This window comes from Nostoc sp., assembly GCF_036917195.1.
In the GTDB taxonomy this organism is placed as follows: domain Bacteria; phylum Cyanobacteriota; class Cyanobacteriia; order Cyanobacteriales; family Nostocaceae; genus Nostoc.
Map to the genome: position 1 here is coordinate 1 of NZ_JBALDG010000093.1, position 57,671 is coordinate 57,671.

Here is a 57,671-nt window from a genome sequence, read left to right on the forward strand (position 1 = left end):
ATTTGTTATTTCGGCGAACTCATTTGTTATTTCGGCGAACTCATTTGTTATTTTGGCGAACTCATTTGTTATTTCGGCGAACTCATTTGTTATTTCGGCGAACTCATTTGTTATTTTGGCGAACTCATTTGTTATTTTGGCGAACTCATTTGTTATTTCGGCGAACTCATTTGTTATTTCGGCGAGCGCATTTCTTATTTTGGCATCTCCATAACGCACCCTACGAAACAACCAAAAGAGTTGAAACCTATGCTGGTCATACTTGTGTGTACACCGTAGTCTCTGACCCGTCGAACTCACGTTTTACTCAAATGGATACCAGATAATTTAAATTTTTCTCATCCCTTGGGTCAAGCCTAATTGCAGATTGCTACTAAACTGGCTCTCTAGCTACTCCCAGTAACCCCAAAAATCTTGATGCGCGACGCTACAACTAAGCTTTTTTTGAGCAATCATCTGTTGTTTTTCAAGCAACCAGGTATTTAACTCATCCTGCAAAGTTGCTTCTTCAATAATTTCTGGAATCGATTCTTCCATAAACCCTAAGATGAACTCAATAAAGACAGGATCGCTGTTACTGATTTCCCACGGACTTTCTCCTTGTAATACCTTCATCCCAATACCCTTCATTGCTTCCCACATAAAGGAACCGCACTCAGGGCCCATCCCCCTGCCGAAGTATTGATGGCGCTGCATATGCTGATGGTAGTATTTAATAAAGTCCGAATCGTTATCGGTTTGAGGAATAAAATTCATGCCAGTATAGTTAATACTAGCTAGCATCGGCAATTGATACTTTTTTAAACATTCGAGTAGTGTCTGAAACTGCTTTTCGCTAAACAAATCGAACACTGCATTGGCGACAGCTAAGTCGAAAGTATTTAAGTCTATGAGATTTTCCAGATCCAAAATAGAGCCGACAATTCTATGGATGGTAATTTTATGAACTTGATTTGTCAAGACCAATCTGGAGTTTTGCAATTGTGACTCATATCCATTTTCCTGCGCCCAGACGATTAGCTTATCAAGGGCGATTTCCAAAAGTTCCTGATTTTGTTCGACTAGAAACCACTCCTGCTCCTGGGAAATTTTGCTAAAGTAGTAGCGGCAGTTAGCTCCTGTACCTGCTCCAAAATCAATAATTTTGAGCTTTTTTTGCCTTTTGAGATATTCTTGGCAGCTTGTTTCCACATTTAAGTTACGCGCTTTAGCATCATAGGAAATACGATGTTCTAGCCATTGAGCTAATTTTTGGTTTTTATTCATTGTCACTTGTTAAATGCTTGTAAAAAATCCCGATAAGTTTTATCCCAAGAATTAAAGGATAGGTTAGCGATGTGAGCCAAAGCATTTGTCTGTAACTGAGTGAGTTCATTAGGCACTGTAAGCAGCCTTGTGAGTGCTTTGAAAAACTGCTCCTGCTTACCTGGCTCAATTAGTATGCCATTGCTACCATCCTCAATCCAGTCAACAATTGCTCCCGTTGCATAAGCTAATACGGGTAGTCCGTGAACAACTGCTTCAGCGGTAGCCATAGAGTAACTCTCATAGGTAGATGGGGAGAGATAAAGAGCGCATTGGGGGAACAAGTCAAACATAGCCTGTTGCGGAAGGTAGCCATGTAAAATGATCCAATCTTGAAGACGCGATCGCTCTATTATCTCAAGAATCTCCTCTGTGTAACTGGCGTTCTGTTCGCAGTCACCAATCAAATGCAGGCGAAAATTTTTCACCTGCATCTGAGCTAACATTTGTACTAAATCGAGTTGTCCTTTGCCTTGAGAAAATGTTCCTACTGTAATCAGATTTATCGGCTCTTGTTCAGAAAGTTTCTTGGGATGAGACAAACGGGACACTTGAACCTTTTCTATCCCTGGAAAAGCTACTGTAATCTTATCTTTTTCTATGCCCTGATTTGAGAGATAATCTCGCATTTGTAAGCTGGGAACAATAATCCCATTCACAGCTTTTAACCATAGTTTCTCGCTAGTCCAGAGGGCATCCTTTTCCTGATTTGAGTAGTAGATATTCCTCGACTCAAGATAGTGAAGCATCAGGTAAATCTGCTGGAAATAAAGAGTAAATTTTTCAACAGAAGCTTTGAATTCAGGAATTGTTAAGTAGAGTCCATCAAGCACAAAGGTGCAGCTAGAAGGCAAAGCATTGAAACGCTCAATCAGCTCGCTAACGGGGCTATTTAAGGCGTAAAAAAATCCCTTGCCTTTGGCTGACTGCTCTAGGCGTTTGACAATTTCTAAATTGTAAATCGAGCCTCCTGATACATGACTCAATTGAGGTTGAATAAAATGGATTATGCTTGCTTCATACCTCAGCTTCATAGCTTCCCCAAGCAATATGACTTTCCTCCAGAGTAACTTTGAGAGAGCCTTGGAAAAAAGAATTGACCTGTTTGCTAATTTGCTGGTGAATATAAAAAGCCATGTGTTCTGTTGTTGTATTTATCCCCTTAAATTGTTCAAGAGTATCCAGATTTTGGTAATTTAATGGTTCTAGAACTTCTTTGAGAATTGCGATCGCCTGACCGATATCAATTACTAAACCATCTTTATCCAACTGAGGTACTTTGAATTCAGCCGTGACTATATAGCTTGCTCCGTGTAGCTTTTGAGCGGGGCCAAAAATTTCCCCTTGGAAGCTATGGGCAATCATAATGTGGTCTTTTACTGCAACAGAAAACATGATTTTTAATACTCAATTAATGGCGAAACTGGATGCACTTGACGCTGATATAACTGTGACATAAATTGTGGCAAGTCTCTAAAAGAAATCACAGGTTCCAAGAGAATATCTACGGCTGCATCTGCGAGCAAGCTCAAAACCCGTTCTTTGCGCTGGCGATAGTCAATCAGCTTTCGCATCGGTCTGGCGATCGCGGAAACTTGAGAAGCGATAATTTGTTTGCGTTGGTAATGAAAGGAACCCCCTAATTGCAAGGAAACCGATTGTGTTCCGTACCAACTCAGTTCGATACAGCGACCTTCAAAAGCTAGAGCATTAATCGCACTTTGAAGTCCAGAAGAAGAAGCACTGGTATGGAAAACGATATTGTAATCGCCTTCTTTGTAGTCGGTCGTTAAACGGGAATTTTGCAGCCAAGGTAGTTGTTCTAAGTATTCAATTCGCTGCTTATCTTGTTCTAAAAAGTCTGCTGCAATACCATACTCTTTGCTGAGGACAAAGCTAATCAGAATACCGATAATGCCTGCACCAACAATTAGAATGCGATCGCCCTGACTAACTTCGGCATCCCAGACCGCATTTAAGGCTGTTTCCGTGTTAGGAATTAAAGTCGCCCGTTTGCTAGGTAACCAATCTGGTAACTCTAAAGCATCAGAACTCTCGACGACGACTCTCGATTGGTGGGGATGCATGACAAAAAATCGTTTCCCCTGATTGTCACCTTCATCAGCTTGACCAACAAGACTGTAACCGTACTTTAAAGGCAAGGCAAAACTGCCTTCCATATACCAACAACGCATCGTTTCCCAGCACTCTTGGGGGACTTTTGCTAGACCTACCAGCCGCTCTGTACCCGGACTAATCCCAGTGTAGAGCGTGTCCAAAAATAGAGGATCTTTAAGGGACGGCGTGACTGAGGTTTCTCTAATTTCACCCTTGCTTGGAGAGACTAACCAGTAGGCATAAGCTGAAGAATTTGTAGACATCTTTAAAGCTGTTGTACATTTTAATTGCGTAGTCTTAAGCAAAAGCACAAACAATTCATCTCTCTGACTTCCTGATCAGCCTCAACGAGCAAATTAAATGCGTGACTGCTTATCTTGGAGCAATTCCACCAGAATTTCTCCATCGAGATCGAAGTGTTTCATTTTAAAGCGGAGTCCTTCGTCGATCGAGCCTATAACTGGAAGGGTGAAACTCGACCGTCCAGAACCCAAAATTAAAGGAGAAAAATGGAGATGCAGTAGCTCTATGCAATCAGCTTGTAAGAAATAGGATACGGTTTGCCCCCCACCTTCCAAAAAAATAGTTGAAATGCCATTTTCATATAAAACCTTTAAAATTTCCGAGGGAGCTAAAACGTGTCTTTCTTGAGAATCTTTTGTTGCAGATATAGGAAGCTCCAAAATTTTTTCTTTGGCTGTTTGTGTTAGTACTCGATGCTGCTTTTCTTGAGGACATAACACAATCACTCTTTCATGAAGCGCCATCATGTGCAAATCATCAACCCTCAAATCGTTTTGACCTTCTATAATCACAGGAGTTGGATGCTTGCCAGTTACTAAACGAACCGTTAACTTAGGGTTGTCGAGTGTTGCCGTTACTGCTCCTACCATGACGGCATCATGAAGAGCACGCAGACGATGAGCATGTTTCAAGTTAGCCTCGTTACTGAGCCACTGAGAGTTTCCATTGACTGCTGCAATTTTGCCGTCAAGAGATTGTGCCAAGTGAGCCATTAGAAAGGGACGCTTTTCTAAGTAAGCTTCTCTTTGAGCAACTAAGAGCCTTATATATAAGGAAAAAGTTTGCCATCCATTGTTGCTCCACATTCCTTTAAAACATTGGGCATCTTGCACGATATCGCTTTTAAAAGGGGAGCCGCTTTTGAATACGATGGCAGATTGTACTTGAGAAAATAGTTGATTTGCGAAATTCAAGTTTTGACAGAAATCATTTGGAAAATCGATAATAATTAAGAAATCACTTTCTGGAATATTAGGGATCTTTTTGTTATAAAGTTTTTGGAAACTCCACGGACTTTTTGCATTACCAAAAAAAGCCCAATATTCATTAAGTTGGGGAGGTTCATTTTTCATGACCTCCTTGCATTCTAGCAATGCTGACCAAATATCTTCTAAATATTCATCAATTTTCAATGCATTTATTGCTAGAGATTGTCGGTGTTTTACTTTTAGAAGATGCCCCAACTTCTTTGCCTTAGTCGTCAAATAATTTAAATTGTAGTCATTGGGTTCAATCGCTAAAGGAATACGTTCGACTACCTCAATACCGTAGTTTTGTAAACGAGCAATTTTGCGAGGATTATTAGTAATCAAGCGAATTTGATTCACCCCTAAATTCTTAAGTATTTGCGCCGCCATGCTGTAGTCACGGAGGTCAGCAGAGAATCCCAGACGTTCATTTGCTTCGACTGTATCCAATCCCAAATCTTGCAAAGAATAAGCTTTCACCTTATTCAACAGACCAATACCTCTTCCCTCTTGCGCCAAATAAATTATCACCCCTTGACCTGCTTTATCAATCATCCTCAGTGCTATTTGCAACTGCATTCCACAATCACAGCGCAGAGAACCCAAGGCATCCCCCGTTAAGCATTCTGAGTGTATTCTTACCATTACCGAGTTGTCGAACTTTGTCGGTTCACCCTTGACGATCGCAACGTTTTCTGAGTTGTCCAGAGTATTACGGTAGCCATAAATTTTGAACTGACCAAATTCGCTGGGTAATTTGGCGATCGCTACAGTTTCTGCAAATGCACTTTCGGTAATTGGTTTTAGGTCGCTCATAATTTCTGACAATATTTTGGTGTTTAGATTAACTAGCTGGAGTGCTACATTGCATTGAGCAGCACATCAACTTCTTAATTTACCATTCCACTCATTTCTGACAACACAACCCCCTATTTTGCATCCTCACTACTGGCAATCTTGTTGGCAATTACTAGACAAAATACGCAATTCAAGTCACTGCTGATAATAGCAGAATAGAACCCCAATACCAAATTAGAAGCATTACGGCTAAGAGGATGTTTTAAAAGTATCTTTTGCTCTCATTGTTAACACTGCATAGTATCTCAGCACATGGCTAAAATATTGATTTTTTGTCGGAGTTAACCCAGTCAGAACGTAAAATTTATACCTTCTTGGACTTTTAAAACATCCTCTAAAGACAGAACACCTGCTAGGCATAATTCCTGACAAGCGATCCGCCTAGCTTGATCTATATTCTTCGCCCCAAAAGCTTCGGCTACCAGAGCTCCTCCTGCTGTGAGAATACCATATTCCATAGATAAGCAAAAAGATTAACGAGATTTTTTTTAATGACCAAAACTTGCATATTATCTCATTATTTGTGTATAAATTCTCAAATTTTATCTGTCATATTTATTCATATGACAGGTTGTCATATCTGTACAAGATGTCGATATGATGTCACTTGTTAGATAAATGAGAGAGACACAGCAGGGTCTCTGACTGTAATTTAATAATATTTGAATAGTGAACTCACGCAATGTGCAACTTATTCTTAGAACCCTGCTTCCATCCCGCTCTCTCACTTTTGAGAGGCTTGGATTCTTACTCCCCAACCCTTGTAGCGTTGGGGTTGGGGGTTAGGTTTGAGAAAGAGTTGCACACGGCGTGAACTCTCATTTTGATAACAATCCCATTTGAAGAACGCACAACTTAAAATATCCCCACGGATGAATCTAGGGGCTTGTAATCTCACTTTTGTAAAGATTTAACTCACTCATGGTTATGAAACGTTTATCTCAGTTTCTGTATAAGCTGCTGCTCACGATTTTAGTAGGCATTTTCATCTCTATAAGCACGTTTCCAGCGAAAGTAATAGCTTTTGATTTGAGGAATACTCCTCCGCAATATCGAGAGCAAGCGCGACAGCAAGAAGCGCAATTTGGTAAACCAAGGCTAGGTGCCCCAAGACCAGGTGGACCACAAGGCGAGGCCCCCCCACAGCCGCGAAATTGTCCCAATACTAATCAGCCGGTAGACTTCCAAAAAAATCTGGGTCTGGACTACATAGACAGCAACAGCAATCATGTATTAAATGCAACCTTAAATGTTATTAATCCAGAGTCTTTCACCCTCGGAAACGTAACTTTCAAAAGCAGCTATCAAGCAACATACAGCGACGAAGCGGGGTTCCAGACGGACTCAAACAACCAGAGGATTGCTCTCTACCAAACCGAGGACAAACCAGCCTACATGCCACCAGTCTTACGGGTATCACCTGGTGATACTATCAAGCTAAAGCTGAACAATAATTTGACTGGTCAATGGACTGGAAGCGCTCCGCAAGATACTAATTTTCATTATCATGGTTTCAACGTACCGGCAACCGAATATGCTGACGATGTACTCACCCACATTCGTCCTGCACAAAGCGACCCAATGGACTTCGTGATCCCGGAGAATCATCAACCTGGGCTGTTCTGGTATCACCCGCATGTCCACGATGATAGCGACTCACAGGTTAGTAGTGGCATGTCAGGTGGGATTATTATTAAAGGCATTGAGAACTATTACCCCATTATTAATGGAATTCCCCTGAAGCCAGATAAGCCTAACTTTGTCAAGGAGATTGCTAAGGACATTGAGCAACCCTATGACACGACTATTAAGGGAATTCTCCCGCAGCTTAAGCCTAGTCTCACTGAGAGAGTGCTTTTGTTTAAGGATTTACAGCTTAAGGAGCAGCTTAAAACTGACCCGCCAAACACCTACGCCTGCTACACCCTCAACGGTTTAGTCAACCCCAACATTACTATTAGACCGGGAGAGGTTCAGTTCTGGCGCATTGGCAATATTGGCGCAGACAATTACATAAATCTGTCGCTACAAAAGTCAACAGGTGATACAAGTCCTTTGTACATATTGGCACGCGACGGCAACATTGTGAATCCGCCGTTTTTACAAAAAGAGCCGATTCTGCTAGCACCTGGTAATCGAGTTGAGGTACTAGTAATTGGACCTCCATCGGGACAAAAGTACAATCTAGTCTCAACCGAGGTTTTGAACACAGACACAATACCACCAAAAAAAGGTGATCCTCCAAAAGCTCCTAGTTCGGCAACCTTTGCAGCGAATCCCACAGTAGCAACAGTTTCATCTGAGGGTGAGCAAGTAAACTACGATGTTGGTGCTTTAGAAGAATACATACTGAGCCAAAAACCACAAGATAAGTTCGATGATTTACCAAGTATTGATCAGCTAGCCAAGATGTCGATACCCGCGATCCACCAACGTACATTCACGTTCACGCAAGATTTTACTAATAAGAATAAAGCGGCGAGAGGGGGAGAGTTTTATATCAACGATAATATATACGATGAGAATCAGTTTGATACAGTCGTCCGGCTGGGTGATATTGAAGAATGGACTCTTGTAAATGCAACACCAATTCATCATGCCTTCCATATCCACCAACTCGATTTTTTGGTTACTGAGGTCAATGGTAAAAGCCAACTTACATCGAACTATGCACAGGGGTATCAGGATGTAGTCGATCTCCCACCTTGTGCCACAGCAAAGGATAATAATGATAGTTGTGACTCTAACACAGTAACCAAAACTGTGGTGCGTATTCCCTTTACAAACAAGATCATTGCTGCCGAATTCGATGGCGATCAAGATTACAATCTAGACACAGACAACTCCATATACAAAAATGGCCAATTCGTCGGTGGCCAATTCGTCTATCACTGCCATCTCCTGTATCATGAAGATCATGGAATGATGCAGAATATTCTGGTCTTACCACCTCTTCCTCTTCCTGGTATACTACCTCAGTAAAGTGGAAAGTGCAGCTTCAGTTGCTAGATACAAGATTAGTCAAAATCTTGTGGGGTGGGCAGAGATGCCCACCTAAATTTACTACAAAAGTGAATTTTTTTGCTTAAGTCTTGGAAATTTGTAAAAACCTTCTTATCTATATCCAAAAGTTTTATTATAAAATCGGAGAAAAAGTTTCTGAAAGTTGGCAAACAATTAAATATGAAATACTTTTTCGTAAGCAAGAAGCTGTGAATGCGCTAAACATTTTGGTAATTGCATTATCATACATCTATTTTATTGACTACCTAGTTTAACACCCTTTTAGCATTAATATTTGAGCTTTATTTTTGCACAATTATAATCACATAAACGTTACAGGTATGACATCACCATCACCTCAAGACAAATATAATTCTAAATCGCAGATTGCCGATACAGATTACGAAGAAAAAATCCGTCAAAGTTTTGCTTATTACTCAGATAAATGGGATAATGAAAATTTAACTTATCACTATCAAATTAAAAGACAGTGGTTATTAAATACTATCCATGAATTTTATTCAAAAACACAACAAAAAAATTTTAATCTAAAAATATTAGATGCTGGATGTGGCAACGGTCTGTATCTAATAGATATTGTAGAAGCTTTGGAAAATATTTATAGTGTAGAAGGTGTAGGTGTTGATATAACTGAAGAAATGATTGATATATCTCGAAAAAGATCACTAAATTTAAAAGGTAAATATGAATGGATTAAAATGGATTTGGAAAATGATGATTATAAATCTAAACTCGGAAAAGACCAATTTGATATCATTATAATGAACGGAGTCGTATGTTATTTTAAAAATATACCTAAAGCGCTGAAATCTCTAAAAAACCTTTTAAAAAAAGATGGAAAACTTATTATTATCCATCACAATCCCAATAATTTGACTAATCTTGTTCTGAGAATTCAAAGTCTATTAGAATCTGAATTTATCTGGTTTAGAAATCCTTCAGAAAAAGAAATCACAACTTACGCTGAAACAGAAGGCTATTTATTAAATAAATCTCAAGTTTTACCTTGTGGAGGTATACCGTATTTATTTTATAGTCTAGGTAAGATATTTTGGGATGGTTACGGTTTAGTCTTTACCCTAAAATAGGATTGTTTAATTAATCTTGATATTTTTAAAACATCACTCAATCACTCACTTATATGAATATTGAAGTAGAAATATACTATATTTAAGCATCGCTCTAGAATTAGTAAAGATTAATCCTGTTTCCGAAGATATAGCTAGTAAGTTCTTTGAGCATTTTCTTTAAATTGCGGATGCCATGAATCAAATTGGCGAAATGGAAGTTAGTTTGTGGCATTCCTTCAACGGTGGGAATCTCCCCAATGGACTGGTTCCCATGAGCGACTGGCGTGGGTTGGGGAGCCACTCTAGGGACAAATATCACTAACACCAAAGATATTGAATTAAAACAGACAAATAAATTAAAGACTGCGATTATTCTCTAAAATATACTATCTCTATTAAAGAGCAAGATTAACTTTCAGCCCTGCATTCAAACAAGAGTATAAAGTTAAGGCAGATAGGATTATAAAATTTCAGGTAATTCTCAGCATAAATTAATTTAATTACTAGTAAATGCATTTATATTATTATTAGATAAAAATTTAGATAATTGAGAAAGCGATGAAATAAAAATATTTAGCAATCTTCTTGAAATCGCTGCCTTTTTCACTGTAGGTATACAACAGAGGTAAGTTCAAATCAGCTATAACTAAAGATGTAGCGGTTGAAAGTAACTTTACATTTAGCAGTCTGATTTTATTGATCAAGCCTTCTTAAACACCTAAAACGCAACCAGAACAGTGAAGCAAATCATAAAAGGTTGGATAAATATAGACCCATTTTCCTTACAGTCACGCCTCACGCTTGGTATTGCAGCATTTTCAGCTTTGGTATTAGGTAGCCTCGCTACATGGACTAGTTGGAAAATGCAGCAAATTTTAGTTGATAGTCATAAGTATAATATAGAGCAAATCGCCAAGCGCTTGCCACAAGATGTGCAAATTTATAGTGAAATGATGCAACCTGAAACTGGATTGCAAAAGGCTATTAATAATTTGGCAAATACCAACACATTATTATGGCTAAAAAGTCCTGATAATAAAATTTTAGTAAAATCTGCCACTTTAAATTTGTTATCTGATACTACGGTAGCTGAGTTAATGTCCCTGACTAAGATGCCGATTAAACCACAAGTTTACAAAGTAAACCAAAGCTACTTTGTTTTATGCGGTAGTTCTGTGCAAGTGCAGGGTAAGTTGCTCGGTGAGTTATTTGTAGTCAAAGATATTACCCGCGAACAGAGAATGTTTGTAGTAATGGTGCAGAGTTTAGGTATTACTAGTGTTTTAGCAATTATTGTTTTAACTGCTGCGATCGCATTTTATATTAAGCGTTCTCTGCAACCTCTGCGCCAGCTAAATCAAATGGCTTCTGTGATTTCCGCTGAAGATTTAGGACAAGCACAACTATATCTTGATAATGCACCCAGTGAAGTTAAAGAATTAGCTAAAACTTTAACTATGCTGTTATCGCGTCTTTCCCAATCATGGGAACAAGAGCGAGAATTTGTGAGTAACGTTTCTCACGAATTACGTACACCCTTGACAATTGTACATGGTTACTTGCAAAGCGTCTTGCGAAGGCAGAATAACTTAACCCAAACCCAACAAGAAGCTTTAGAAACTGCTGCATCGGAAGCTGATCGCACTATCCGTCTACTACAAGATTTACTTGATTTAGCACGAGCAGATAGCGGTTACTTATATTTTCAAATGAAATCTTATGTGCTGAATGACTTAGTTGAAGAAGTTGTCATGATGGCAGAAATTTATAGCGATCGCATAATTACAATTGAGTCAAAAGTTTATCCAATTGAAATAAAAACAGACTACAGTCGCCTAAAACAAGTATTATTAAATTTGATTGATAATGCTGTTAAGTATTCTGAGGCTGATACACCCATAATTTTAAAATTGAATCAACTTCAAGACAAGGCGATTATTCAAGTTTGTGACAGAGGTTATGGGATTCCTTTGCAACAGCAAGCACGGATATTTGAGAGATTTTACCGCGTAGATGAATCCCGCTCTCATACTACTGGGGGTTGTGGTTTGGGTTTATCTATTGTCAAGACACTTGTAGAAGGTATGGGGGGTAGTGTAAGTGTGCAATCAAAGTTAGGGGAAGGGAGTATATTTACAATCAGTTTACCTACATATAAGAGTTCCATCTGACTTGGTAGAGAAATTCTTAGGTTTTGCAGTATTAAATGATTTGGTTGCAGACATAGTGCAAATGACAGATAAATTTAAGCATCGGGCAATCAATTTGGAAGTTGTTCCGTTTCCTGTGAGAATAAAGGCAGAGTGGAATCGACTCATACAGCTATTAAGCCATTTAATTAGTAATGCAGTTAAATACTCGCATGTGGGTGATCTAGTTACCTTGCAACTCACTCAGACTAGTGGTTGGGCAATCATTCAAGTTAGCGACAAGGGTGATGGCATTCTCTTGTCGCAGCAGTCCCGCATTTTTGAACCCTTGTACCAAGTTGACCCTTCCTGCGCTCGTGCGACTGGGAAACCAGGCTTAGGTTTATCTATTGTGAAACACCTAGCCGAAGGTATGGGAGGCAAAGTTGCCATCCTTTCAGAGCCAAGCCAGGTTATGGTAGCACTTTTATTCTCACATTACCTGCTTTAGGAGCAAAAATATGACAGCACATATCCTTTTGGTGGAAGATGAAGTCAAACTGGCGCGATTTGTAGAATTAGAACTTTGTAGCGAAGGATATCAGGTAAGTGTAGCCCATGATGGTATTGCTGGTTTAACCCTGGCGCGAGACTCATCGCCAGATTTAGCGATTCTGGATTGGATGCTACCAGGGCTGACAGGTTTGGAAATTTGCCGCCGTTTGCGAACAACAGGCAGTACAATACCAGTGATTTTGTTGACAGCAAAAGATGAAGTGAGCGATCGCGTCGCAGGTTTAGATGCGGGAGCCGATGATTATGTAGTTAAGCCCTTCAGCATTGAAGAACTACTAGCTAGAATTCGCGCTCATCTCCGCCGCACACAAGAAACAGACGAGGATTTGTTGCAATTTGAAGATTTAAGCTTAAATCGCCGCACCCGTGAAGTTTTTCGGGTGAAACGAAGCATTGAGTTAACAGCAAAAGAGTTTGACTTATTAGAATATCTCCTCTCACATCCCCGTCAGGTGTTTACTAGAGACCAAATTCTAGAAAAGGTTTGGGGTTATGACTTCATGGGTGATTCTAATATTATTGAGGTTTATATTCGTTATTTGCGACTAAAGTTGGAAGAAAATAATGAAAAGCGTTTGATTCATACAGTCCGTGGCGTAGGTTATGCACTACGGGAACAATCGCAATGACTTAGTGATTTCGACAATGCTATTAATACTCAGTTTCGCGTGAAATACCGCGCATAGAATAACTTATACGGTTTTTCTGGTTACAAAACTGAATATGAAAGGAATATTCCCAACGAACTTGTGACTCGTGACTACAACCGTTTTACTTTAGCTTTATGCAAGCTCAAAATTCATGACGAAACTTTACGCTTTCGTGTCAACGTTGATATTGAAGTTGTAGCAACTCGTTCTTTGGGAATACGTTCTGCAAAGCAAACAAACTATTAGCTGGCAGGGTACAATGCACAAGCCTAATAAAATTTAGGAAGATTTTTTCCCATCTGAAACCATTTGCGAGAGAATATAAGCTGCAAAATCTAGTAACTGATCCAGTAAAAAGCCAATGATACCGATGTAGAGGATCACCTGGATTATGTAATCGGCATTGCCAGCTTTATAAGCATTCCAGAGGGTAAAACCAAGTCCTTTTGGCCCTGTTAACATTTCTGTAGCAATAACTATAAACCAGGCTACCCAAATGCTAACTTTCAAGGCATGAAATATATGAAATATAGCTACTCGAAAGTTATTGTTCTGTCTATGAAAATGTTGCATACCTATTGCCGTATTAATAATCATCGTCCAGAGAGTTCCCAGAAAAACTACTATAATAGCAGCTGATTCTTTCTCTGGAAGTGCTATTAAGGCAAGAGGTAATAAGGCTATAGGAGGGATACTATGTGGTATCTGAAATATCAGCCTAAATAGCTGATAAATCATGCTATTGATGCCGATTAAATAACCGATGAAACTACCCAATACAACGGCTGGAATATAACCCACAAATAGCCGTTGTAGGCTAGCTAAAATGTCTAAAAACATATTATTTTTCTGCCTCAGTTCTTATGGCAAACATTTGGGAAATACTGCGGCAACAACACAAAATAGCGAATAGAAAAGTGATTTTAATTGCACTTCCTCTTTTCTCATACCAATTATGTATGAAGATGCACCTATAAAACTTACACAAAACAACACCCTGTAGAGTCAATTAATGAATTGCCCCTACGTGAATAAAGCACAACCTTACATAGAATTGGTATGACGACAAGATTTCCTAGATCCTCTCCTCCTTGGCTGTTACTCAAAAAAATTAGGTGTTTTTACGATGTGATAGTAGTAGTACACAGAAAAGGTAAAACTTGGCTTTACTAAACCTTATCAGAAAAAAAAATCATGATTAGTAAATTAAATACAATTTCCAGATTTAACTTGTTTGATGATTGAGCTAAGTGTGAACATGTAAAATTTGTAATAGCAAATAACTTGCAAAACTTGTTATTAATAATACAGCTAATAAATATAATCAGAAGTATAAAGGATGAAATTTATTATTTATTTTTCATCCTTTCCAGTTTAGCCTTTGCGATTATTTCCCTAGATTCCGCTTGATTTGGTCTAACTCATCTTGAGTTTCCCAGCGACGAAACTTATCTTCTAAGTCATCAAACCCACCAGAATAACTGCTAGTTTGATTTGACCAGCCATTAGTTTCCAAACGTTGGTGAGTTTGCGCTTTAGCATGGGCTGTCTGTGCAACGGCAGCTTTAGCTTGCACCTCCTGTCGCCGCTGCTGAATTTTTCGCAGTAGTTCCTGAGATTGGTTAATGCGTTCTTTCAGCCCTTGCATATGTCCCCAGCGCTGATTTCCTTCGCGCAATAGGGCTGCTTCTCGCTCACCCGCCGCAGCTGCCAAATCCTCTCTGGCAGCGTTTTTGGCTTTTTGAACACGGATATGCCAACGCTGAATTTCTTGAGCGGTGGACAAAATTTCTTCTTGCGATCGCTTCTCTTGTAATTGTAAATCTGCAATCAGCTTTAATGTGTCTTCCTCTTGCTCACGCAGCTGTTCTAGCAGCGCCTCTAACTCCAAATGTGGATTGTTACGCAAGAATTCTTCTAAACGGTTTTCTAAAAACCGACTCAAATCATCAAATAAGCCCACTGCTAGAACTCCAGAGATTAGGTGCGTGACTATTTTATTGTAGTAATTATTCTCGTGGGCGGAATCTAAATTTTAATAGTTACCGTCATCAAGGATGTGGGATCAGACAGCAGCGTGAGCAGCTTTGCTCAGTGCTAGAGAACTCAATATCGTTACTGCGGCTGAATTTGAGAGCAATTACCCTGCGGGTTCTCCGTTCGTGGAGCGTCTCGTAGAGAAAAAGTACGCTTCATTCACAATGACTTGTAACGATTTTGGTAAATTTTTGCATTGGGATGTTCCCAAATATCTTCAGAGTTAATCTCCTCTTGAACAAGTTATGATTTTATACTTGAAGCTCTATTCCATCAGGTTTTATTCTATGCATCTTCATAGAGAATTGGTATAAGTTAAACCATGTCCAAACACCTCCTCTACTTTCAGGGTAAACATCCAGTACATCTGTTCATGTACCATACCCTAATACCAATTTGTAATATCTTACGGGAAGCCGCACTTTGTGCGTCTGCGTAATTGAAAAAGTTAGATTACATCAGGCTGGGTTTCCACCATTTGTATCTGTAGTCTTATTTTGAAGAATTGATGTAACATATGTGCAAAAAAAGTCAGTTTTAAGGACGATAAAATTGCGACTAAAAACAAATTTTGAGCAATGTGGGATTATACGCTGTTTTGCGGCAGTACTGCTTTTCGGTCAAGTGTGGCTACATTTACTCCAAGGAAAAACGTACTACCGCAAGATTCTGCAACATATGGTAACTGCTGGGCCAAGTTGTATCTCTCCAGTTCTCCTTGTCAGCTATTTTGCAGGAATGATTTTTACTATTCAAATAACGAGGGAATTAGCCCGATTTGGGGCTGTCGATGCTGTGGGAGGTGCTTTTGCCTTAGCTTTTTGTAGAGAATTGGCTCCAATTTTGACCGCTAGTATTATGGCGGGACAAGTCGGTTCTGCTTTTGCAGCAGAAATAGGTGCAATGCAAGTCACAGAGCAAATTGATGCACTTTATATGCTCAAAACTGATCCAATTGATTATCTAGTACTTCCTAGAATAATTGCTTGTAGTTTAATGGTGCCTTTGATGACGATTTTGGCTTTAGTTACAGGCATCATCGGCGGAGTTTTTGCTGCATCACAGTTTTACAAAATTATTCCAGAAACATTTTTAGAATCAGTCAGAAATTTTTTAGAACCGTCAGATTTGTTTATTATTTTACTAAAAGGGTTTATTTTTGGTGTACTGGTTGCTGTCATTGGCTGTAGTTGGGGTTTAACTACTAAAGGAGGAGCCAAAGAAGTAGGAGAATCTGCAACAAAAGCAGTTGTTACTAGTTGGGTGTCAATTTTTATCATGGATTTTTTCCTCTCTCTAGTGCTGTTTGAACAGCCTGCATTTTGAACCCAAGTAAGTATTGAACAAGATTCCCGACTTTTTTAAGAAGTCGGGAATCTCAGCTAAAAAGAACTCTTTAGGTAAGCAATATCGATTCTAAAGCGATACCAAACAGCCTGCCACATGCATCGCTAGCTTTTTTGGGTATACTTCATAACGTTAGTGGAATTTGAGAATATATTAACTTGTAAGTTAACGCACCCAAAGCTAAACCTCCCAATGAAAAGATAGACGCAGCAGAAAAGGCTAGCCCTTCCCTAAGACCAGCTTTTTGAAAGTCTATCCTGACTAATATAGTCGCTGAAATGATGAGTAAGGTATGAAGAAATACCCAAAACCAGGCAATCATAATAAAAAACAAGAAAGCTGCTAAGACGGCAATGCCGAAAGACCTAGTATTTGATTTAAGCAAAATACTATAGTAATATGTCATTTTCGGCCAAGGAGCGGTCAACGTTACTATTAAAAGCAAGATAGCAACTACAGTTACCGGCCACACAAACAGAGGAGCATGTGTTTCAGATATTACCCAGCCCAAAGTACTGTAACTAAGCAGTACTAACGCCAGGGATACCCAAGGAACTCTTTTCAAAATTGACATGGGTTGGTATTCCTAGTACAGGGTGAAGGTGTTATTCCATTACTGAATGTTATAACTCACCGTTCGCACCCATGAACCTACCCCACTATTCTAAAAAACCCTACTTCTGTTCGTAAAATAGACCTCTTGCATAAATGCTTAAATTGTCATGTTGAGCAAAGCGAAACATCTGGTGAGATTCTTCTCTCCACTGTGTTTTGCTCAGAATGACATTCCTGATTTTTTGACTTTTGCAAGAGGTCTAATGTGCTTGAAAACCTTAATTTTTCATTTTCAGTTCTCAATAAGCTTAAGCTTTTTACCACAAATATTATTAGTGGGATAGGTTCATCGGATTTAACTAAGAATAATTATCTACCAAGCCGCTATAAATATCAGGTGACAGACTGAGCAAACTAATAATTTCTTATTGTAAGTGAATTCCTTACCAAGCGAGGGAACTGAAGAAAGTGATCCTCTTACTAATTAAGGCAGATTCTTATAACTATTGACTAATAGCTAAACAATCATTTTCTGCCCACCAAACGTAGATGGGCGTGTCGCGGTCTGGTAAAGTGCCAAAAGTATTAGGTTGCAACACATTTATGTTAATGCCATTTGTTAATTCCACAACATAATTAACGTGTGTGCCCAAATACATAACATTGACAAGTCGTCCTTCAAAGGAGTTGGCTGGCAAATTGGGTGGATAAAGCGAAAGCTGTATTTTTTCTGGGCGCACACTCACTACCACCGCTTGTGATAATTCAGATGGTGTATCTTCAGCGCGGCTAATGACAATTGAAAGTCCCGTTTTCGTCGAAATTTGCACATTAGAGGAGTCTATCGCTACGATTTCACCGCTGAATAAATTAGTATCGCCAATAAAATCAGCAACAAAGGATGTCTGGGGACGTTCATAAATTTGGCTGGGAGTGCCAACTTGTTCAATTTTGCCTTGGTTCATCACGGCAATGCGATCGCTCAAAGACAATGCTTCTTCCTGGTCGTGTGTCACCATCACAAAGGTCAATCCCAAGTCTTTGTGTAAATTTGATAACTCAATCTGCATTTCCTTACGTAGTTTAAAATCTAACGCCCCTAAAGGTTCATCCAGTAATACGACCGTGGGACGGTTGACTAGGGCCCTTGCTAAAGCAACTCGCTGCTGTTGACCACCAGAAAGTTGATTGGGAAAGCGCGATCGCAAACTTTCCATTTTCACCAGTTTTAAAGCTTCTTCGACTCTAGCTTCAATTTGCGATTTGCGTATTTTTTTTAACCTCAATCCAAAGGCGATGTTATCCCAGACATTCAAGTGGTTAAATAGAGCGTAACTTTGAAATACAGTATTGACGGGTCGGCGGTAAGGCGGCACATTAGTCATAGACTGACCCTGAATCAATACCTTGCCAGCGTCAGCGATTTCAAACCCAGCAATTAAGCGTAGTGTTGTTGTTTTACCACAACCGGAGGGGCCTAAAATACTAAAAAATTCTCCTTGTCTAACATCCAAGTCGATTCCATTTACGGCTGGTTCTTGGTTAAAAAACTTGAAGACATTACGCAGTTCAACATCAAGTGGCTGAAAAGTTGTTATCCCCCTCTGATTCTGCATGACAATTTGAGCCATAATCCTTAGTAGAATGCCGTGATCTTACGTGATGTCAATAGTCTATTGGGCAGACTAGATTTGACACTTTGGTTTATTGTATCCGCCAAAAACAATTGTTCAGGAATGAATATACTCGCCCGATTCTTTCGTACCCATTACTGGGGATAAGTTTAGGGTAATTGTATACAGATAATACCGCTCTTGGAATCATTCTTTGTCTTATGTCTTTATTCCCATTAATTGGCAGCAAAAAAGATACCCGTACAGTTGGACGTGGTTTCCAATCAATATTTTTAATTGTATTTACCCTATTAATGACCGCTGGGATTGAGGCTCGTTTGGCATATTTGCAAATTGTTGAAGGCCCAAAACTCCGGGAACGAGCCGAAGCGAACCGAATTCGGATGATTCTTAAACAACCAGAACGGGGCAATATTTTTGACCGAAATGGCAAACTTTTAGCCAGTACTCGCTATCCTAGCTCTGTATATTTGTGGCCGATGGCACATACTAAGCCTTCTTGGTCAGTAGTAGGTCCCCGTTTAGCGCAAATTCTCAACATCCCGCAAGACGAGATGGAAAAGAAATTAGAACTAGCAGGTGCTAATTCTTCTTCGCTGATCCGCATTGCTCGTGATCTAAATGAAGCACAAATCACGGCATTAAAGGAGTATAAAAATGAACTACCAGAAGTGGAAATTAATCGAGATTCTGTGCGTTATTACCCTCACGGCAAAGAATTAGCACATGTACTCGGTTATACACGGGAGTTGACCGCCGACCAGTTAAAGGACAAGAAGCAGGAAGGCTATCGACTGGGAGATGTAATCGGTCAAATGGGGGTGGAAAAGGCCTATGAGAAAACTCTGCGGGGCGAATGGGGCGGTCAGCAGGTGGAAGTAGATGGTGCGGGTAGACCAATCCGGGTTTTGGGGGAGAAACAGGCAAAAGCTGGTAACGATTTGCACCTGACCATAGATTTGGATGTGCAAAAGGCAGCAGAAAAAGCTTTGGGAAATCACCGAGGCGCGATCGCAGCACTTGACCCGAATAACGGTGCTGTTTTAGCACTGGTATCTTACCCCACCTTTGACCCAAACATCTTCTCCAAACAAAAACTTTCCCAGAAAGATTGGGAAAGCGTGCAAGGTAAAGACCATCCCTTGATTAATCGGGCCCTGAGTGCCTTTCCACCTGCTAGTACCTTCAAAATTGTCACTACGACAGCCGGACTCGAATCAGGTCAATTCTCTCCTGACTCAGTATTACAGACCTTTGGTTCCCTGACTGTTGGTGGGGTAACTTTTGGTGAGTGGAACCACGCCGGATTTGGCCCATTGGGATTTCCCAGAGCGATCGCTATGAGTAGTGATACTTTTTTCTATCAAGTTGGCAGAAAAGTTGGTGGCCCAACTTTAATCCAATGGAGTCGCAAATACGGGTTTGGTCAAAAAACTGGCATTGAATTTCCCAACGAAGAATCAAAAGGCTTGGTTCCAGATGAAACATGGAAGCAGAAAGTTTTGAAAACGCCTTGGAGTGTAGGTGACACCATTAATATGTCAATTGGTCAGGGCGCTTTGCAAGTGACACCCCTGCAATCAGCGATTATGTTTTCTGTTCCTGCTAATGGTGGGTATCGAGTTCAGCCGCATTTGCTCAAAGACAACGAAGAAGCAAAAAGTTGGCGAGAATCTTTAAATATGAAGCCGGAAACCATCAAAGTTCTCCGTGAGGGACTGCGGAAGGTGGTGAGTGAGGGTACAGGTAAGCGCTTGGACGTGCCGACAATTGCCCCAGCGTCTGGGAAGAGTGGCACTGCTGAAGCTGGTATTAATCGCCCAAATCATACTTGGTTTGGTGCTTATGCCCCCAGTAATAAGCCGGAAATTGTGGTTGTGGCCTTTGGGGAAAATACTGGCGAACATGGCGGTACTGTTTGTGGGCCGATGGTTTTACAAGTGCTGGAAGCTTATTTTCAGCATAAGTATCCAGGTAAGTATCAAAAACCTCAGCTTGAGCCATCAGAAGTTAAAACTCAGAGTTCAGGACATGTGACTGGAGACTAAAAGAAGCAGGACTTACGCGCGGGTCATGAGAGAACGAATCACAGAGACACAGAGAAGCCAGTGCGCCCTTGCGGTTCCCCGACTTGTTCGCGCAGCGTCTCCGACAGGAGAAGCAACTGGCGCGACACGGAGGAATGAGAGTTTGAGAGGTTTTTTGCGTAAGTCCTAAGAAGGAAGAATTAAAAATACATTTTGAATTTGAAATTATTTTGTCTCGCCATCGCCAAACAAAAATGAGGTGAATCGTGATTGACGACTATATTCGAGCCACAATGACTAAAAACCAGATTCCTGGACTTTCTGTTGCAGTGCTACAAGAAGGTGAACCTGTTTTCGTCAAGGGCTATGGACTGGCGAATCTTGAACACTCTGTTGCAGCGACTGAACACACAGTTTATGAAATTGCGTCTGTCGGTAAAACTTTCACCGCTACAGTCATAATGATGCTGGTGGAGCAAGGGATAATTTCGCTAAAAGAAGCGATCGCAGACTATCTCGATCATCTACCCCTAACGTGGCAAAATGTCACAATCGGGCATATTCTGTCTCATCAGTCTGGAATTCCTAGCTATACCGATGCCCCAAACTACTGGGAAATTACCCATCTTGATTTATCTAAATCTAAAATTTTGGCTCTAGTTACTCACTTACCCCTCAAGTTCCAACCAGGTGAGTTTAGCGCCTATGACAACACAGGCTACTATCTACTGGGTTTGATCCTAGAAAAGGTAACTGGGCAATGTTATGGAGATTTGGTGCGCGATCGCATTTTTGCTCCTTTGGGAATGAATGCAACTGTGATGAATGATCCCAAAGACATAGTGCCACACCGGGCTGCTGGCTATCGGTTGCCAAATAGCAAGCTTGTTAACAAACCTTATTACAGTCCCTCAGTCACCTATTCTGCTGGAGGTCAACTTTCTAATGTAGAAGATATGGTGAAGTGGGAACAGGCGCTTTGTGGTGCAACTCTACTAAAGCAATCAACCCTTGATAAAATGTGGACTCCTCATTTTCCCAATCAGGGCGATGATTGGGAAAAGTTGAGATGTGTTGCAGGTTTAGGTTGGTGGGTATTGAATTATGAAAATCGCCGAGTAGTTGGTCATAATGGTTCAATTTTAGGATTCGCAAGTAATATTACCCGCTTTATTGATGACAAAATTACCGTGATTTTACTTTGTAATCTAGATAAAATTTCCCGACCAGATGCGATCGCTAAGGATATCGCTGGATATTATTGTCCACCTCTTAAGGAGGTGGTGCTTCAGCCTCCATTAGGAGAGAGGGCGTAAAACTAATAACTCCTGTCTCTTTACTCTTGTCTCCTATATCTTATGGCGATATCTTAGCAGGTTTCAAATTTCTGGCTTTGTAAAACATTTCTAAGCTATCGCGATCGCCTACAAAACGCCAGTGCCAAGGCTCATAACTCACACCTTGAATATTATCTTTAGGAAATGACATTTCAAAGCTGAAACGTGCTGCATTTGCTTGCAGCCATTGATAAGCCTTGGTCTTGTCAAAGTTAGTTTGGAGATTAGTTGCTGGTACTGCTCCATCTCCAACATCCACAGCATAACCTGTGTGATGTTCGCTATGACCAGGAGGAGCGCTGAGAGCAGCTCGTACTGCTGGCGTCTGATTTCGCTGGGCACCGACAGCAAAAAACAACTGCTCCTGATCTTTGACTGAGCGAAAGCCAGAAATTGGTACTAAAATTACACCTGCACTCCGCGCTGCTACTACCATCTCCTCAAACTTTTGGGCAGCAGCTTTTCGCATTCTAATGCCCCTATTTGTGGAGATGGTTACTAGTTCTGACTCAGGGGCTTCTGGGTATAGAAAATGCCCTAACACAGTATTGACATTACCAGATTCTGTAGTCGGTGTGGGTGCAGAACTAGTGGGCGAGGGTTGAGAATCGGCAGTTTTTTTAGGTGCAGTAACGAAAAACAAAAAACCGCTAATTAAAGCCAGCAGGACAAATCCTGTTATTCCCCCAATCAGCATAATTCGGGGTTGCAACCAAATTTTAGGTGTTGCATCAGGGGTATCGCGTACAGCCACTGGAATATCATCACCAAGGTCATTCGATGAGTTTTGCGGTTTTCCAGAAAACCCAGCCTTATTCAAGGGTAAACTCCTGTTTTTGTGGGATAACCATAACAGATTTTGCACTGGACAAAAGTAGACGGAACAGGTAGCATTTTACATCTGTGGTTTTTAGGCGCAATCTTGACAAACCTTTTAGAACTATACGTCAAGCTGGGAGGATTAGTCCTGGTAGGTTTTATTCTGGGACGCAAACTACCTGTGACAGTTCCTACTCGTTTAGGACAGTTTCTTTTTTGGGTGGGAGTACCCATAAGCATAGTATCCTTTTTGCGTCAATCTAGCTTGTCGGAGCAAATTTGGATTGCACCTGCGATCGCTTACCTAGCCATTTTACTAGGAGCATTTTTAGCTTGGTTAGGGATTAAAGGACAAGCCTATTTTAGAAGTACCGTCCCTCAACAATCGACTCAAGCTAGCTTGATATTAGCAGCAATGTTGGGTAATACAGGTTATCTTGGCTTTCCCATTACCTTAGCAATGGTAGGTAAGGAATACTTTGCTTGGGCACTATTTTACGATTTGCTAGGTTCATTCCCAGGAGCTTATGGCTTGGGTGTGTTATTAGCAGCGCGTTTTGGCGGTGGTATTCATAATCATTGGCAGATTGCTAGGCCCATCTTAATTAATCCTGCCCTGTGGGGTTTCGGATTTGGCTTGCTATTTCGAGAAGTAACAATTCCCACAATAGTCGAATTCTGCCTAGAGAAATTTGCTTGGACTAGTGTAACTTTATCTCTGGTGTTAATTGGAATGCGACTGGCGCTGCTCAAATCTTGGCGTAGCCTACCACAAGCAGGGATGAGCTTGGGAATCAAAATGCTGCTAGTTCCCTTAATATTGGGCAGCATCTTACCACTGTTTGGATTAACTGGGCCCATAGCAAAGATAATCGTACTACAAATGGCTATGCCTCCAGCCTTTGCCACACTGGTAATTGCTGAGATATTCAATCTTGATCGCGATCTGGCTGTTACTGCCTTAGCTGCTGGGGCTATAGTATTGCTGGTTACTCTCCCAGTTTGGCTGTGGCTGTTTTGATTTTGGATTTATGCGCTGTGAGGCGATCGCTTAAAACCCCAGTAAAAACGTATCTTATCGTTCTAATTTAAGCTCTTCCTTCTCTTACTTTGCGTTCTTTGAGTCCTTGGCGGTAGCCTGCGGCAAGCCGCTTTGCGTCTACATAAAAAAAATTGACTTTGACAAATAGTTTTAGCCTTAACCCAAGCGTATTGCTCTATAGGTAAGTTATTTCCGCACGATTCCTTAGCATTAGGGACTGACAAAAAATAAATTATCCAAAATTATTTGTACATTTGTAGGGGATCTTGGCCTTGCGCCCTGGAGATGGGATGTTTTTTTAACTGCAAGTCCCTTATTAGAGCGTGGCGAAGGAATTGACCTATATCAGTTAAACTTCTACTGGATGTTGCCCATAATATGGCAAAGCCTCTGACCAATTAGGACGCTTGCCCTCTTGCCAATCGAGATTAGCTAGTTCCAAAATACTTGTCACCGTCGCTGCTAACCCAGATTGGGCTTGAATTAACTGATAATTAGTGTTCCAATTCGCTAAAGTTTCCTGCCATGTTTCTGGTGTAAACACTCTATCAGACAAACACACTCTTAGTTTAGAAGCATCTGACTCAAACTGATAAATAGCAGCAAAAATTTGACCTCGTTGGGCTGGCATTTCCACAGCAAGAGTTTTTGGATTTTGACTTTTGCCTACTTTTGACCAAGCTACCGCAGCCAAAGTTGAAATCGCAAAAACAGGAATATCTAACTGTTGCCCTAAAGTCCGAGCAGTGACAACGCCAATCCTAGTTCCTGTAAAGCCGCCAGGGCCTTTTGCAACTGCGATAAAGGATAAATCTGCCCAAGTTTGCGGTTTGATAAAATCAATTAAATATTGATGTATTAAGCTAGATAAATCACGCCCCAAATTCCAAACTTGAGAGCGAGTTTCACCAGCAAAATTACTAATTACCAAACCCAATTCGGGAGTGGTGGTGTGTAGTGCCAAGGCATACTTATTTATTGCAAGATGTTTTTGTTCCGTTATCAAAGTTACTTAAAATATCTATTTTTATAGAGTTAACGTGATTTATTCAAGCATATAACATAGTGGTTCTTAATTGAATAGACTATACTTCTTTTCTTGTGCTATGGACAGAAGTCTCAGAGCAAACCTTTGGCTGTTTCAGCAAAATCAGAACGCGATGGCGCAAGCGCCCGCCGTAGGCGATCGCAAATATTTGCTTGCTGTTCACTGTCTCTGTACAATTGTTGCTAGGATCGGGGATTTGGATTACCACCTTGCTGTCTCAGTAGATAATCTAAAACTCGGTCAATTCGCTCCAAGGCAGCACCCGTAGTGAGTTGAAACTCCTGAAACTGAGATTTTTGTTCCTCAAAGTTTCGGTCAAGCTTTAGCATGAGTGCTTCTAATCGCTCAGTTCGTGCCTTTGTTTCCTCTATCTCAGCGCCTCTCTTTGTAAATAGACGTTGCGTGTGAGTGATAAAACTATCAACCTGATCAGAAAGTTGGTCAACCTTTCCCCCTACCTGGTCAACACGTGCCCCTAGTTGATCGAGGTGAGATTGAGTACGGTCTTGTTTTATGGTCAACTCATCAAGCCGCCTGTTTGCTGATTCTGCATAGCTAGCAGTAGACACTAGCAATCGTTTAACAGTTTCGAGTTCATCTTCTACATAGTCTAGTCGCTGTGCATTGGTCATGCTGTTTTCTCTCAGCTGGCTTCTTTATCTTCTGCGATCGCTTGACTGACACCTCCTTCCTATATCATGAATTCGGAATCGTTGATGGACAAAATCTCATTACAGCACATCTGTCGTAAGGGCACAGCAATGCTGTGCCCCTACCCCGTGGTCTATTTACCTGAAAATAGCTGTAAAATATACCAATCATTTTCTATCAAGTCGGCACTAATTCACCAGGACGCAACTTCGACCATTTACCGGTTTCCCGTTTAAAGCTCAGACAACCAACAACATCCCATTCCATTTCAATTACATCCTCTTTAGTCCGAATGTTGACATTGATAGAAGGTTCATTCGGATCAAAATTTGGTGTTTCGGTCAAGTGAGGCTGTTGGTGCTGCCCTTCTACGGCATGATAGGTCAAACAGCGGTCTACATAGTGGCAGTTAACGCAAATACACATAATAGAACCAACTCCAGGGGCCTTTATTGTTAATCTAACTTAAGTGCAACTGTTATTCATGAGTTGCTGGGTTGATTTTTATTACAATGCACGAATCAGTTCTTTCTACCCTAGCTCCCAAAAATTGGCCTTTTAGCTTGGAATTCCTACCACAACCCGCTTACATGGTAGGTGGTGCTGTCCGAGATGCGATCCTTGGCAGAACTCGCGAATATCTGGATCTAGATTTTGTTATCCCATCTAAGGCGGTAAAGGTAGCGAGAGCGATCGCTCGTCATTACAAAGCTGGTTTTGTGTTACTCGATGCAGAACGACAAATTGCCCGTGTGGTTTTTCCCCACGCCACAGCTGACTTTGCCCAACAGGAAGGAAATAGTTTAGAAGTTGATTTACACAGACGGGATTTTACAGTAAATGCGATCGCCTATAATCCCCATACACAAGAAATTATCGATCCTCTACAAGGTTATGTAGACTTACAACAGGGCATTTTGCGAATGGTATCACCCGCGAACTTAGAAGATGACCCTTTGCGGTTAATGCGAGGTTATCGCCAAGCCGCCCAATTAGGTTTTACTATTGAGCCAGCTACCCAAGCCGCAATTCGTTCTTTGGCATCACATATCAGCAAAGTTGCAGCTGAACGAGTTAGGGTAGAAATTAGCTATCTGCTGGCAAATTCTCAGGGTACTCTTTGGATTACAAGTGCTTGGGAAGATGGGTTACTTGCCCCTTTCTTCAAAAATGCCACCCGTGAAAGCTTGATCAAACTAGCAGCAGTTGACAACGCAGCTGCCTTACTCACCCAAAATTGGCAACAACTAGGGGCACAACTGCAAGAGTATGTCCGCGATAGTAGCAAAACCACTTGGTTAGGTATTGCCAAACTTGCTTGTCTTGTCAACCCAAATCCAGAATTAGCAGAAATAGAGCTACAGAAACTAACTTATAGTCGTGCTGAAATCCGGGGTATAACCACTGCACTGAAATTGTTACCGCAGTTTCAAGTAGTCGATATGTCCTTGCGAGAACAATACTTTTTGTTCCATGACGCAGATATTGTGTTTCCCGCTACGGCAGTGCTAGCTGTAGCATTTGATAATTTGGTAGAGGCGATGTCTGGTGACAACCCACTACAGGCAGAAGTTGCTACAACTTTGGAAACCAAAGCAATAGGCTGCCTTGTTTGGGCACCTTTAATCAACCGCTACCTGAACCCTGATGATCTGGTCGCTCATCCCATTCCACTAGTGAGCGGGAAGGAGTTGATTATAGCATTAGATATTCCAGCTTCGCCAATCATCGGTCAACTGTTGACAGAAATTGGCGTAGCACAAGCTGAGGGGAAAGTTTCAACGCCAACAGAGGCGATCGCATTTGCACGTCAGTTAGTTGAGGGGCTGTAATATTGAGTTTCCGAGTCAATAGTAGATATTCATGGAATAGCCTGAGAAAATTATTAATATTGGATCTAAAATTAGTGGATTAATGTGATGTATTTGCGATGAATTTGTCTGCAACAATTCCCAAATTTTACGAATGTAAAAGTTGTTAATCAACGATTCGTACAGTGTCAGGTTAATTACTCCATTGTTGCTCATTTGCTCATGGGTAATTAGCTTATTTTATGTCAAATAAGCGATTGCCTGCATCTCCCAACCCAGGAATAATATAGCCATGTTCATCCAAATAGTTATCAATGGTGGCGGTATACAGCGGCACATCAGGATGTAGAGCACAAAAACGCTCGATACTTTCTGGTGCAGCGAGTTAGCAGACAGGTGCAGATACCTGAGTCAAACACGTCCGAAGCGTTGCATTAATCATGAAGCCGCACAGCTACAGCTTTGTTGAGATTGGCGATCGCAGCGATCTCACCGAGTATATACACTGTTACGCCCCCAATTGGCGGCAAAAATCCCTCCAAATCCAAACGTGTCACCAATTCTGGAAGCATCCCCCCAGTTTGTTCAAATAAAGCGCGACCCAACTGTGCTTCTGCAATGCCAAAGTGCTTGACAATTCCTGGTAAATCCCAAATCGGTATAGTCATTATTTTTTTAGGGATGTTTTGATCAGCTATTACTCACTAGGGATCTGTCAACTACCTCTAATCAGTTTTGATTTTTATGACTCTAAATGTCGAGTGTGGTATTAGTCGTATTGCTGAATATAATAAATCATACATAAATTTCATAATTAACAATTAACCCATGCAAATTTAAAGATGACTTTAAAAATGATTTAATGGAGATATTTTGTGAGAAAGTTAATACAAAGGTATATTCACTGATCTCAAATTTATGGATTCTTTATCTATCAATTCCTTACTTGAAGAGTTGAAAAACCCGGATGCTACAGTTCGCGACAAGGCAACCAGAAAAATCTGGCGGATCTGGTTTCAGCAAAAGGGAATTTATGGGCTGGAAATAATTGACCGCAGTCAAAAGTTACTAGATGCAGGTGAATTTACTGCAGCCGAAACAACGCTGACCGCACTAATCAAAGAGGAGCCAGATTTTGCCGAAGCCTGGAATCGTCGTGGTTTTCTCTATTACAGTATTGGTGATTATCAAAAATCTCTAGCAGATTGTCAGATGGTTGTGCAGATAAATCCGATACATTTTGGAGCGCTTCACGGCATGGGCTTGTGTTATGCGGCACTAGGTGAGTATGGTGAAGCGATCAAAGCTTTTCAACAGGCTCTAGAAATTCAGCCCTATTCGCTAGTGAATCAAAAGTTGATTCTAGAATGTACATTTAGATTCAGCTACAACCGTAAATAGGAGAGAACATTACCCTGTTTTATGAATCAGTCATCACCCTCATCAACAGCAATTCATCGCCTTAGTTGCCGCAATTTTATTCAATACGGTTCTATCTAGATTAGTAGTAGCGTCATTGCTGCTTATAGTAATAGCAACCAACCGTCAACTAGCAATTCTCGGTTGGATAAAGTTATATTTGGCACTAAATGGATGGTACAAGCACAACACGGCGGATTTTACCAGGCGATGTCTACGATGGTCACTGACTTGTACTGAGCGCAGTCGTTGGCGCAGCCTCTCGCAGAGAAGTAGCTTTGTCGTACCACTTCGTGGAAGCAAGCTAGCAAGAGCGTCTCCAAGAGTTGTGCGGGCTGCGCCAACGCCACTGATATTTACAAAGACTATGGTTCAGATGTAACTATCAAAATGGGTAATCCCCAGGTTCTCAGTAGTACTTAATTGTTGATGGGGGGTGCGGTAGATTTCTTTATGGGTTATGGCATGGCTGCCGTGAACACCATAGCACAAGGTATTCCCAAAATCACAGTTGCAGCAATTTTCTAGAAAGACCCTTGGTGTCTTATTGCACATCCCAACTCAGCAATTGAAACCCTTGCAGACCTCAAAGGCAAACCAATTTATGTCTTTGCTTCTGCTAAGATTACCTATTGGCCTTTACTCGAAGCAAAGTATGGTTTTACCAAAGCTCACAAGTGTCCTTACAACTTTAATCTTGCTGCTTTTCTGATTGACAAAAACTCAGCCCAACAAGGTTATATTACATCTGACTCCTGTCTTTTCATAAAGATTAGCAGCATAGTCTTCTACATTTTTATTTATAGTTTCAGTAGTTATAAATATGTAATTATCAATTTTATATCCAGTTTGTTCTACTCCTCGTGTAATTTTTTGAATGGCATTATTGATGTCATTTATAGTAATACGTTTCATTTTCATCTCGTAGCTAGTTGCTGAATTGTTACTATTTATGATCCTGATTTCAATATCACCTAAAGAAGCAGTTTGTTTATCAGCTGCATTGTGGCTTTCAAGCGGTAAACATGGTTCTCCTAAATGTTCTGAGGCTGAATGATAAGTCGCAGGTACTGGTAGAGCAAAATCAGGCATTGCTTACCGGATTTTAATCTCCAGCTACAACTTATAAATTCCTCGGATGTTTGCAGCATTATTTCTCATAACCGGGTTGGGTGTACTAATTTTTGTCGGCTTGAATGCCTTATCTGACTTTATATTAAGTAAGTGGCATGAAAGCGCTGTTAAAATTTAAAGAAATAGTTGACCCCTATGGGTTGATGAATCCCGGTAAAAGCAAAGTTCTTCAATTCCAAATTCAAAATTAGGAAACTACAAAAACACTATCAGAACTTTATGTGTATATTTGTGTAACCTCCCTCTGAAAACCTAGCTACTAGGCGTCTATAATTTGTGGTTTGATTTCAAAAGCCGTGGGGAAAACCCAAAATCCACCATTCCAAAATCACCCATGATTGAAATTGACGGTTCCTACGGAGAGGGAGGCGGACAAGTTCTTCGCACTTCCTTAAGTCTAGCGGCCATCACTGGCCAACCGATAAGGATTGCAGGCATTCGCGGTGGACGCAAAAAGCCAGGATTAGCACCACAACACTTAACGGCAGTTCGGGCTGCGGCGAGAATTTGTAATGCCCAACTACGGGGTGATGCTTTGGGTTCAATGCTGCTGGAATTCATCCCAGGTAGTGCTGTGCAAGCTGGAACTTATACCTTTGATGTTAGTAAAGCACAACAAGGTGGTTCAGCGGGTGCGATCGCTCTAGTTTTACAGACAATTCTTTTACCTTTGGCACTAGCAACTGGCAATTCTCAGGTAACACTAAAGGGTGGAACTCATGTAAACTTTAGCCCGACAGTGACGTACATCGAGCAAGTTTATCTGCCGATATTGCAACGCATGGGTGTAGAAGCCCAAGTCAAGTTAGGCGCTTGGGGGTGGTTTCCCCAAGGTGGAGGAGAGGTACAGTTGCAGGTGAATGGCGGTAGTCAACTCGGCGGGATCGACTTGTTGGAACGGGGCGATTTACAACAGGTGCGGGGACTAGCAGTGGTGACGGAATTGCCTTCCCATATTCCGCAACGGATGGCGAATCGTGCCGAGAATTTGTTACGCGAGGCCCATTTGAAAGTTACTGTACACGCCTTGCGAGAAAGAGGTGTGGCACCTGGGGCGGGTATTTTTTTAACTGCTGAATATCAAAACAGTTTGAGTGGCTTTGGTGGGTTTGGGCGTTTGCGGTTGTCGGCGGAGACAGTTGCAGAGATTGCTTGTCAGCAACTGCTTGAGTTTCATCAAACTGGCGCAGCAGTGGATGAACATTTAGCAGATCAATTATTATTGGCAGCTGCTTTAGCGTCACAGGGAAGCCAGTATCGAGTAGCTGAGGTGAGTAGACATTTGACGACGAATGCGGCGGTAATTGAACAGTTTGGGCTGGCGCAGATAACAGTAGATGAAGCTCTTAAAATAGTGTCAGTAAAGAGTTTGACTAGATGAAAAAAGTGTTTATTACTTTAGTAGTGCTATATGGTAGAGTATTATAAATTATTATTCAATTCAAAATAAATTTTGTAATCTTTTCTGTTAAAGATAAAGTCAATATAAGGAAGGAAAAATCTTTATCAGGACAACCAAATGTTAAACTAAAAAAAGGAGAAAAGCTATTCATCCTGAAAGTAGAGTGTTTAGGAAAAATTAATAAGAATTCGTCTTATATTCAATTGAGAGCGCAAGTTCGTAAATGTAACTTAACTTGCAATAAATAGTACTAAAATAGGTGAAATACGTTGCAGTACTAACACTTTGCCTCTATCCCCGATGACAAAATCACGCGTGGATATAAAGCTACATAGAAATTTGCCTCATTTCCAAGAGTGGGAATGAGGCAAAAGTATTTTTATAAGCAAAGACAGAAAACTTTTGATAGTTTATCTAGCAGCATTTGCAATCAAACTTGTAAAGTCGGATTTGTCGCAATAATAAGCAACTGACCAATTTACCAAGCGACTGCAAGTATAGTTGAGACTAAGTTCAGTTATTCCTGATACTTGCTATTTACTTAACACAACTCAACAGTATTGAAGTAAGTGTTAAAAAACATGCTAAGAAATTTATTGGTGACACTTATGGAATTGGAACAAAACCATGATTAATGAGCAAGAAATAGAAAAGCTGTGGCAAGCCTTCAAGGTATTAGACGTAGACGGCAACGGAGCGATCTCAACCGAGGAACTAGGGGAGGTAATGCGATCGCTTGGGCAAAATCCCACGGAAACGGGGCTGCGTGACTTAATCAAAGAGATTGACGTTGACTTGTCAGGCACTATCGACTTTGAAGAATTTAAAACGCTGATGATCGCTAAGGTAGGCGATCGCCAAAGTCGCCTCAAGTTAGCCTTCAGTGCCTTTGATGAGAATGGTAGCGGTCAGATTACTGCCGTAGAATTGCGGACAGTGATGAGTCAATTTGGGCTGACAGACGCTGAGTTGAAGGATATGTTACAGGAAGTAGATCATGATGGCGATGCCTCAATAGACTTTAATGAATTCTGTCAGCTAGTACCCGACGAATCAGAGAGCAAAACTGGCTATCAAGACTCACCGATTTCCCTTGACAGTTCACTGAAGACATCAGCTGCCACCACCACCCAGCCGACTCTACAAGAAGCAACCAGCAACACGACTCCTGAGTTGGCACAGCTAAGAGAACAGTTAGCGCAACACCCACACTCACCGAATCAGAAAAAAAGCGGTACGTCCCGCTTGCAAATGCAGATTGGTCTATTTCGTCTGCTTCAAGGAGCAGCCTACCGCAGTTTCCGTGAGAGTTTCTCCGCCAACCACGAAACTCACTTGCGGGTAAAAAACTTGCCATACAGAATTACTGACTTTGTGGAGTTTGTCAAGCAGGCGATCGCGCTCTACAAAGGATTAGGTGTGGTGGAAGAGGCTTGCTACCCCGTGCTGGATGCAGTGGTTGAATCAGTTGCGGATGAATATGCCCGATTGCAGGAGCGGATCAAAGACTGGAAAACAGTGGCAAAGACACCAGAAATGTTGGCAGAACAGAAAGCGATTTTAGAGGCGCGGAGTAAATTTACCAATGTCAAAGAAAAGTTTGCTGCCGGAGTCGAGTTTGCAATTACCATCAAAAAGAAGAGTCTTAGCTTGGGTGACATCGTAGAAGGTGTGCTGGCTATTAACGAACTCAATCGCCTCAGGGGAATAGAACTGAATGAAGAAATGGCTCCACCACCAGCTAAATCTGCGGGAAATCCAAAAGACTATTTGAACAAGTGGAACCGCGTCATCCTGAGGCAGGCAACCGAGGCAGTGGATGGTGCAATGATGCCAGTAGCATACTGGTATGAAGATTTCATGCCGAAGTTGTTAGCGGCGTTTAGTGTCTCTACAGCAGCAGATATCCAAAGCAACACCGTACCCGACGAGGCGGCTTTGGATGAGTGGTACCAGTCTACAAAAAACTCAGGAGAATTTAACCGCTATGGGGAGGATGTTGCAGAGAACTTTCCCCATTGCACCCCAAAACAGAAACTGATACTCAAACAAGCATGGCGGTTAACGCATCACTACCTGAATGGAGTGCAGAAACGGCGCGAACGCCTAGAATTTGGGCGGGAGTCAGGCGCACTCTCGCAGTATGTATCATTCATTGATGTCTATCTAAATCGGACTGAAATCAAGGATTCCCAGATGCGCGTCAGCTTCCCGTACTACATCGGCCCAGCAGTGTGGCGCTTCTTTCACACCACGGCTGAGATTGTGTGTACCAAGACCGATGTACAGCAAAAAGCTCTGGTAGCAATCTTCAAAGACTTCTTCCAACTGTTTGCCACCATGTACCCCTGTCCCTACTGCCGCCACCACCTGAATATGTACGTTGTGCAAAATAAGGAGGTGGATATGTATCCTGTGGAGTACCTTGTACTTGGGCGCGATTTAAACCTTACCGACTTTGAGGTGTCACTGGAGGCAAAGTTATCCACCGTAGTAGATGGTTCATCCCTGCGTTTATTCTTCTGGAAGTTACATAACACCGTTTCTTCCTCTATTGCTCGCTCAGAGGAGTGGTATCACAAGGATGAGAAGGCGTTCTACACCACCCGTTTTTGGCCCAGCCTTGACTCTGAGTTAGCAAGAGCCAATGCACTCAGATACAGCAGTATAGAAACTGCTCGCATCTACAACATCTACGGAATGCTCAAGCCATTGGCACGCCTGACAGGTGTAAAAACGGAATTGCCAAAGCTGCTGGAGAAGGGCGATGAGAATAACCTCAAGGAAGCATGTATAGTTGCACAGAAGCACATTAAGGATTTAGATGAGGCTGTGATCAGCGGACAGTTTCTGCAAGAGACATACTACTTTGAGCCTAGCCTTGTGGATAAAGCTCCACTCTTCACCCCTGAAGAAGAAGAGTTTGCGCGAACCGGTATGTTTACAGAAACCACTTAAATATTAGACATCTGTTGAAAAAGAATGTAGAGACGCGTTAGCGCAGGGGAACATTAGCGTAGCAGGGCAAAGCCCAGTACAATTTCGCGTCTCTATAAGGATTTTAGAATTTTGAATTTTGAATTTTGAATTGTTAACTCTCCTTCTTCTCTTGCCGTTCTTTGAGTTTCAGCATGATCTCTGCGTGCATCTCACGGGTAATTGGGTAAAAATACGTTAAAACTAAGCCAAGAATCAAACAAACTGTAGGTATAGGCCCAACAGCAATGCGAATAGCAAACAGTGCCGATTCTGGTTGCGTGGGTGGTAGACTTCCGGCTACAGATTCTTTGAAACCAGCTATTTGCAAAGCATTTCCCACCAAAAATAGCCCAAAAGCTAAACCAAATTTTTGTAGCAAAACCATGAAGCCATAAAAAATACCTTCTCTGCGTTGTCCGGTTTGGAGTTCATCTAATTCAATCACATCTGGAATCATCGACCAGGGAATTAAATAAGCTGTGGAGACACCAACACCCGCCATCACAGCCATCACATACATCAAACTTATTTGACCAGGTTGTAAGAAAAATAGTCCGGCGGCGGCTATTATCCATAAACTCATTCCCAGAAAATAAACAAGTTTTTTGCCGAGTTTTTTACTCAGCGCCCCCCAGACAAATAGCATCAGCAGGGCTGTTCCTTGGACTGCAATCAGCACTGTGGGCACATCTGATTCTTTGAGTTTCATCCAATCGACTACAAAATAGGGAATAATGCTGGCTGTAATCTGCACACCTAGCCAAGAAAAAAGATATATACCAATAACAAATAAAAAAGGTCGGTTGCTGAAGACAATTTTTAGCTGTTCGCCGAAGGAGACAGATGCAGGTTCTTCGGCTAGGATGCGTTTAGCCTCAAAAGCAAGGATGCGATCGCGGACTCCAAAAACGCACCAATATAATCCTAAAATCGAAATTACCGTACAAATTGCCGCTAAAACAAGATATCGTTGTTGGCGATCGGCAATCTGCGAAAAAACAATTTGCGTTAAAATCAACGACAGAATACTGCCACCAATAGAAAATGTAAAACGATAGCTGTTAAGGCTGGTGCGTTCGTCGTAATCTTGAGTTAGTTCTGGAGTCATTGCCGTATAAGGCAAATTCACAACCGTGAAAAAGGACTGAGATATCACTGCAATCGCTACGTAATACCAGAACAGCGGCCAAATGTTATTACTCTGATTTGCCCTAAATTGCGGTACAATCCACTGCAAGAAAAAGAAAATACCAAAGGGAATAGCCCCATAAAACATCCAAGGAAGACGACGGCCCCAACGACGAGATTTTGTTTTATCACTCAAGAACCCAACAAGCGGATCATTTATGCCATCCCAGATTTTGCCAATCATCAAAATAGTACCAGCTAAACCCGCAGGGATACCAGCGACACTGGTAAAAAAAAGCAGCAGATAAAAGACGGAGATACTTGCAGTAACTGCTGGGCCAAAATCCCCTGCACCGTAAGCTAGTTTTGTTTTTAAGTCGAGTTTTTCAATGAGAATATCTCGTTGGGCATCGCCATCAGCAGCAGAATCATTCATAAAACTTTGCACTCATACTAAAATAAAAAGTCTGCGACGCCGAATAGACTATCGTAGACATCGCCTTCAATACTAGCTATCTACCACTCCCCTGATACTTATGCCAGACCTTTATGTTTGTTGGTCAGATTATCACCAAAAAATTGAACAACTGGCTATTCAGATTTATCAATCCGGTTGGGAATTTAACCAAATAATCTGTCTTGCTAGAGGAGGACTACGAGTTGGAGATATTCTCTCCCGTATATACCAGCAGCCGCTGGCAATTTTAGCAACTTCATCTTACAGTGGCACTGGTAAGCAAGGAAGAAGTGATTTAATTTTCTCCCGCTACTTAACGATGACTGCCGAAAAGTTAGGTTCGCGCATTCTCCTAGTAGATGATTTGGTAGACTCTGGCATCACACTTCAACAGACTATACCTTGGCTGAAGCAAAATACTGATTTCCCGATTGAGGAAATTCGCACTGCCGTTCTTTGGTATAAAGCCTGTTCAGTTATAGCACCCGATTATTATGTTGATTATCTGCCTGACAACCCTTGGATTCATCAACCTTTTGAACACTACGAGCAGATGAACCCCGCAGAACTTGCGGCTAAGATAAGTCAACTGTGTTGATTAATACCTACACAAAATTAATTTCACACTCACATTCCTTAAGGGACTGACAAAAAATAAATTATCTAAAATTATTTGTACATTTGTAGGGGATCTTGGCCAAGATCCCCTACAAAGAGATGTTTTTTAACTGGAATAGGACTTATGCACTGTACAAATTAACCATAATATGTAGTAGGTAAAATGTCCGTTTCAGACGCTGATCGCAAAATAGAAAAAGCTGACATATTTACTGCGTTCGGTATTAGACATGCCTGAAAAGTTCAAATTTAATATAGTACATATGTATGTATGATGTGTAAGTTTTATGGAAGTCCCTAACGTCCAATTTTTCCCAAATGGCACGGTGAATCTAACTAGCACACTGTAGCGGAATACCTACTTTTAACAAGGGATTTTGCCTCCTGTCTTGAGATGGTGGCTGGATTTACGTCGTGCTGTACTAGCACATTGGTAGCAATTTAGATTATAGCGATCGCTTGCGCTAGCACTATCAACATCAACATTGGTTTTAAAATGAAAAATCCGTGCTGGTATTATGAAAAACTTCCAAACTTTTCCCTCAGGAAGTAGCAGGGGCGGATAATTTGTCGTAATATCTGTGATATAGGAATAAAAAGTGAGAATCCAGGGGTGAAAATGAATAAAAGGGTTTTATCCCCCATTTCTCACAAGTACTGCGATGTTTACGACCTACGCCTACGCCTTGCTCAGAAGTCCTGCCCAGACTATGTTTCAGCCCTTTTTGATAGGGAAATATTTTCATGCAGTGTGAAACGCCTGAATTTAGATTTTATAACACTTTGGCAATAGGAGTGATAAATCCGGGTTTATACCCCCTATTAGAGCAGAGTATAAATCCTTTAATTAAAAAATGAGGAATCAGAATTTATTCTGAATTCTGATTCCTCATTTTTTAATTTTTCGTGATAATAAAAATTGAAGATATGTTAAGAAACTTGAGTGAACTGGGACAGGGAATGATCAGGCAATATTTCTTAGAGGCAAAGTAGTGTAATGACCAATGAGGAAGTGGAGCAAATATGTTTAGATGATATTTTGATCACTGAAGAGTTGTCTCTTCGAGTACCCAGAACTACTGACCTCAAAGAAGAGAACGATGCACTTCATACCCTAGCACGGCAACTAGTTGAGCAGCCTCAAATTCTGCTCAAAAAGCTTGTAAAAATTACCACTAAACTGTGTCGGGCAGAATCAGCAGGTGTTAGCTTACTTGAGGTGACTCCGGGCGGGGAAGATATCTGCCGCTGGTTTGCACTAGCCGGGATGTTAGAAGCGTATGAACAAACTGCCATTCTTTACACCTGTAGTTACTGCGGCATCTGCCTAGAACGTCAAACTCCCCTGCTTTATTCCTATCCAGAACGGTATTTCACCTACTTGCAAGAGTTTAAGCCAACAATCGTCGAGTGCTTGGTGGTTCCTTTATTGATTGCTAATCAACCACTGGGCACGATTTGGATTATATCCCACGATCAGCATCGGCAGTTTGATGGAGAAGACTTGCGGTTGATGAAAAGCCTCGCAAATTTTACTGCCGCCGCTCTTTACAGTAGCAACGCCCGTCAAGCAGCGGAAGAATCTGCACGGCGTGAGCAAGCTGCTCGGGCCGTTAGTGAAGCGGCACAAAAAGCAGCTGAACAAGCCAATCGTCTCAAAGATGAGTTCCTCGCAGTTCTATCTCACGAACTGCGTTCCCCCCTCAACCCGATTTTGGGTTGGTCAAAACTCCTGCAAACCCGCAAATTTGATGAAGAAAAGACGGCTTATGCCCTAGCAACTATTGAGCGCAATGCCAAGTTGCAGTCTCAGCTAATGGAAGATTTACTGGATGTTTCCCGCATTCTTCAAAGCAAACTCAGCTTAAAAATCTCCTCTGTTAACCTGTCCGCCGTTATTGAAGTAGCCCTTGATACTGTGCGTCTAGCGGCTCAAGCCAAGTCAGTTCAACTGAAGACGAAATTTGAACCGAATATAGGGCAAGTTTTGGGCGATCCCAATCGCTTGCAGCAAGTCTTCTGGAATTTGCTGTCTAACGCCGTTAAGTTCACACCGTCCGAGGGCCAAGTGGAAATACGACTTGAGCGCGTGGGTACACAAGCACAAATCCAAGTAAGTGACACGGGTAAGGGCATTGACCCAGAATTTCTGCCTCACGTGTTTGATTACTTCCGTCAAGCTGACAATACCACAACAAGAACCTTTGGCGGCTTAGGGCTTGGTCTAGCGATCGTTCGTCAAATCGTTGAACTACACGGTGGAACAGTCCAAGCAGAAAGTGAGGGAGACGAGAAAGGTGCCACCTTTACTGTGTTGTTACCTATCAAGAGTGTCGAGCCTCAAACAAGTGAAGACAAAGGTTTGCCTGAGGCTTCCCCTGATCTTCTGGGGGTAAATGTGCTAGTTGTGGACGATGAAGTTGACACCCGCAACCTAATAGTTTTCATCCTTCAACAGTATGGTGCCTCTGTGCGTGCCTTCGCCTCAGCTTCGCAAGCACTAAACGCCTTGGCAGTTGAGAAGCCAGATATTCTCTTAAGTGATATTGGGATGCCAGAAATGGATGGCTATATGCTGATTCGGCAAATTCGATCGCTACCGCCTGAGCAAGGGGGAGAGATTCTAGCGATCGCACTGACAGCCTATGCTGGAGAGGTTAACCAGCAACAAATTCTCCAAGCAGGATACCAAAAACATTTAACAAAGCCAATAGAACCAGGCAAATTAGCGATGGTAATTGCTAGCCTAGTTAAATAATAAATAATTATTCTGATAAGTAGAGAGTATCAGTTGGCTACAAATTCCAATTTTAGAAACCAAAAAGATCAGTTATTGACTGAAGGCAAAGAAGCAATGCTTGCTCGCATGGCGAACCGCATCCGGCAATCGTTGAACCTCCAAGAGATTTTGGATGCAACTGTGATCGAACTGCGAGCATTTTTGCAAACCGACCGGACTAAGGTCTACCGCTTTGATTACGACGGACATGGGCAAGTCGTTGCGGAAGCGAGTGCCCCCAATCGTCTGCCTTCTTTGCTGGGATTACACTATCCAACTGATGACATTCCGCCCCAAGCGCGGGCCTTGTTTATCAGAGCACGTACCCGTTCCATCGTCAATGTCAGCGAGCAGCGGATTATCCTGAACTCGCTGCCGATTCCCAAAACGACGGCAATCGGGGACTTGACCGTTAAAGAAGTGCAAGAGCAACCCCTTGAAGATATTTTAAGCCGACCGATAGACCCCTGCCATGTGGACTATCTCACCCAGATGGGTGTGCAATCTTCTCTGGTGGTGCCTATAATTTATCAACAGGAACTTTGGGGGCTGTTGATCTCTCATCATGCCGAACCCAAAGAAATTACATCTGAGGATTTGCAGGTCGTTCAAATGCTTGCTGACCAGGTTTCACTGGCAATTACCCAGGCGATTTTGCTGAGTCAGATACAGGAGCAGCAGCAGCGCGAAGCGATCATCAATCAGATTGCCGCTCTGCTGCATGCCCCTTTGGCCCCTGACGAGATTTTACATAACGTTTTGGAACAAGCAGTGAAAGCTTCTGGCAGTTCTGGAGGGAGGTTGTACCTCACTTCCTCGGATGAGGCTTTACCAGCCCATGTTTATACTTACGGAAATCAGCCGACCCCATCCGAGTTTGAGCAACCAGACTCACTAGAAAATCATCCTTTCTGGCAAGAAGTAGGGGTAGCTCCTGCTCCCATCGACACTGACTTAACCCAAGACAATAAACCTGCCCAGCGAGCGGTAATTAATCTTCAGCAAGAACCGCATTTGAACCAACTGATTGAATCCTTCCAGACCACACCGATTCGGGGTTTGATTGTTCAACCGTTGTATTATGGTAAAGAATTCCTGGGGTATCTGACGTTCTTTCGTGACCAAATCGGCACAAAAAATCTTTGGGCTGGCTTTGAGGAAGCCGATGAGCGCCAAGAGCGACCCCGCCAGTCAATGGCTCAATGGCAGGCGCTCAAACAAGATAAAGCTTACCTCTGGAGCATCGAAGAGATGGAATTCATCCAGTCTTTGAACATTCACCTATCGCTGGCTGTGCTCCAAAACCGCCTCTATGAGCGCGAACAGCAGCAGCGTCTGGTAGTTGAGATGCATAACGAAGCTCTCTCTCATGCCCGAACTGCCGCTGAAGAGGTGAGTCGCCTCAAGAGCAACTTCTTGGCTTCTACCAGCCACGAACTGCGAACCCCTCTGGCCTCGACCTTAAACTATTTAAAGTTGCTCAAAGAGCGCCTTTATGAAGACGAAGAGGAGTTGCGCCAATATATAAACGGTGCTTACCAATCGACGCGAAATCTCGTTACCATCATTAACGATCTGCTTGACATTGCCAAGATTGAAGACGGAGGCATAGCCTTAGATTTGGAGACAGTTTATCTGCAACAACTTTTACAAGAGCAATGTTTCCTCTCTGGTGCCGAAAGCCGTTACAAGGCAATTCCTCTGACACTCCACTGTGAAATTGAGACTGTTTTCGCCGACAAGATCAAAGTCCGCCAGGTGATGACGAACTTGCTGGATAACGCCTTCAAATTCACAGATCAGGGTCAAATCCATGTTCGGGCTGTCGTCGATAGTACTGGGACAATGGCTCAAATCTCGGTGCGCGACACGGGTATCGGCATTGAGATGGAAAACTCAGAGCAACTGTTTTCCCCATTTGTGCAAGCTGATGGTTCTGCCCAGCGCTCCTACGGGGGCACCGGCTTAGGGCTGACTATCTGCAAGCGATTGGTGGAACTGATGGGTGGTAATATCTGGCTTGAAAGCCCTGGACTAGGGCAGGGAAACACGGTAACGTTTACCCTGCCCCTAAACGTACCGAGTCAGCTTACAGGTGACAGCATTGAATATCCTACTGGTTGAAGATAATCAACTTCTAGCTCAGGGAACTGCTAAACTAATCGAACGCTTGGGTGGTCATCAGGTGTTTATTACTGCCGAACCAAAAGAGATATTCCGACAATGCGAAGCAGGCGCAGTCGAACTGGTGATTATGGATATCAATTTGCCGGGAGCTTGGTGGCAAGGACAAAAAGTCGATGGCTCCATCCTGTCGCGCTATTTGAAGGCACAGTGGAAACAGATACCAATTATCTTAGTAACAGCTTATACCATGCCCGTTGATCAACATCTCCTGTTGTCCCAATCTGGGGCCGACAGTTGCTATAGCAAACCCATCACTGACTACGATGCCTTTTTGGATATGATTACTCTACTGGGTGAAAGGAGGAATTGAATTCCAATGTACAAGGTGGCGATTTTGGACGATGACGAACACTGGTGTCGGATCGTCCAACGTTTTCTTAAGGAAGAATATGCTGTAGCAGCTTACAAGTCTGTGTCTAGTTTCTTGTGGGAGTTAGAGGAACTAAACCAGTACGATATCTTTCTGGTCGATTTTGTGCTGCATACGGCTCGGCATGAGCTAAATACAGATGGCATGGAAATCGTTACCGCTCTCAAGCGCCGCTTGCCTCGTTCTCCTGTGGTCATCCTCGTCACGGCTTACATGAGCATGAATGAGTTAGAGCTGTATGGCAAACAAATGTGTCCAGAAGCAGACGGATTTTTTGCCAAGGATGCGGGACTAGAAATATTGGCTCACCAAATGAAGCAACTGCTCATACCAGGTAAAACTGAGGACAGTTAGGAAAAAGTATTTAGGATTTTCGGACTTTCGCTTGCCCTAAATTGAGCTAAAGAGGAGTTTTAAGCGATCGCATCACAGTGCATCAATCCAAAATCAAATAGATGACTTAGTAAGACTCTGCGATCGCACTCCAACAGACTATACCTTGGCTCAAGCAAAATAGTGATTTCCCCATTGAGGAAATTTGCACTACCGTTCTTTGCTGTAAAGCCTGTTCAGTTATAGCACCTGATTATTACCTAAATCTCATAGAGGTTTTTGAAGAAATTCAGCAAATCGTAAATGGTATCACTCAAAATAATCCCACTCCAACTCAAACAGAGAAACAAATCATTGTTGCAGAAGCAGTGAAGCAGGTAAAGCAGAACCCAACTTTGATGCAACGCTTAAAAGCCGGAGGAAAAGCATTTATATTTGAGGGACTTCAAAAAGTTTCAGATATGTGGTGGGTCAGCCCATTGGTAAAAGCAATCGAGGCTGGGGTGAAGGGAGAATAGACCTCTTGCATAAGTCGAATAGACCCCCCTTAATTCCCCCTTATAAAGGGGGGAAACTTGAAATCTTGCGCCCTCCCCTTTACAAGGGGAGGGGTGATTCAAGGATTTTTGCAAAAGGTCTAATAAACTAAGTTGAGAAAATAAAGCGATCGCCTTTCAATCTCCATCATCCAACCTCAAACCCTCAAGTTTCAAGCTCAGAACTCGAAAGTTGCACCTCAGAACCCGAAGTTTCGACCTCAGAACTTCAACATCCGAGCAAAAAGCCTGAAACTTCCCCTTCTGAACTCCAAGCTTCGACCTCAGAACTCGAACATCCGAGCAAAAAGCCTGAAACTTCCCCTTCTGAACTCCAAGCTTCACCCTCATCACAGCAAGTTTGACCCTCTGAACACGAAACTTGGATTTCAGAAGGTCAAACATCCCCTTCAGAACTTGAACATTTGGCTTCAGAGGTTAAAGAGTTGAGCTAGAAGTTTTGAATTTGAGTTACAAGACCCAAGATATCCCAGCAGGTAGAGGAATTGTCAACCTTGATCGTTATCTTGCACCGGATTTGGTGATTGAGATTGCTAAAACATCCCTACTGGATGACTTGGGTACAAAGCGATCGCTCTATGAAGAATTGGGTATTGCTGAATACTGGGTAGTTGATGTACAAAATTCCCAAATCATCGCCTATGCGATCGCAGAGCAGGGTAGTAAACGTATTCAGGAATCACAGGTATTTCCTGGGATCGCTATTTTAGAGGAGGCTTTACGCCGTAGCCGTGAAATCAATCAAGGCTTCTCTGCTAGAGGCTACGCCAACACCAATGCGTCTACGCTCTATGAAGAGTTGGGTGTTGTTGAATAGACCTCTAAAAGTCCCTAACACCCCAAAGTATCGGGGAAGGGAGACAAAGCGTAGCTTTGGCAGAGTGGGGTTCTTATTTTTGATTTATGCAAGAGGTTTAATATTGGGTAGTGGATGTCCAAAATGCCCAAATCATCGCTTATGCGATCGCAGATCAAGGCAGTAAAGGCATACGTGAATCTTTAAATGAGAGAAGAAATCAAGGCACAAAAACTATGACTAAAGTCATACAGAGATGATGACTTTTTCCACTAATGATTTTTTATTTAACGTTTTAAACTTGAGGCAATACAGCAATTCTATCTATTTGTAAAACAAGCAATGCCTCTTATATTCTTATGAAAACTTTCCTTAATCACGAAGGAAAACCACTGATGCATAAGACCTTACTATGAACGGTAAGGTTGTGAAGCAAAGAGGATATAGGGGTAAACGATCACAAATTATTTAGGAAAGTTGTCACAAATAAACCAAACATAAACAAGTAAGAGAATTGATCATGAAACGTATCTTCGTTGGCACACTACTTGCTCTACCACTCGCAATTGCCTCATTATCATCACAGGCATCGGCAGCAGAGGTTATTGTCAGACCTGCGGCTCATAGACCCATTGTCGTTGCTAGATCCTATTGGAAAACAGTTTATGTTAGGGGGCATTGGGAAAGAATACACGGTCGTCGGCACTGGGTTCCGGCTCATACTGTGCGTGTACGAAGAGGTTAATATATTATCCTACCTATAGGATTCATATTTGATTTTTGAAATACATGTAGGGGAGCCAGTGCGTTGCGGAGGTTCCCTCCGTTGTAGCAACTGGCGTTGCGTTAGCAAAGTGTAACGCACCTCCCAAAGTGTTTGGTGCGTTACGCTTGTCAGAATTCCAAATTGCTGATCCCCGACTTTTCAAAAAAGTCGGGGATCATGTTTATGCACATTTGATTCAGGATTGCTATTTGATGCAGAGACGCAATTTGACTTGTATCTCTACAATGTCTTTCCATGAGTTTTATTCTGCGTTCACAAATTCTAAATACCCATTGCTAAGTTCTTTCACCGCCAAGTCATAAAGTTGTTTACCGTGTTCTGGCGTTGCTAAAGCCGGATTTGATCCCATGCGTCCATCTGGATAACGCACTCGAAAGTCAGCTGCGCTATAAATCCTGTATCCGCTTGCAACTTCGGGTGAAAGGGGCGCTTGCTTTATCGCCTCTGGATAAACGTACTGAGTAAGGGCTACTTCACTTGGCGTTGCATGAGAACCTTCTTGATCCCCATATAATTCTTTAGCTAGCTTATATACAGAACCGCACATAAACCAGTTTGCCACTTGACATTGCACCTGTTGAGCATTGTTAATCTGTAAATCTTCTAAATGGGCGTAAGTTTCGGAGAAAGCCGCTTTCAGGGTGGCGATGTTACCACCATGTCCGTTGATAAAGTAGAACTTGGTAAAACCAGCTTTGGCTAAACAAGTCACATAATCTCGCACTACTTGAATTAAAGTGCTGGGGCGCAGGCTGATTGTGCCAGGAAAGGAAGTATGATGCAGTGCCATGCCCACATTGATTGTAGGGCCAACGATCGCCCCAGTTGCATCACCTACACCAGCTGCGATCGCTTCTGCACAAATAGCATCAGTACCAATTAACCCGGTTGGCCCATGTTGTTCTGTGGAACCAATAGGGAAAATTATTCCCTTTGACTGCTGTAAATAAGCTTCAATTTCTTGCCAAGTACTTAAATGCAGTAACATTTTTGATTATTTACCTCAATAAAATTGCGGTGGAGCGAAACCTTTTTTTGCTACACAGCATTTTTTGTAACTAAACTCCCACTAACACGATTATGAACTGCCAAGATTAAGAGTGGTGGCGATCGCTATCATCAGATCCCCGACTTCGTAAAAGTTGTCGGGGATCAATGGCTTTCACATTTTTAGTTATCAACCACTAACCTGGCAAGAATTTTCTGCCAAATTTGGAGGAAATGAAACTATTTATTTTTAGGAATATTGTTTAGGGGATGGAGTCGCAACGAGTTTCGAGCGATATGGATATAAGCAATTTATGGATTCTACCACTTTATCCTACGACACTCGCTGCGAACCTCCATATAGTAAAAATCTAAATTAAGTTATGAGATGTTGTGAAGCGTTGGTCTTTGGGATCACCAAGTAGATAAAGGGGATCACTCTTGTCTATTGATTAATCAAAGTAATAATGTTTTTTCACATTGCTTGTAATTTCCCATATGCAGGACATGCCAGGAGGAAAAATCACCAAATCACCTTTCCCCATTTCCACTGGTTGTCCACCATTAGGAGTAACAACTACCTCATCTTGCAAAAAGTAGCAAGTTTATTGAGAATCATAAGTCCAAGGGAATTTGGAAACTTCCTTTTTCCAAATTTCCCATTTAGAAACACCCAATTCATTGAGGCGTTCTTGTGTAGGTTGATGCTCAATTTTAATTTCCATATTGTGTTTTCTCTAGTTATCAGCAGTAGGATTGAATATCCTCTCCACACTGATCTACTAGATAACACAAGGCCCGAAAACGCAAGTAGACAAGTTCGTTATAAAGCGGATTGAGTTTGCACATTGGCGGAATATGGCCTATTGTGCGACCAAAAAGCATGATATCACGCTCGAATGGACACTGGGCAGGAATCAGTTTAGCAATAAATCTGGCTAATTTCCGATTCTGAATCTCAAATTTGTCCAGCGATTGACGTAATGGTTGCAGTAAATCTAATTTAGGTAAAGCAAATTGCTTTTTACGGACTGTTTGATCCTTTTCTTCTAAAGGGTTAATAAAACCAGGCAGAAAAATACGTCGATTTTTTGTTTTAAGCATAGTCGTAGGCAAGGTTTTCCTAGTGTAGATAAGCTATTTGCAGATTGGGAATATTACTATGTAATCTGTCTGGTCAATTTGCATTTTGCTTGTAAATTGGAAAGTAAAGTAAGCACAATGCAAAGAATTTACATGCATCTTTGGGGGGAAATCGTTTAACTAATTGTTATTTAAACCCACCAAATCAGGAAGAACTGTCCCGTTAAATACAAAATAACAAAGAAAATATAAACATGGCATTTTTTTAACTTATGGATTGCTTATCTTGGATATAGCAATTTTATATCTTAAATAGAAATGCCTGGTTCTGAAACTGCCTAGTATCTAAAGATGGACTTTGGGGGAAAAGAACAGAGTTTATCTCTTACTCTATATAGACTTCACTAGGATTAGCCTTTGATATTTGGCGATTTTAGACTATTAAATATTTAATAATCTGTCCAATATATTACATTAGCTAACCTATATATTATCTAATAAGTAGCAAAGAAATCCTTTGATAAGTCCAAGCAAATATACTTAGAAAGTATAGCATTTCTCAAAAATATTTGCAAAAAATGCATTGGTTATCAGGGCGTACAGCAGTATGCCCCTACTGATATATATCAGGTATTTCCTGAAATGGTATAATTATGAAAATCTTATTTCTTAAAATATCTCAAGCCGTAACGAGCTTGATATTTGCTGATATAATCTACATTCTGTTGCTCTAATTTTGACAACAATTTAGGTGGAAATGCTTTTGGTAAATATATAGGACGATACCAAGGTTGGTTATTAAAGTAATCTTGTAATTCAGAAATATTAAAACGGCGACCGTGACTGGCAAAAATCGAATTTCGCATAATATCTAGTTCAAAACCGTCTTTACCATCCAAATCTGCATCAGTTACAAGTCTTTGGGAAAGCCAGAAATAAGTGTTGACAGTGCTAGTATCAACTGGCGGTATTGATGTAGTTGGGGTAGGTGTAGATTGAGTAGGAAATGGGGTCGTTGGGATCAATTTGGGAGTTTCTATGACGGGGCTTGTGACAGTTGAGGGTGTTTGTGAAGGTAACACCGTTTTGTCTGCTGTAGATTGAGAAGATTTTGTTAATACCTGGCTAATAATCACAGATGCACCAATTAACCCACCTGCGATTAAACTGCCGATAAGGATATTATTCTGACTATTACCTTGAGGGTTAGGCTGTGGTTTGACAGGCACTGTCTGAGGTGGCGGTGCAGAGACTATAGTCGGTTGAGTCAAGAGGGGTTGCGTCGGTGGAATAGGATTTGCTATGCTCTGCAAAGTATCCAGCATTGCTCTGGCTGTGGGGTAGCGATCGCGCGGATGATAAGCGATCGCTTTATCGATCACTCCTGCGATGATTGGGCTAAGATGACTGGCATACTGTCGCCAGACAATTTCACCCGTCTGGGAATCCGTTTCTAGTTGTTGGGCTTGTCTACCAGTCAACAAATAAATTACCGTCATTCCTAAACTGTATAAATCACTAGAAAAAACTGGTCTACCTGCGGCTTGTTCACTCGGCATATAGCCTGGTGTACCAATCACAATCGAACTGGTAGGATTGCCTTGAGAATTCACCACTGTTCCCATTGATTCCCGTACAGCACCAAAATCAATCAGCACCGGTTTACCATCCCGATGACGCACAATGATGTTATCCGGTTTGATATCGCGGTGAACGATATGCTTAGAGTGAACGTAATCCAGGACGGGTAATAAATTCATGAATAATTCCTGGACAGCACCTTCACTAAATAGCCCCTGCTTCTGGACTTTTCCAGTTAGGGTATCGCCTTCAATCCACTCTTGAACTAAGTAAAATTGTCCGCCTGAGGAGAAGTAGGCATACAATGCTGGAATTTGGTCATTTGCGCCACCGAGTTCTTCTAAAATAGCTGCTTCCCGTTGAAACCTCTCTTGCACTATCTGGTAAATTTGGGGATTATTGTGAATCGGTCTTAGCTGTTTAACCACACAACGCCGCTTTGAAGGCATATAGGTATCTTCTGCTAAATAGGTTTCACCAAACCCACCAGCACCCAGTGTACGGATAACTTGATAGCGATCGTTCAGCAGCTGTATTGTCATCAAAGATTACAAGCGAGATTTATAAGATAGTTTTCCCCAAAACTACATCATTTCAAATCTAGTAAACCTTCTTCTTTCAATTTAGGATTGAAGCGAATTTGCATTTGCAAACCACGCACTTCTAGCAATTGCGTTGAAATTTCTGCTTCTACTCTCCGTGCCACATTTTTAATAATTTTTATTTGTGCTAATTCATCATTAGCTGGATTTTGATATTTTGCCTGTTCTTCAGGTGTCATTATCACTTTCACATCAATGGGATGAGTCCATTTTTCCTTGTGATCCCCATTTCCCCAAGGTACACTGCCATTTTCAGCAATCCAAGCATTTTCAGTATTTTCTAAAATTGTGCGACTAGGGCGTTCAATAGTTTGAACTTTTACCCAATAACAATGCTGTGGCTGACGGACTAAATGCTGCTTGAGGCTTAGATAAACATCACGGGAGTATCCTACAAATTGGAGTACTTTTTCTTGGTCAAAAATAGCATATACCCCGATTTTACTCTGAAATTGTTCGGGTAATTGACCGTGATCGTCAATGTAAGGAATGTATTCCAGGGTTGCCAAAGAAGAAAGATTCGTTTCAAGAGCCATACATCAAATATCAAACTTACTATTTGCCTTCAGAATTGAGAATTGCTAATTAGGGAAAAATTATCTTGATAATTACTCATTACCCAATTTTTGGTAAATTGCACAAAGGCGACTGGGTTTAAAAATCTTAGCACTAAACATGAAATTTGGTGGAACGTTGATGATGGCATACTCATCAGATTCATGATACTTTTCAAATTCTGCTGGCATTCCTTTAGTGGTAGTTAAGCTGTAAGGAACTGGTTGGAAAAGTAATTCTGTAAATTTTACTTGTTCACACTGTAACTGTTGACGAATTTGGTTTAAGAAAGCAACGCTTGTCAATAAATTGAATAGAGTTTCTTGAGCTTGTGCTTCAAGAGTGAAACTGCCATCAAAGTTTTGGACGATTTTAAGGGGCATTTTCTGTATAATTAGTTATTAACGACTAAGTGATGATAGAGAATAGGCAACATGTTACACATGGTTATCCAAAAGTGCTGGACAATGGAGCCTACCTTTTTATGCAGATGAGCTTTGTGAAAAATCACCGCTTTAAGATCAGCCTATTGGATTATGGGATTTCTGTCAGCCACGGAGGGAAGCTGGCATGATTAAGAATCGTGAACTTTAGCAGATTTTCAGGAATAGGTGATTTCTGCTTAACGCTGTGCTGACAAACATCAGATATTATATTTAGAAATATTAATATCAAATATATAACTAGGTGCAAGGAAAATCATTTCTTCAGTATGGAGTAAAATCAAAGAAACAATAGTATAATCCCAAAGGACTGCCTACAGCGGCCTGCACCTACGCACTTACCATACCAGCCTCCACCCTCCCTAAAAACAATTCTCACACAATAAAATAAGTGGATAATCATGATATAAATCACAACTATCCACTTCAAAGTTTACTAAATCTGGGTTACTAGAAAAAACTCAATTAGATTATTGAAACTAGGCAAACTTCAAACCAATTAACGTGACTCAGTTCCCTGATTGGGGCTACCTGCTACAGAATCGTTTTCTGGTGCTTCTGGTGTAGCAGAGGGTTTACCATCAGTCTTTTCAGCATCGCCAGTTTTGCGGGTACTTTCGTCAACGGTGGTTTGGTAACCTCCAGAAGCAGTAGGCGTAGTTTCTGGATTATTAGATTTTTGTTCTTCAGCCATGATTACATTCCTAATCATTTATTCTTGGCATTATCTTAAGAAAATTCGGGGTTTGAGTGCATCTATCTAGAATCTAGTTATGGCTGATTTCACCTCTATCGGAAGTATTGTTTAGTACTACTCAGGTATGCTAACAAAAATCCATAAATATAGAATTTGTTAACCTTAGAACGCTTGCTGTCGTTAAGGGAGAACTTGGAACGGGTTTGATGTCCAAGATGCTTTTGAAATTGCTTTATTGATAGTTGGCAGGAAATAGCAAATGATCTGAGTGAATAATATGGTGTGATGATTGTGATACAAACTAGCAAAGTGTAATTAATGAACCAGAGCAATCTATCGTTACCATCTGGATGTGTCCTTCGCAAGGCAACCTCTGGGGATCAGTGGTCGATTCGATTGCTGGTATTCTCAGCGAAACTCGACCCAACCCAATTAAATTGGCAGCAATTTTGGGTAATTGAATGCGATGCCTACGGCGGGCAAAGCCTACGCAATCTGGTAGCTTGTGGACAGCTTCGTAATTTCTCAGGGGCACAAGAACTTGGTAGTTTGGTCGTTGCATCAGCTTGGAGAGGTTGCGGTTTGGGCACTTTGCTAACGCAGCATTTGATTAATACAGCAACACAACCACTTTATCTTGAATGTTTGGGTGAACGATTGGCGCAGTTTTACAGTCGCTTTGACTTTGTACCAATATGTTTTGAAGACTTGCCACAATTTCCCAGGACAAGAGGCTTGTCTACGCTCAAGGGTAAATATAGATTTTCGCAATTAGCTAAAAAGCTGCTCAAAGTTCCTGTGGTGTTTATGGAATATCGAGATCAGTTAAGGCTTGATCCTCCCTAATCCTCCTTAAAAAGGAGAGAATTAGAGCAAGCCTTTTTAACGGGAGAAAGTTATCTGATTTTGGATTTTGGATTTTGGATTGTGAAAGAGTTGCTGGTAATCGCTTTGAGCGCCCCATCTGTCGCAATCATTGTTCAAATTGGTGTTATCCATCAATCCAAGGGAGGTTTTGTAAAAATCGTTAGTAAGACAGGCCCTAGTAAATAGTGGTGATTCAAACACAATAACCCAGCACAGAAGCCAAGAAGTTGACGTTGATTAGGGCTGTAGAGTCTAATTCCCCGGGGAGAGACTGGCAATAATTGAGGTTCTGACTCTTTTTTGGAGGTAATGTCAACCAAGTAAAAGCGTCCACCGGGAGAAAGTACCCGTGCTATTTCACTAACTACTTGTTTAGGTTCCAAATAGTGCAAAAAGCTGATAGTGCTGAAAACAGCATCAAATTGACCATCAGCAAAGGGAAGAGACTCTGCTTTCCCCTCGATATAAATTAAACGTGGACGGTGGCAGTTACTCTGTCTTGCTACCCGCAACATATTAGCAGATAAATCCAATCCGGTGGCTTGCAGATCGGGAAACTGAGTAGCAAGGCGTTCAAGTAAGCGTCCAGTACCACAGCCGATATCAAGTACATTTGCTGACTCTGGTAAATCGACATACTCCAGTAACCGTTTGTGAACGGCTCGATAAAACACTGAAGGAAAGAGCCAGTCGTAACTTGATGCCCATAGGTCAAAAAGTAGCTTTTTGTTACTGAAAAAGTCATCAGTCATTAGTTTTCGCAGCTTCCCTGAAGCTTGATGCTTTTTTAGGGTAAGTTTAGCTGCGCCTCCAAGAAGTTGGTTATAGCTTTGCAGTGCAGCAATATCTAGCCTAGCCTTTGGCACATTACCATTTCACAAAATTCTGTTAAAAATACGTTGCGAGGGGCGTACAGATGTCAGCCCCTTCTCTGCGAGACGCTACGCGAACGGGGAAGTCAAAAGTCAAAAGTCAAAAGTCAAAATTCATGGGTGTCAACTTAACGTCAAAGCCTTTCTACAACAAGCTTTTAGAGATTGTCTCGTTAAGAGTGGGAATGCCTAATGGGGGGCTGCCGCCTCAAGACTTGCGGCTCTGCCGCAATTGAAGAGCATTTCCAGCCTCTGGCTGGAAACGAGGTTTTAAAAGGGTTTGCGCTTAGGGACTTCCAGTTAAAAAAAACATCCCATCGTAGGGGCGCAAGGCCAAGATCCCCTACAAATGTACAAATAATTTTGGATAATTTATTTTTTGTCAGTCCCTTAAGTTGACACCAATGTACAGATGTAAGTCCCTACAGCCAATTCATTTGTTGCAAAAATTTTTGGGGACGGTATAAATCATCCGGAATTTTGGCAATTGAATGTGTAGTTAACAGTGTGCCTAGAGACTTATTCTATCTCTGTAGAGAACCAAAGAACGAGCAATCACTGCATAAAACTATAGAACCTAACCGTATGTATTTATAGAGGTTCAAATACAACAAACTCAATCTAATTTGAAATTATCAAGGTGAACAATTATGACAAGCTTTATTCAAGTCTGGTTACACAATGATCTACTGCACCCAGTCCGCGAGTGGTTGGAAACGATAAAAATTCATAACTCCAAATTGGCTCATTTCCTGTGCAAAGCTATTCCTGCTCAGTGTCCCTTTGAGCGAGACATCACAATGTTTGGTCGGAAGCTATTTCACATTCCTCCGATGTGTAAATTAAATCCCCTATACGAAGAAGTAGTTGGTTTGCGTTTTAAAGCGCTCTGTTATCTCGCCGATGAATGCGGTGAAGATGTCACAGCCTATTGCTAATAGCTAGTTGGATCGTTCTTTGATCAAGCAGCCATCGGGAATTGCAGACATACGGTTGTTACTTACTCAGATTTATACTAAGCTAAGTACACCTAATTTAGATGTTTGGCTATTAAGTAGCTGGCACCTCACTAAAGTGTTTCCAAACCGTATTATTGCTTACCGTACCCTGCTGAAATCATTAACATGATTATGACGCACATCTTACTGGTTGAAGATGAAGTCAAACTGGCACGATTTGTCGAATTGGAGCTAAGTTATGAAGGTTATCAAGTTAGCGTCGCCTACGATGGATTAACTGCACTCACCGCAGCGCGTGAGTTACATCTAGATTTAGTAATTTTAGACTGGATGTTGCCGGGTTTGTCGGGGTTGGAAATTTGCCGTCGCCTACGAAATATTGGTGATCAAGTGCCGATAATCTTATTAACCGTCAAAGATGAAGTGAGCGATCGCATTGCAGGTTTAGACGCTGGTGCTGATGATTACCTGGTTAAACCCTTCGGTGTTGATGAATTATTAGCCAGAGTCGGCGCTCACCTGCGAAGAAGCCACCAAGCAGACAAAGCAGATGTTTTAGAATTTGAAGACCTAAGTTTAAATCGTCGCACGCGCCAAGTGTACCGAGATCAGCGGTTAATTGAGTTAACTGCTAAGGAATTTGATTTACTAGAATATTTACTGGCCCATCCACGACAGGTAATTACCTGCGATCGCATTTTAGAGGAAGTCTGGAGTTACCACTTCATGGGCGATGCTAACATCATCGAACTTCACATGCGCTACCTGCGTCTGAAACTTGAGGCCAATAACGAAAAGTGCCTTATTCAAACTGTGAGTGGTGTCGGCTACACATTGCGTGATTGAATTGAGCATTGGGATTAGTCAATAATCAATAGTTCTTCTTTCCCTGTTTCACTTGCTTCTTTTCTAGTCCCCAGTGTTAAATTTAGACTAACGCAGATGCCCCAAAGTCTCTGAATATATAAAGATTTAAGGTTTTTGGCAATCTCAGCAAAAACTCATCCAACTTAGAGTTAATTATATTAGGATGCACAAAGTGCTGTATGTTGCTGGCACTATAGTGGTCGTTGCTGTTAATTTATAAACCCAAAAATGTTGTTAATTAGTCTATTTATCGCCACGCTCTTTTTAGCATATTCCAATGGTGCAAATGATAATTTTAAAGGGGTAGCAACGCTGTTTGGTAGCCGAACTAGCAGCTATCAAACAGCAATTTTGTGGGCAACTTTTACAACTTTGTCTGGTGCAGGAACTGCGACTTTGTTGGCAAGTACACTAATTAAAAACTTCTCTGGAAAAGGACTAGTGCCTGATGCGATCGCTAACACCCCAGAGTTTCATATAGCAATAGCGATCGCTGCTGGTTTAACTGTGCTGATTGCTACCCTCATCGGGTTTCCCATTTCCACAACTCACAGTTTAATAGGTGCACTGGTTGGTGCTGGATTAGTTGCGATTGGACTCAAAGTTAATTTTGCAGCTTTGGGAACTTCCTTTATTTTGCCTCTATTACTCAGTCCAATCATTGCTATTCCTTTGGGAGCAGGAATTTACAGCTTATCTAGCTATATCAATTCTAAATGGAACCTACCAGTTAGTCAGAAAATGATTGATATTTGTCATTTTATCAGTGCTGGAATTGTCAGTTTTACTAGAGGATTAAATGATACTCCCAAGATTTTCTCACTCATTCTAATTATTGAGTATTTTTCGATTCAGGGAGGAATGATCACGATAGCGATCGCAATGGCACTTGGCGGTTTACTCAACTCCCAAAAAGTTGCAGTAACCATAAGTGAAAAGATTACCTCAATGAATCATCCTCAAGGTTTATCAGCAAATATAGTGACTGGAGTTTTAGTTATTGCAGCTAGTCGCTTTGGGCTTCCAGTTTCCACCACTCATGTTTCTGTTGGTTCAATTTTTGGTGTGGGGTTGATTGGCAAAAAAAACAATATGCGTGTTTTTTATCAGATATTATTATCGTGGATTTTAACTTTACCTACTGCTGCAATTATTAGTGCAATAACCTACAGATTATTGCAAGGATAGAAAAAATTAATATATTTCTGCTATGTTTAATTTGACCATTTATTTTGAAGATAGATTTGCTGATTTATCAGAAGAATTTGCTAAATACCAAGTAATAGTCGTGGCTTCCCTGCCCTGCTACCTAGCAGATAATGTTAATAAAATGCACGGTACTGGTGTTTTTGATAGTTCAGTTAAAGTTTTGTAGTGACTTAACCAACTTGGCTATGGTAAAGACCAAAATTAAATTTTGGACTTAGTATTTAATCCCCAGTTACCTACGGGTGAAAATTTTCCTTTGCTGCCGAACAGACTAACCTAAAACGAGATTACAAAATGTTCTTATAAGAACATTTTAATATTGTATTTAATAACCTCTTCGCCATTACCAACCTACCAGTTGGTAGAACCAAAATGCATTCAGAATCTAGAAAACTGTACATCAGCTATTTGCAGTTTTTAGAGTCACATTTTAATCCCAGCACAATTGAACATTTAATAGCGATGAACTTTCAATTGACTATCTAGGCAATGTATATGATTGTGACTTTAACCAAATGATGAATTTGCCTGCGACAAATCGCAATGGTGAAACCTTGATAGTTAGCAAACTTTTAGAAGCTGGCAGTTTAGACCTGATTAGTGAGATAGAAACTACTGCTGATTGCTATGGTTGTACTGGTGGCTGTGGTTCTAGTTGTAGTGGTGCTTTGCTCTAAGGTCGCTAAAAAAAGTCTGTTACCAAAATTGTTACGAGTGCGTTGTTGTTGGGCAGCTAATTTATCATGATATATAGTTAAACTCCTCACACCACATTGTAAACCGTCAAACACCAAGTTTCGCGGTTTTTTCCTTTTTAGGAGCTTGTTTTCATACATTGCGCTGTGAGATAAGGGATGAGGGTGCGATCGCAGTTTTCCCTAAAACATAACTCTGTATCCACCCTCTTGCGCTAAAGTTGCAAATGAACGTGCATTTAAAGCCAGGAGGAAAGAGTTGTGAAAGCAGTCTTGATGACAGCAGCTGGCAGTCCGGAAATTCTGCAAGTACAGGAAGTGCCAAACCCTGCTGTTCCTGTAGGTAATACTGAACTTTTAGTGCGTTTGGTGGCGGCTGGCATTAACCCTATTGACACTAAACTTCGTAGCCGAGGCAGTTTCTACCCCGATCGCCTGCCGACAATTTTAGGATGTGATGGTGCCGGTATTGTCGAAGCAGTTGGTGCTAACGTTCAGCGTTTTCGCCCAGGCGATGAGGTATATTTTTGCTATGGCGGCTTGGGCGCACACCAAGGCAATTATACTGAATATACCGTTGTGGATGAGCGGTTTGTGGCACGTAAACCCCCGTCTATCTCCTTTGCGGAAGCAGCAGCAGCGCCTTTGGTGTTAATCACCGCTTGGGAAGCTTTATACGAACGGGGACGATTGGAACCTGGGGAACAAGTTTTGATTCATGGGGGTGCTGGTGGTGTCGGTCATGTAGCAATTCAATTGGCGAAACTCAAAGGTGCTACTGTTTCCACCACAGTCAGTTCTGAGGAAAAGGCTAATTTCGTCAAAGAACTCGGTGCAGATCATGTAATTTTTTACAAACAAACAGACTTTGTGCAAGCGGTATTAGATTGGACTGGCGGCAAAGGCGTAGACTTGGCTTTTGATACCGTAGGCGGCGAAACCTTTCACAAAACTTTCCCCGCAGTGCGAGTGTATGGCGATATTGTGACGATTCTCGAACCAGATGCTAATACTGTTTGGAAAACTGCTAGAACTCGCAACCTCCGCATTGGTTTAGAATTCATGTTGGCACCAGCGTTGCTAGGATTGGAAGAGAGTCTCCAGCATCATGCAGAAATTCTCGAACAATGTGCCACCTGGATCGATGAAGGCAAGTTAAAAATCCACGTTAGTCACAAGTTTCCTTTGAAAGAAGCGGCTAAAGTCCACCAATTACTTGAAAGCGGTTCTGTGACGGGTAAAATTGTTCTACTGATTAGCGACGAATGATCGAGCAACTTGAATAAATTATTTTTTAAAGGCATAGGCACGCAGTGGTTAAACGCAGAGGTACACAGAGGGGTTTCTCTGCGCTCCTTTGCGCTTTCTTTTGCCTTCCTTTGCGTTTATATTAATTCTTCTCTTTTTCCCTCTAAGGAGTTGCGATCGCATTCATCGCCTTTGGTCGCGATCGCCCTTCCTATGTCTCTACCAGGTTGACTTACAGCAAGAATTGACGGGAATTGATGCTATCTGCGCCAAGCTATTCTCATAGAGATGGTTTGCGATCGCACTACAAAGTTAAGTTAATGCTTCGGCCGCCTTGTTAATGCATTGGCTTACATTATTAATGTGTCGGCCGCCTTGTTAATGCATTGGCTTACATTATTAATGTGTCGGCCGCCTTATTAATGTAATGGCTTGCATTGTTAATGTATTGGCTTGCATTGTTAATGCATCGGCCGCCTTGTTAATGTATTGGCTTGCATTGTTAATGCATCGGTTTGCATAAATTAACCTACTCTTTCTCTAATTTTATCCAGCCAGCTTATCAGGCTATGTTGGCGCAGCAACAAGCTGAAACCGAAAAACTAGCTTTATACTGTGCTGCTGTCGATGCTGCTCGATTAGCAGAATGGGAATTTTACAACGATTATCCTGGCATTTCACCAGTTTCAAGATTCTGTTTCATTGCAGTACCTATGGCATGAACAGTTGACTCTGTACTTTGTAACAACTC

General features: G+C 41.5%; 55 protein-coding genes and 5 pseudogenes (1 of these 60 running past the window's edge). 30 read left to right on the forward strand and 30 right to left on the reverse strand.

What is annotated here, in order from left to right:
• The 8 genes and pseudogenes from V7K40_RS31190 to V7K40_RS31225 all read right to left on the reverse strand — a co-directional run.
• Positions 1-300 (reverse strand): hypothetical protein (locus tag V7K40_RS31190; protein ID WP_334966718.1); only part of this gene is annotated, 300 nt, incomplete at its 3' end.
• A gap of 90 nt (positions 301-390) precedes the next feature.
• Positions 391-1,266, reverse strand: a complete 876-nt coding sequence (locus V7K40_RS31195; protein WP_334966720.1) for a class I SAM-dependent methyltransferase — start codon at positions 1,264-1,266, stop codon at positions 391-393.
• A gap of 2 nt (positions 1,267-1,268) precedes the next feature.
• Positions 1,269-2,339, reverse strand: coding sequence for a glycosyltransferase family 4 protein (locus V7K40_RS31200; protein ID WP_334966722.1), 1,071 nt, complete (start codon positions 2,337-2,339; stop codon positions 1,269-1,271).
• Entirely contained in the window at positions 2,323-2,700 is a 378-nt protein-coding gene (locus V7K40_RS31205; protein WP_334966724.1) for a 6-carboxytetrahydropterin synthase, read from the reverse strand. Before V7K40_RS31205 ends, V7K40_RS31200 begins: the two co-directional genes overlap by 17 nt.
• 5 nt (positions 2,701-2,705) lie before the next feature.
• On the reverse strand, positions 2,706-3,686 hold the full coding sequence (locus tag V7K40_RS31210; RefSeq protein ID WP_334966726.1) for a zinc-binding alcohol dehydrogenase: 981 nt from the start codon (positions 3,684-3,686) through the stop codon (positions 2,706-2,708).
• 93 nt (positions 3,687-3,779) lie between these two features.
• Positions 3,780-4,799, reverse strand: a complete 1,020-nt coding sequence (locus V7K40_RS31215; protein ID WP_334966865.1) for a RibD family protein — start codon at positions 4,797-4,799, stop codon at positions 3,780-3,782.
• Between the two features lie 63 nt (positions 4,800-4,862).
• Positions 4,863-5,459 (reverse strand): annotated as a pseudogene (gene ribA, locus V7K40_RS31220) (GTP cyclohydrolase II); the annotation flags it as partial.
• A 383-nt stretch (positions 5,460-5,842) separates the two neighbouring features.
• On the reverse strand, positions 5,843-6,010 hold the full coding sequence (locus V7K40_RS31225; RefSeq protein WP_334966728.1) for a hypothetical protein: 168 nt from the start codon (positions 6,008-6,010) through the stop codon (positions 5,843-5,845).
• A gap of 469 nt (positions 6,011-6,479) precedes the next feature.
• On the opposite strand from V7K40_RS31225, the gene V7K40_RS31230 reads away from it, so the two are divergent.
• The 7 genes from V7K40_RS31230 to V7K40_RS31260 all read left to right on the forward strand — a co-directional run bounded on the left by V7K40_RS31230 (position 6,480) and on the right by V7K40_RS31260 (position 13,247).
• Entirely contained in the window at positions 6,480-8,534 is a 2,055-nt protein-coding gene (locus V7K40_RS31230) for a multicopper oxidase domain-containing protein (RefSeq protein ID WP_334966730.1), read from the forward strand.
• Between the two features lie 362 nt (positions 8,535-8,896).
• Complete coding sequence (locus tag V7K40_RS31235; protein WP_334966732.1) at positions 8,897-9,664, forward strand: class I SAM-dependent methyltransferase; 768 nt, start codon at positions 8,897-8,899, stop codon at positions 9,662-9,664.
• A gap of 175 nt (positions 9,665-9,839) precedes the next feature.
• Positions 9,840-9,968 carry a hypothetical protein gene (locus V7K40_RS31240; protein WP_334966734.1) on the forward strand — a complete coding sequence of 43 codons (129 nt, stop codon included), beginning with the start codon at positions 9,840-9,842 and terminating at the stop codon, positions 9,966-9,968.
• Between the two features lie 415 nt (positions 9,969-10,383).
• Positions 10,384-11,817 (forward strand): HAMP domain-containing sensor histidine kinase, encoded by a 1,434-nt coding sequence (locus tag V7K40_RS31245; protein WP_334966737.1) that lies wholly within the window; start codon positions 10,384-10,386, stop codon positions 11,815-11,817.
• Between the two features lie 61 nt (positions 11,818-11,878).
• Positions 11,879-12,286, forward strand: coding sequence for an ATP-binding protein (locus V7K40_RS31250; protein WP_334966738.1), 408 nt, complete (start codon positions 11,879-11,881; stop codon positions 12,284-12,286).
• A gap of 10 nt (positions 12,287-12,296) precedes the next feature.
• Positions 12,297-12,980, forward strand: coding sequence for a response regulator transcription factor (locus tag V7K40_RS31255; RefSeq protein WP_334966740.1), 684 nt, complete (start codon positions 12,297-12,299; stop codon positions 12,978-12,980).
• Between the two features lie 120 nt (positions 12,981-13,100).
• Positions 13,101-13,247, forward strand: a complete 147-nt coding sequence (locus V7K40_RS31260; RefSeq protein WP_334966742.1) for a hypothetical protein — start codon at positions 13,101-13,103, stop codon at positions 13,245-13,247.
• A gap of 33 nt (positions 13,248-13,280) precedes the next feature.
• Here V7K40_RS31260 and V7K40_RS31265 read toward each other — a convergent pair whose 3' ends face one another.
• Both V7K40_RS31265 and V7K40_RS31270 read right to left on the reverse strand, forming a co-directional pair.
• Complete coding sequence (locus V7K40_RS31265; RefSeq protein ID WP_334966744.1) at positions 13,281-13,841, reverse strand: nitrate transporter; 561 nt, start codon at positions 13,839-13,841, stop codon at positions 13,281-13,283.
• A 547-nt stretch (positions 13,842-14,388) separates the two neighbouring features.
• Positions 14,389-14,964, reverse strand: coding sequence for a TIGR04376 family protein (locus V7K40_RS31270; protein ID WP_334966746.1), 576 nt, complete (start codon positions 14,962-14,964; stop codon positions 14,389-14,391).
• A gap of 626 nt (positions 14,965-15,590) precedes the next feature.
• On the opposite strand from V7K40_RS31270, the gene V7K40_RS31275 reads away from it, so the two are divergent.
• Positions 15,591-16,364, forward strand: a complete 774-nt coding sequence (locus V7K40_RS31275; protein ID WP_334966748.1) for an MlaE family lipid ABC transporter permease subunit — start codon at positions 15,591-15,593, stop codon at positions 16,362-16,364.
• Positions 16,365-16,509: 145 nt separating this feature from the next.
• Here V7K40_RS31275 and V7K40_RS31280 read toward each other — a convergent pair whose 3' ends face one another.
• Positions 16,510-16,959, reverse strand: a complete 450-nt coding sequence (locus tag V7K40_RS31280) for a hypothetical protein (RefSeq protein WP_334966751.1) — start codon at positions 16,957-16,959, stop codon at positions 16,510-16,512.
• A gap of 484 nt (positions 16,960-17,443) precedes the next feature.
• Positions 17,444-18,571 carry an ABC transporter ATP-binding protein gene (locus V7K40_RS31285; protein WP_334966753.1) on the reverse strand — a complete coding sequence of 376 codons (1,128 nt, stop codon included), beginning with the start codon at positions 18,569-18,571 and terminating at the stop codon, positions 17,444-17,446.
• A gap of 203 nt (positions 18,572-18,774) precedes the next feature.
• On the opposite strand from V7K40_RS31285, the gene mrdA reads away from it, so the two are divergent.
• Positions 18,775-20,622, forward strand: a complete 1,848-nt coding sequence (gene mrdA / locus V7K40_RS31290) for a penicillin-binding protein 2 (protein ID WP_334966755.1) — start codon at positions 18,775-18,777, stop codon at positions 20,620-20,622.
• Between the two features lie 245 nt (positions 20,623-20,867).
• A complete protein-coding gene (locus V7K40_RS31295; RefSeq protein WP_334966757.1) occupies positions 20,868-21,917 on the forward strand; it encodes a serine hydrolase domain-containing protein in 1,050 nt (349 codons plus the stop codon).
• 40 nt (positions 21,918-21,957) lie between these two features.
• Here the strand turns inward: V7K40_RS31295 and V7K40_RS31300 are convergent, their stop codons facing one another.
• Positions 21,958-22,758 (reverse strand): M15 family metallopeptidase, encoded by an 801-nt coding sequence (locus V7K40_RS31300; RefSeq protein ID WP_334966759.1) that lies wholly within the window; start codon positions 22,756-22,758, stop codon positions 21,958-21,960.
• 102 nt (positions 22,759-22,860) lie between these two features.
• Between V7K40_RS31300 and V7K40_RS31305 the strand changes: the two genes are divergently transcribed.
• A complete protein-coding gene (locus tag V7K40_RS31305) occupies positions 22,861-23,778 on the forward strand; it encodes an AEC family transporter (RefSeq protein WP_334966866.1) in 918 nt (305 codons plus the stop codon).
• A 370-nt stretch (positions 23,779-24,148) separates the two neighbouring features.
• On the opposite strand, the gene tsaB is transcribed toward V7K40_RS31305, so the two are convergent.
• The 4 genes from tsaB to V7K40_RS31325 all read right to left on the reverse strand — a co-directional run bounded on the left by tsaB (position 24,149) and on the right by V7K40_RS31325 (position 25,924).
• Positions 24,149-24,805 (reverse strand): tRNA (adenosine(37)-N6)-threonylcarbamoyltransferase complex dimerization subunit type 1 TsaB, encoded by a 657-nt coding sequence (tsaB, locus tag V7K40_RS31310; RefSeq protein WP_334966761.1) that lies wholly within the window; start codon positions 24,803-24,805, stop codon positions 24,149-24,151.
• A 79-nt stretch (positions 24,806-24,884) separates the two neighbouring features.
• Positions 24,885-25,010 (reverse strand): hypothetical protein, encoded by a 126-nt coding sequence (locus V7K40_RS31315; protein ID WP_334966764.1) that lies wholly within the window; start codon positions 25,008-25,010, stop codon positions 24,885-24,887.
• Positions 25,011-25,029: 19 nt separating this feature from the next.
• A complete protein-coding gene (locus V7K40_RS31320; RefSeq protein WP_334966766.1) occupies positions 25,030-25,479 on the reverse strand; it encodes a 6-aminohexanoate hydrolase in 450 nt (149 codons plus the stop codon).
• Positions 25,480-25,675: 196 nt separating this feature from the next.
• Entirely contained in the window at positions 25,676-25,924 is a 249-nt protein-coding gene (locus V7K40_RS31325; protein WP_334691991.1) for a Ycf34 family protein, read from the reverse strand.
• An 86-nt stretch (positions 25,925-26,010) separates the two neighbouring features.
• Here V7K40_RS31325 and V7K40_RS31330 point away from each other — a divergent pair, with 86 nt between their 5' ends.
• Positions 26,011-27,330 carry a CCA tRNA nucleotidyltransferase gene (locus V7K40_RS31330; protein WP_334966768.1) on the forward strand — a complete coding sequence of 440 codons (1,320 nt, stop codon included), beginning with the start codon at positions 26,011-26,013 and terminating at the stop codon, positions 27,328-27,330.
• Between the two features lie 214 nt (positions 27,331-27,544).
• On the opposite strand, the pseudogene V7K40_RS31335 reads toward V7K40_RS31330, so the two are convergent.
• Together V7K40_RS31335 and V7K40_RS31340 are read right to left on the reverse strand one after the other, a co-directional pair.
• Positions 27,545-27,703, reverse strand: a pseudogene (locus V7K40_RS31335) (uracil phosphoribosyltransferase); the annotation flags it as partial.
• A gap of 43 nt (positions 27,704-27,746) precedes the next feature.
• A pseudogene (locus V7K40_RS31340) lies at positions 27,747-27,977 on the reverse strand (hypothetical protein); the annotation flags it as partial.
• A 250-nt stretch (positions 27,978-28,227) separates the two neighbouring features.
• Between V7K40_RS31340 and V7K40_RS31345 the strand changes: the two are divergent.
• The gene (locus V7K40_RS31345; protein ID WP_334966770.1) at positions 28,228-28,710 is read left to right on the forward strand and encodes a tetratricopeptide repeat protein; all 483 of its coding nucleotides are present in this window, start codon (positions 28,228-28,230) and stop codon (positions 28,708-28,710) included.
• 741 nt (positions 28,711-29,451) lie between these two features.
• On the opposite strand, the gene V7K40_RS31350 is transcribed toward V7K40_RS31345, so the two are convergent.
• Positions 29,452-29,820, reverse strand: coding sequence for a hypothetical protein (locus tag V7K40_RS31350; RefSeq protein ID WP_334966772.1), 369 nt, complete (start codon positions 29,818-29,820; stop codon positions 29,452-29,454).
• A gap of 376 nt (positions 29,821-30,196) precedes the next feature.
• On the opposite strand from V7K40_RS31350, the gene rtcA reads away from it, so the two are divergent.
• Together rtcA and V7K40_RS31360 are read left to right on the forward strand one after the other, a co-directional pair.
• Positions 30,197-31,243, forward strand: coding sequence for an RNA 3'-terminal phosphate cyclase (rtcA, locus tag V7K40_RS31355; RefSeq protein ID WP_334966774.1), 1,047 nt, complete (start codon positions 30,197-30,199; stop codon positions 31,241-31,243).
• A gap of 648 nt (positions 31,244-31,891) precedes the next feature.
• Positions 31,892-34,222, forward strand: coding sequence for an EF-hand domain-containing protein (locus tag V7K40_RS31360; protein ID WP_334966776.1), 2,331 nt, complete (start codon positions 31,892-31,894; stop codon positions 34,220-34,222).
• Between the two features lie 133 nt (positions 34,223-34,355).
• On the opposite strand, the gene V7K40_RS31365 is transcribed toward V7K40_RS31360, so the two are convergent.
• A complete protein-coding gene (locus V7K40_RS31365; RefSeq protein WP_334966778.1) occupies positions 34,356-35,807 on the reverse strand; it encodes an MFS transporter in 1,452 nt (483 codons plus the stop codon).
• A gap of 100 nt (positions 35,808-35,907) precedes the next feature.
• On the opposite strand from V7K40_RS31365, the gene V7K40_RS31370 reads away from it, so the two are divergent.
• The 8 genes from V7K40_RS31370 (at position 35,908) to V7K40_RS31405 (ending at position 44,213) form a co-directional block, all read left to right on the forward strand.
• The gene (locus V7K40_RS31370) at positions 35,908-36,426 is read left to right on the forward strand and encodes a phosphoribosyltransferase (protein ID WP_334966780.1); all 519 of its coding nucleotides are present in this window, start codon (positions 35,908-35,910) and stop codon (positions 36,424-36,426) included.
• Positions 36,427-37,443: 1,017 nt separating this feature from the next.
• Positions 37,444-39,204 (forward strand): ATP-binding protein, encoded by a 1,761-nt coding sequence (locus V7K40_RS31375; RefSeq protein WP_334966782.1) that lies wholly within the window; start codon positions 37,444-37,446, stop codon positions 39,202-39,204.
• A 33-nt stretch (positions 39,205-39,237) separates the two neighbouring features.
• Positions 39,238-41,349 (forward strand): ATP-binding protein, encoded by a 2,112-nt coding sequence (locus V7K40_RS31380; protein WP_334966784.1) that lies wholly within the window; start codon positions 39,238-39,240, stop codon positions 41,347-41,349.
• The gene (locus V7K40_RS31385; RefSeq protein WP_334966786.1) at positions 41,321-41,722 is read left to right on the forward strand and encodes a response regulator; all 402 of its coding nucleotides are present in this window, start codon (positions 41,321-41,323) and stop codon (positions 41,720-41,722) included. Before V7K40_RS31380 ends, V7K40_RS31385 begins: the two co-directional genes overlap by 29 nt.
• Positions 41,723-41,728: 6 nt before the next feature.
• On the forward strand, positions 41,729-42,136 hold the full coding sequence (locus V7K40_RS31390; RefSeq protein ID WP_334966787.1) for a response regulator: 408 nt from the start codon (positions 41,729-41,731) through the stop codon (positions 42,134-42,136).
• 347 nt (positions 42,137-42,483) lie between these two features.
• A complete protein-coding gene (locus tag V7K40_RS31395; RefSeq protein ID WP_334966788.1) occupies positions 42,484-42,633 on the forward strand; it encodes a hypothetical protein in 150 nt (49 codons plus the stop codon).
• Positions 42,634-43,117: 484 nt separating this feature from the next.
• The gene (locus tag V7K40_RS31400) at positions 43,118-43,489 is read left to right on the forward strand and encodes a Uma2 family endonuclease (RefSeq protein WP_334966789.1); all 372 of its coding nucleotides are present in this window, start codon (positions 43,118-43,120) and stop codon (positions 43,487-43,489) included.
• Between the two features lie 499 nt (positions 43,490-43,988).
• Entirely contained in the window at positions 43,989-44,213 is a 225-nt protein-coding gene (locus tag V7K40_RS31405; RefSeq protein WP_334966790.1) for a hypothetical protein, read from the forward strand.
• Positions 44,214-44,496: 283 nt separating this feature from the next.
• On the opposite strand, the gene V7K40_RS31410 is transcribed toward V7K40_RS31405, so the two are convergent.
• The 7 genes and pseudogenes from V7K40_RS31410 to V7K40_RS31440 form a co-directional block, all read right to left on the reverse strand.
• Positions 44,497-45,243: a creatininase family protein gene (locus V7K40_RS31410; RefSeq protein ID WP_334966792.1), complete on the reverse strand. Its 747-nt coding sequence runs from the start codon at positions 45,241-45,243 to the stop codon at positions 44,497-44,499.
• Between the two features lie 451 nt (positions 45,244-45,694).
• A pseudogene (locus tag V7K40_RS31415) lies at positions 45,695-45,967 on the reverse strand (cupin domain-containing protein).
• A 19-nt stretch (positions 45,968-45,986) separates the two neighbouring features.
• Positions 45,987-46,346, reverse strand: a complete 360-nt coding sequence (locus tag V7K40_RS31420) for a Mo-dependent nitrogenase C-terminal domain-containing protein (RefSeq protein ID WP_334966794.1) — start codon at positions 46,344-46,346, stop codon at positions 45,987-45,989.
• A 641-nt stretch (positions 46,347-46,987) separates the two neighbouring features.
• Complete coding sequence (locus V7K40_RS31425) at positions 46,988-48,448, reverse strand: YARHG domain-containing protein (protein WP_334966796.1); 1,461 nt, start codon at positions 48,446-48,448, stop codon at positions 46,988-46,990.
• Positions 48,449-48,495: 47 nt separating this feature from the next.
• Positions 48,496-49,044: a GIY-YIG nuclease family protein gene (locus tag V7K40_RS31430; RefSeq protein ID WP_334966798.1), complete on the reverse strand. Its 549-nt coding sequence runs from the start codon at positions 49,042-49,044 to the stop codon at positions 48,496-48,498.
• A 72-nt stretch (positions 49,045-49,116) separates the two neighbouring features.
• Positions 49,117-49,446: a hypothetical protein gene (locus tag V7K40_RS31435; RefSeq protein WP_334966799.1), complete on the reverse strand. Its 330-nt coding sequence runs from the start codon at positions 49,444-49,446 to the stop codon at positions 49,117-49,119.
• Between the two features lie 559 nt (positions 49,447-50,005).
• Positions 50,006-50,200, reverse strand: a complete 195-nt coding sequence (locus V7K40_RS31440; protein ID WP_334966800.1) for a hypothetical protein — start codon at positions 50,198-50,200, stop codon at positions 50,006-50,008.
• Between the two features lie 321 nt (positions 50,201-50,521).
• On the opposite strand from V7K40_RS31440, the gene V7K40_RS31445 reads away from it, so the two are divergent.
• Positions 50,522-51,049 carry a GNAT family N-acetyltransferase gene (locus V7K40_RS31445; RefSeq protein WP_334966801.1) on the forward strand — a complete coding sequence of 176 codons (528 nt, stop codon included), beginning with the start codon at positions 50,522-50,524 and terminating at the stop codon, positions 51,047-51,049.
• 152 nt (positions 51,050-51,201) lie between these two features.
• On the opposite strand, the gene V7K40_RS31450 is transcribed toward V7K40_RS31445, so the two are convergent.
• Positions 51,202-51,822: a class I SAM-dependent methyltransferase gene (locus tag V7K40_RS31450; RefSeq protein WP_334966867.1), complete on the reverse strand. Its 621-nt coding sequence runs from the start codon at positions 51,820-51,822 to the stop codon at positions 51,202-51,204.
• 164 nt (positions 51,823-51,986) lie between these two features.
• On the opposite strand from V7K40_RS31450, the gene V7K40_RS31455 reads away from it, so the two are divergent.
• The 6 genes and pseudogenes from V7K40_RS31455 to V7K40_RS31480 all read left to right on the forward strand — a co-directional run bounded on the left by V7K40_RS31455 (position 51,987) and on the right by V7K40_RS31480 (position 56,941).
• Positions 51,987-52,178, forward strand: coding sequence for a hypothetical protein (locus tag V7K40_RS31455; protein ID WP_334966802.1), 192 nt, complete (start codon positions 51,987-51,989; stop codon positions 52,176-52,178).
• A gap of 414 nt (positions 52,179-52,592) precedes the next feature.
• Entirely contained in the window at positions 52,593-52,880 is a 288-nt protein-coding gene (locus tag V7K40_RS31460; protein WP_273764859.1) for a Mo-dependent nitrogenase C-terminal domain-containing protein, read from the forward strand.
• Between the two features lie 192 nt (positions 52,881-53,072).
• A complete protein-coding gene (locus tag V7K40_RS31465; RefSeq protein WP_334966803.1) occupies positions 53,073-53,747 on the forward strand; it encodes a response regulator transcription factor in 675 nt (224 codons plus the stop codon).
• Positions 53,748-53,996: 249 nt separating this feature from the next.
• Positions 53,997-54,956: an inorganic phosphate transporter gene (locus tag V7K40_RS31470; RefSeq protein WP_334966804.1), complete on the forward strand. Its 960-nt coding sequence runs from the start codon at positions 53,997-53,999 to the stop codon at positions 54,954-54,956.
• A gap of 28 nt (positions 54,957-54,984) precedes the next feature.
• A pseudogene (locus V7K40_RS31475) lies at positions 54,985-55,654 on the forward strand (DUF3641 domain-containing protein); the annotation flags it as partial.
• Positions 55,655-55,933: 279 nt separating this feature from the next.
• Entirely contained in the window at positions 55,934-56,941 is a 1,008-nt protein-coding gene (locus V7K40_RS31480; protein ID WP_334966805.1) for a zinc-dependent alcohol dehydrogenase family protein, read from the forward strand.
• Between the two features lie 643 nt (positions 56,942-57,584).
• Here the strand turns inward: V7K40_RS31480 and V7K40_RS31485 are convergent.
• Positions 57,585-57,671 carry the final stretch of an FMN-binding negative transcriptional regulator gene (locus tag V7K40_RS31485; RefSeq protein ID WP_334966806.1) on the reverse strand. 552 nt of this gene lie beyond the right edge of the window, so the window shows 87 of its 639 coding nt (coding positions 553-639); the start codon falls outside the window, past its right edge; it ends in the stop codon at positions 57,585-57,587.

Coding starts and splice junctions, on each gene's coding strand:
- V7K40_RS31195 (WP_334966720.1), bottom strand. CDS start 1,266: ATGAATAAAAACCAAAAATTAGCTCAATGGCTAGAACATCGTATTTCC.
- V7K40_RS31200 (WP_334966722.1), bottom strand. CDS start 2,339: ATGAAGCTGAGGTATGAAGCAAGCATAATCCATTTTATTCAACCTCAA.
- V7K40_RS31205 (WP_334966724.1), bottom strand. CDS start 2,700: ATGTTTTCTGTTGCAGTAAAAGACCACATTATGATTGCCCATAGCTTC.
- V7K40_RS31210 (WP_334966726.1), bottom strand. CDS start 3,686: ATGTCTACAAATTCTTCAGCTTATGCCTACTGGTTAGTCTCTCCAAGC.
- V7K40_RS31215 (WP_334966865.1), bottom strand. CDS start 4,799: ATGAAAAATGAACCTCCCCAACTTAATGAATATTGGGCTTTTTTTGGT.
- V7K40_RS31225 (WP_334966728.1), bottom strand. CDS start 6,010: ATGGAATATGGTATTCTCACAGCAGGAGGAGCTCTGGTAGCCGAAGCT.
- V7K40_RS31230 (WP_334966730.1), top strand. CDS start 6,480: ATGAAACGTTTATCTCAGTTTCTGTATAAGCTGCTGCTCACGATTTTA.
- V7K40_RS31235 (WP_334966732.1), top strand. CDS start 8,897: ATGACATCACCATCACCTCAAGACAAATATAATTCTAAATCGCAGATT.
- V7K40_RS31240 (WP_334966734.1), top strand. CDS start 9,840: ATGAATCAAATTGGCGAAATGGAAGTTAGTTTGTGGCATTCCTTCAAC.
- V7K40_RS31250 (WP_334966738.1), top strand. CDS start 11,879: ATGACAGATAAATTTAAGCATCGGGCAATCAATTTGGAAGTTGTTCCG.
- V7K40_RS31255 (WP_334966740.1), top strand. CDS start 12,297: ATGACAGCACATATCCTTTTGGTGGAAGATGAAGTCAAACTGGCGCGA.
- V7K40_RS31265 (WP_334966744.1), bottom strand. CDS start 13,841: ATGTTTTTAGACATTTTAGCTAGCCTACAACGGCTATTTGTGGGTTAT.
- V7K40_RS31280 (WP_334966751.1), bottom strand. CDS start 16,959: ATGTCAATTTTGAAAAGAGTTCCTTGGGTATCCCTGGCGTTAGTACTG.
- V7K40_RS31285 (WP_334966753.1), bottom strand. CDS start 18,571: ATGGCTCAAATTGTCATGCAGAATCAGAGGGGGATAACAACTTTTCAG.
- mrdA (WP_334966755.1), top strand. CDS start 18,775: ATGTCTTTATTCCCATTAATTGGCAGCAAAAAAGATACCCGTACAGTT.
- V7K40_RS31320 (WP_334966766.1), bottom strand. CDS start 25,479: ATGACCAATGCACAGCGACTAGACTATGTAGAAGATGAACTCGAAACT.
- V7K40_RS31325 (WP_334691991.1), bottom strand. CDS start 25,924: ATGTGTATTTGCGTTAACTGCCACTATGTAGACCGCTGTTTGACCTAT.
- V7K40_RS31330 (WP_334966768.1), top strand. CDS start 26,011: ATGCACGAATCAGTTCTTTCTACCCTAGCTCCCAAAAATTGGCCTTTT.
- V7K40_RS31345 (WP_334966770.1), top strand. CDS start 28,228: ATGGATTCTTTATCTATCAATTCCTTACTTGAAGAGTTGAAAAACCCG.
- V7K40_RS31350 (WP_334966772.1), bottom strand. CDS start 29,820: ATGCCTGATTTTGCTCTACCAGTACCTGCGACTTATCATTCAGCCTCA.
- rtcA (WP_334966774.1), top strand. CDS start 30,197: ATGATTGAAATTGACGGTTCCTACGGAGAGGGAGGCGGACAAGTTCTT.
- V7K40_RS31360 (WP_334966776.1), top strand. CDS start 31,892: ATGATTAATGAGCAAGAAATAGAAAAGCTGTGGCAAGCCTTCAAGGTA.
- V7K40_RS31365 (WP_334966778.1), bottom strand. CDS start 35,807: ATGAATGATTCTGCTGCTGATGGCGATGCCCAACGAGATATTCTCATT.
- V7K40_RS31370 (WP_334966780.1), top strand. CDS start 35,908: ATGCCAGACCTTTATGTTTGTTGGTCAGATTATCACCAAAAAATTGAA.
- V7K40_RS31375 (WP_334966782.1), top strand. CDS start 37,444: ATGACCAATGAGGAAGTGGAGCAAATATGTTTAGATGATATTTTGATC.
- V7K40_RS31390 (WP_334966787.1), top strand. CDS start 41,729: ATGTACAAGGTGGCGATTTTGGACGATGACGAACACTGGTGTCGGATC.
- V7K40_RS31405 (WP_334966790.1), top strand. CDS start 43,989: ATGAAACGTATCTTCGTTGGCACACTACTTGCTCTACCACTCGCAATT.
- V7K40_RS31410 (WP_334966792.1), bottom strand. CDS start 45,243: ATGTTACTGCATTTAAGTACTTGGCAAGAAATTGAAGCTTATTTACAG.
- V7K40_RS31420 (WP_334966794.1), bottom strand. CDS start 46,346: ATGCTTAAAACAAAAAATCGACGTATTTTTCTGCCTGGTTTTATTAAC.
- V7K40_RS31425 (WP_334966796.1), bottom strand. CDS start 48,448: ATGACAATACAGCTGCTGAACGATCGCTATCAAGTTATCCGTACACTG.
- V7K40_RS31430 (WP_334966798.1), bottom strand. CDS start 49,044: ATGGCTCTTGAAACGAATCTTTCTTCTTTGGCAACCCTGGAATACATT.
- V7K40_RS31435 (WP_334966799.1), bottom strand. CDS start 49,446: ATGCCCCTTAAAATCGTCCAAAACTTTGATGGCAGTTTCACTCTTGAA.
- V7K40_RS31440 (WP_334966800.1), bottom strand. CDS start 50,200: ATGGCTGAAGAACAAAAATCTAATAATCCAGAAACTACGCCTACTGCT.
- V7K40_RS31445 (WP_334966801.1), top strand. CDS start 50,522: ATGAACCAGAGCAATCTATCGTTACCATCTGGATGTGTCCTTCGCAAG.
- V7K40_RS31450 (WP_334966867.1), bottom strand. CDS start 51,822: ATGACTGATGACTTTTTCAGTAACAAAAAGCTACTTTTTGACCTATGG.
- V7K40_RS31455 (WP_334966802.1), top strand. CDS start 51,987: ATGTCAGCCCCTTCTCTGCGAGACGCTACGCGAACGGGGAAGTCAAAA.
- V7K40_RS31460 (WP_273764859.1), top strand. CDS start 52,593: ATGACAAGCTTTATTCAAGTCTGGTTACACAATGATCTACTGCACCCA.
- V7K40_RS31465 (WP_334966803.1), top strand. CDS start 53,073: ATGACGCACATCTTACTGGTTGAAGATGAAGTCAAACTGGCACGATTT.
- V7K40_RS31470 (WP_334966804.1), top strand. CDS start 53,997: ATGTTGTTAATTAGTCTATTTATCGCCACGCTCTTTTTAGCATATTCC.